Origin of the sequence: Palleniella intestinalis (genome assembly GCF_013166595.1) — a bacterium.
Classification (GTDB): domain Bacteria; phylum Bacteroidota; class Bacteroidia; order Bacteroidales; family Bacteroidaceae; genus Prevotella; species Prevotella intestinalis.
The window spans coordinates 1-57671 of the sequence record NZ_JABKKG010000010.1; the positions used below are offsets into that span (position 1 = coordinate 1).

The 57671-nt window shown below is 44.8% G+C and carries 57 protein-coding genes; 12 read left to right on the plus strand and 45 right to left on the minus strand.

The features are described 5' to 3' along the window. Nucleotides 1–306: 306 nt before the first annotated feature. The 18 genes from HPS57_RS12045 to HPS57_RS12130 form a co-directional block, all read right to left on the minus strand. Complete coding sequence (locus HPS57_RS12045) at nt 307–702, minus strand: DUF805 domain-containing protein (RefSeq protein ID WP_253946549.1); 396 nt, start codon at nt 700–702, stop codon at nt 307–309. 34 nt (nt 703–736) lie between these two features. After that, complete coding sequence (locus tag HPS57_RS12050) at nt 737–2773, minus strand: tetratricopeptide repeat protein (RefSeq protein WP_172183431.1); 2037 nt, start codon at nt 2771–2773, stop codon at nt 737–739. Between the two features lie 42 nt (nt 2774–2815). Further along, on the minus strand, nt 2816–3322 hold the full coding sequence (locus tag HPS57_RS12055) for a phosphatidylglycerophosphatase A family protein (protein ID WP_172183433.1): 507 nt from the start codon (nt 3320–3322) through the stop codon (nt 2816–2818). Nucleotides 3323–3400: 78 nt separating this feature from the next. Then, nucleotides 3401–6088, minus strand: coding sequence for a calcium-translocating P-type ATPase, PMCA-type (locus tag HPS57_RS12060; protein WP_172183435.1), 2688 nt, complete (start codon nt 6086–6088; stop codon nt 3401–3403). A gap of 110 nt (nt 6089–6198) precedes the next feature. Further along, nucleotides 6199–7194: a DUF4407 domain-containing protein gene (locus HPS57_RS12065; RefSeq protein ID WP_172183437.1), complete on the minus strand. Its 996-nt coding sequence runs from the start codon at nt 7192–7194 to the stop codon at nt 6199–6201. Between the two features lie 20 nt (nt 7195–7214). Beyond that, nucleotides 7215–7781 (minus strand): hypothetical protein, encoded by a 567-nt coding sequence (locus tag HPS57_RS12070; RefSeq protein WP_172183438.1) that lies wholly within the window; start codon nt 7779–7781, stop codon nt 7215–7217. Between the two features lie 239 nt (nt 7782–8020). Further along, a complete protein-coding gene (locus HPS57_RS14360; protein WP_253946550.1) occupies nt 8021–8557 on the minus strand; it encodes a DUF805 domain-containing protein in 537 nt (178 codons plus the stop codon). Between the two features lie 4 nt (nt 8558–8561). Further along, nucleotides 8562–10061 carry a helix-hairpin-helix domain-containing protein gene (locus HPS57_RS12080; RefSeq protein WP_172183440.1) on the minus strand — a complete coding sequence of 500 codons (1500 nt, stop codon included), beginning with the start codon at nt 10059–10061 and terminating at the stop codon, nt 8562–8564. A gap of 3 nt (nt 10062–10064) precedes the next feature. After that, on the minus strand, nt 10065–11693 hold the full coding sequence (locus HPS57_RS12085; protein ID WP_253946551.1) for a PP2C family serine/threonine-protein phosphatase: 1629 nt from the start codon (nt 11691–11693) through the stop codon (nt 10065–10067). Beyond that, nucleotides 11693–12739 (minus strand): TerY-C metal binding domain-containing protein, encoded by a 1047-nt coding sequence (locus HPS57_RS12090; RefSeq protein ID WP_172183442.1) that lies wholly within the window; start codon nt 12737–12739, stop codon nt 11693–11695. The genes HPS57_RS12085 and HPS57_RS12090 overlap by 1 nt, the downstream gene beginning before the upstream one ends. Nucleotides 12740–12760: 21 nt before the next feature. Beyond that, a complete protein-coding gene (locus HPS57_RS12095; protein ID WP_172183444.1) occupies nt 12761–13426 on the minus strand; it encodes an AIM24 family protein in 666 nt (221 codons plus the stop codon). A 5-nt stretch (nt 13427–13431) separates the two neighbouring features. After that, a complete protein-coding gene (locus HPS57_RS12100) occupies nt 13432–14070 on the minus strand; it encodes a vWA domain-containing protein (RefSeq protein ID WP_216653409.1) in 639 nt (212 codons plus the stop codon). A gap of 70 nt (nt 14071–14140) precedes the next feature. Then, the gene (locus HPS57_RS12105; protein WP_172183448.1) at nt 14141–14779 is read right to left on the minus strand and encodes a vWA domain-containing protein; all 639 of its coding nucleotides are present in this window, start codon (nt 14777–14779) and stop codon (nt 14141–14143) included. 11 nt (nt 14780–14790) lie between these two features. Further along, nucleotides 14791–15462: a TerD family protein gene (locus tag HPS57_RS12110; RefSeq protein WP_172183450.1), complete on the minus strand. Its 672-nt coding sequence runs from the start codon at nt 15460–15462 to the stop codon at nt 14791–14793. Between the two features lie 20 nt (nt 15463–15482). Further along, on the minus strand, nt 15483–16121 hold the full coding sequence (locus tag HPS57_RS12115; RefSeq protein ID WP_172183452.1) for a stress protein: 639 nt from the start codon (nt 16119–16121) through the stop codon (nt 15483–15485). Nucleotides 16122–16123: 2 nt separating this feature from the next. After that, nucleotides 16124–16792: a TerD family protein gene (locus tag HPS57_RS12120; RefSeq protein ID WP_172183454.1), complete on the minus strand. Its 669-nt coding sequence runs from the start codon at nt 16790–16792 to the stop codon at nt 16124–16126. A 6-nt stretch (nt 16793–16798) separates the two neighbouring features. Next, entirely contained in the window at nt 16799–17359 is a 561-nt protein-coding gene (locus HPS57_RS12125; RefSeq protein WP_172183456.1) for a TerD family protein, read from the minus strand. Between the two features lie 158 nt (nt 17360–17517). After that, complete coding sequence (locus tag HPS57_RS12130) at nt 17518–18909, minus strand: hypothetical protein (protein ID WP_172183458.1); 1392 nt, start codon at nt 18907–18909, stop codon at nt 17518–17520. A gap of 942 nt (nt 18910–19851) precedes the next feature. On the opposite strand from HPS57_RS12130, the gene HPS57_RS12135 reads away from it, so the two are divergent. The 9 genes from HPS57_RS12135 to bla all read left to right on the plus strand — a co-directional run bounded on the left by HPS57_RS12135 (nt 19852) and on the right by bla (nt 25560). Continuing rightward, entirely contained in the window at nt 19852–20343 is a 492-nt protein-coding gene (locus tag HPS57_RS12135) for a GFO_1088 family ECF-type sigma factor (RefSeq protein ID WP_172183460.1), read from the plus strand. After that, complete coding sequence (locus HPS57_RS12140; protein ID WP_172183462.1) at nt 20340–20765, plus strand: PG0215 family putative anti-sigma factor; 426 nt, start codon at nt 20340–20342, stop codon at nt 20763–20765. Before HPS57_RS12135 ends, HPS57_RS12140 begins: the two co-directional genes overlap by 4 nt. 37 nt (nt 20766–20802) lie before the next feature. Further along, nucleotides 20803–21225: a DUF6108 family protein gene (locus tag HPS57_RS12145; RefSeq protein WP_172183464.1), complete on the plus strand. Its 423-nt coding sequence runs from the start codon at nt 20803–20805 to the stop codon at nt 21223–21225. Between the two features lie 57 nt (nt 21226–21282). After that, complete coding sequence (locus HPS57_RS12150) at nt 21283–22161, plus strand: hypothetical protein (RefSeq protein ID WP_172183468.1); 879 nt, start codon at nt 21283–21285, stop codon at nt 22159–22161. Between the two features lie 538 nt (nt 22162–22699). Further along, on the plus strand, nt 22700–22936 hold the full coding sequence (locus HPS57_RS12155) for a DUF3791 domain-containing protein (protein WP_172183471.1): 237 nt from the start codon (nt 22700–22702) through the stop codon (nt 22934–22936). After that, a complete protein-coding gene (locus HPS57_RS12160) occupies nt 22909–23430 on the plus strand; it encodes a DUF3990 domain-containing protein (RefSeq protein ID WP_253946552.1) in 522 nt (173 codons plus the stop codon). Before HPS57_RS12155 ends, HPS57_RS12160 begins: the two co-directional genes overlap by 28 nt. Continuing rightward, nucleotides 23423–23635, plus strand: coding sequence for a DUF3791 domain-containing protein (locus tag HPS57_RS12165; protein ID WP_172183474.1), 213 nt, complete (start codon nt 23423–23425; stop codon nt 23633–23635). Before HPS57_RS12160 ends, HPS57_RS12165 begins: the two co-directional genes overlap by 8 nt. Nucleotides 23636–23730: 95 nt before the next feature. Next, on the plus strand, nt 23731–24507 hold the full coding sequence (lptB, locus tag HPS57_RS12170) for an LPS export ABC transporter ATP-binding protein (protein ID WP_369811527.1): 777 nt from the start codon (nt 23731–23733) through the stop codon (nt 24505–24507). 102 nt (nt 24508–24609) lie between these two features. Further along, nucleotides 24610–25560 carry a class A beta-lactamase, subclass A2 gene (gene bla / locus HPS57_RS12175; RefSeq protein ID WP_172183477.1) on the plus strand — a complete coding sequence of 317 codons (951 nt, stop codon included), beginning with the start codon at nt 24610–24612 and terminating at the stop codon, nt 25558–25560. A gap of 25 nt (nt 25561–25585) precedes the next feature. Here the strand turns inward: bla and HPS57_RS12180 are convergent, their stop codons facing one another. From HPS57_RS12180 to HPS57_RS12220, 9 genes are all read right to left on the minus strand, one after another. After that, nucleotides 25586–25867: a hypothetical protein gene (locus tag HPS57_RS12180; protein WP_172183481.1), complete on the minus strand. Its 282-nt coding sequence runs from the start codon at nt 25865–25867 to the stop codon at nt 25586–25588. A 255-nt stretch (nt 25868–26122) separates the two neighbouring features. Continuing rightward, on the minus strand, nt 26123–27301 hold the full coding sequence (locus HPS57_RS12185; RefSeq protein ID WP_172183484.1) for an iron-containing alcohol dehydrogenase: 1179 nt from the start codon (nt 27299–27301) through the stop codon (nt 26123–26125). An 85-nt stretch (nt 27302–27386) separates the two neighbouring features. After that, nucleotides 27387–27794, minus strand: a complete 408-nt coding sequence (locus HPS57_RS12190) for a hypothetical protein (RefSeq protein ID WP_253946553.1) — start codon at nt 27792–27794, stop codon at nt 27387–27389. 76 nt (nt 27795–27870) lie between these two features. Continuing rightward, on the minus strand, nt 27871–29178 hold the full coding sequence (gene der / locus HPS57_RS12195) for a ribosome biogenesis GTPase Der (RefSeq protein ID WP_172183487.1): 1308 nt from the start codon (nt 29176–29178) through the stop codon (nt 27871–27873). Between the two features lies 1 nt (nt 29179). Further along, nucleotides 29180–30061, minus strand: coding sequence for a GTPase Era (era, locus tag HPS57_RS12200; RefSeq protein ID WP_172183489.1), 882 nt, complete (start codon nt 30059–30061; stop codon nt 29180–29182). Continuing rightward, nucleotides 30054–31076: a beta-ketoacyl-ACP synthase III gene (locus tag HPS57_RS12205; RefSeq protein ID WP_135939619.1), complete on the minus strand. Its 1023-nt coding sequence runs from the start codon at nt 31074–31076 to the stop codon at nt 30054–30056. Before HPS57_RS12205 ends, era begins: the two co-directional genes overlap by 8 nt. A gap of 18 nt (nt 31077–31094) precedes the next feature. After that, nucleotides 31095–31280 (minus strand): 50S ribosomal protein L32, encoded by a 186-nt coding sequence (rpmF, locus tag HPS57_RS12210; RefSeq protein WP_135939618.1) that lies wholly within the window; start codon nt 31278–31280, stop codon nt 31095–31097. Nucleotides 31281–31379: 99 nt separating this feature from the next. Continuing rightward, the gene (locus HPS57_RS12215; RefSeq protein ID WP_172183492.1) at nt 31380–31913 is read right to left on the minus strand and encodes a YceD family protein; all 534 of its coding nucleotides are present in this window, start codon (nt 31911–31913) and stop codon (nt 31380–31382) included. Nucleotides 31914–32022: 109 nt separating this feature from the next. Further along, nucleotides 32023–32973, minus strand: a complete 951-nt coding sequence (locus tag HPS57_RS12220; RefSeq protein WP_172183495.1) for a peptidoglycan DD-metalloendopeptidase family protein — start codon at nt 32971–32973, stop codon at nt 32023–32025. Between the two features lie 472 nt (nt 32974–33445). Between HPS57_RS12220 and HPS57_RS12225 the strand changes: the two genes are divergently transcribed. From HPS57_RS12225 to HPS57_RS12235, 3 genes are all read left to right on the plus strand, one after another. Continuing rightward, the gene (locus tag HPS57_RS12225; protein ID WP_172183498.1) at nt 33446–34294 is read left to right on the plus strand and encodes an AraC family transcriptional regulator; all 849 of its coding nucleotides are present in this window, start codon (nt 33446–33448) and stop codon (nt 34292–34294) included. Nucleotides 34295–34517: 223 nt separating this feature from the next. After that, nucleotides 34518–36035 carry an alpha-L-fucosidase gene (locus tag HPS57_RS12230; RefSeq protein WP_216653410.1) on the plus strand — a complete coding sequence of 506 codons (1518 nt, stop codon included), beginning with the start codon at nt 34518–34520 and terminating at the stop codon, nt 36033–36035. Beyond that, on the plus strand, nt 36032–36766 hold the full coding sequence (locus tag HPS57_RS12235; RefSeq protein ID WP_172183500.1) for an SGNH/GDSL hydrolase family protein: 735 nt from the start codon (nt 36032–36034) through the stop codon (nt 36764–36766). Before HPS57_RS12230 ends, HPS57_RS12235 begins: the two co-directional genes overlap by 4 nt. Nucleotides 36767–36984: 218 nt before the next feature. Here the strand turns inward: HPS57_RS12235 and HPS57_RS12240 are convergent, their stop codons facing one another. The 18 genes from HPS57_RS12240 to HPS57_RS14365 form a co-directional block, all read right to left on the minus strand. Next, a complete protein-coding gene (locus tag HPS57_RS12240) occupies nt 36985–37764 on the minus strand; it encodes a PP2C family protein-serine/threonine phosphatase (protein WP_256378298.1) in 780 nt (259 codons plus the stop codon). A 6-nt stretch (nt 37765–37770) separates the two neighbouring features. After that, complete coding sequence (locus HPS57_RS12245) at nt 37771–39531, minus strand: hypothetical protein (protein ID WP_172183504.1); 1761 nt, start codon at nt 39529–39531, stop codon at nt 37771–37773. Nucleotides 39532–39565: 34 nt separating this feature from the next. Next, nucleotides 39566–41056: a serine/threonine-protein kinase gene (locus tag HPS57_RS12250; RefSeq protein WP_172183506.1), complete on the minus strand. Its 1491-nt coding sequence runs from the start codon at nt 41054–41056 to the stop codon at nt 39566–39568. Between the two features lie 103 nt (nt 41057–41159). Continuing rightward, nucleotides 41160–42113 carry a glucosaminidase domain-containing protein gene (locus HPS57_RS12255; protein ID WP_172183508.1) on the minus strand — a complete coding sequence of 318 codons (954 nt, stop codon included), beginning with the start codon at nt 42111–42113 and terminating at the stop codon, nt 41160–41162. A 30-nt stretch (nt 42114–42143) separates the two neighbouring features. Next, nucleotides 42144–42893: a hypothetical protein gene (locus HPS57_RS12260; RefSeq protein WP_172183510.1), complete on the minus strand. Its 750-nt coding sequence runs from the start codon at nt 42891–42893 to the stop codon at nt 42144–42146. A 3-nt stretch (nt 42894–42896) separates the two neighbouring features. Beyond that, on the minus strand, nt 42897–44675 hold the full coding sequence (locus HPS57_RS12265) for a hypothetical protein (protein ID WP_172183512.1): 1779 nt from the start codon (nt 44673–44675) through the stop codon (nt 42897–42899). A gap of 9 nt (nt 44676–44684) precedes the next feature. After that, nucleotides 44685–45182: a GPW/gp25 family protein gene (locus tag HPS57_RS12270; protein ID WP_172183514.1), complete on the minus strand. Its 498-nt coding sequence runs from the start codon at nt 45180–45182 to the stop codon at nt 44685–44687. Nucleotides 45183–45187: 5 nt separating this feature from the next. Beyond that, nucleotides 45188–46192, minus strand: coding sequence for a type VI secretion system baseplate subunit TssK (locus tag HPS57_RS12275; RefSeq protein WP_172183516.1), 1005 nt, complete (start codon nt 46190–46192; stop codon nt 45188–45190). Nucleotides 46193–46194: 2 nt separating this feature from the next. After that, entirely contained in the window at nt 46195–47079 is an 885-nt protein-coding gene (locus HPS57_RS12280) for a hypothetical protein (RefSeq protein WP_172183518.1), read from the minus strand. Nucleotides 47080–47091: 12 nt separating this feature from the next. Then, entirely contained in the window at nt 47092–48291 is a 1200-nt protein-coding gene (locus tag HPS57_RS12285; protein ID WP_172183520.1) for a HesA/MoeB/ThiF family protein, read from the minus strand. Nucleotides 48292–48301: 10 nt separating this feature from the next. Then, nucleotides 48302–49048: a hypothetical protein gene (locus tag HPS57_RS12290; protein ID WP_172183522.1), complete on the minus strand. Its 747-nt coding sequence runs from the start codon at nt 49046–49048 to the stop codon at nt 48302–48304. Between the two features lie 23 nt (nt 49049–49071). Continuing rightward, nucleotides 49072–51459: a hypothetical protein gene (locus tag HPS57_RS12295; protein WP_172183524.1), complete on the minus strand. Its 2388-nt coding sequence runs from the start codon at nt 51457–51459 to the stop codon at nt 49072–49074. Next, nucleotides 51438–53570 (minus strand): hypothetical protein, encoded by a 2133-nt coding sequence (locus HPS57_RS12300; RefSeq protein ID WP_172183526.1) that lies wholly within the window; start codon nt 53568–53570, stop codon nt 51438–51440. The genes HPS57_RS12295 and HPS57_RS12300 overlap by 22 nt, the downstream gene beginning before the upstream one ends. An 11-nt stretch (nt 53571–53581) precedes the next feature. Continuing rightward, the gene (locus HPS57_RS12305) at nt 53582–54706 is read right to left on the minus strand and encodes a hypothetical protein (protein WP_172183528.1); all 1125 of its coding nucleotides are present in this window, start codon (nt 54704–54706) and stop codon (nt 53582–53584) included. An 87-nt stretch (nt 54707–54793) separates the two neighbouring features. Continuing rightward, on the minus strand, nt 54794–55831 hold the full coding sequence (locus tag HPS57_RS12310; RefSeq protein WP_172183530.1) for a hypothetical protein: 1038 nt from the start codon (nt 55829–55831) through the stop codon (nt 54794–54796). Next, complete coding sequence (locus HPS57_RS12315) at nt 55828–56481, minus strand: ubiquitin-conjugating enzyme family protein (protein WP_172183532.1); 654 nt, start codon at nt 56479–56481, stop codon at nt 55828–55830. The genes HPS57_RS12310 and HPS57_RS12315 overlap by 4 nt, the downstream gene beginning before the upstream one ends. Before the next feature lie 20 nt (nt 56482–56501). Further along, entirely contained in the window at nt 56502–56828 is a 327-nt protein-coding gene (locus HPS57_RS12320) for a hypothetical protein (protein ID WP_172183534.1), read from the minus strand. Nucleotides 56829–57085: 257 nt separating this feature from the next. Then, entirely contained in the window at nt 57086–57583 is a 498-nt protein-coding gene (locus HPS57_RS14365; protein WP_253946554.1) for a hypothetical protein, read from the minus strand. Nucleotides 57584–57671: the final 88 nt, after the last annotated feature.

Below are 57671 nucleotides of genomic sequence, written 5' to 3' on the forward strand. Positions count from 1 at the left end.
CCAATCTCGCAAGAATTCCGAGGGATTTTTTGCAGAAAAAGGCAATTTTTGCGCCTTTCGTTGATTTAAATTAATGAATACGGAGGGGCACACATTATAATATATTATAGAGGAAGGGTGGAAATGATGAAACGCGGGAATGCATGATAAAACATGATAATGCATGGAAAAGCGTGAGGAATTTTATAACAGAGAGAATTATCTGCACACACTCCTGCTAACACATGATCGAGTCCCTCTCCTGATATTCTTGTCAATCCACTGGCAGCCGAGTAGTTTAAAGATGTCAATGACACGAAAAAGGACTTAACTATAAATGTTACGTCCTTTTGGGTCTGATCCGTATTCATTCACGTATTCGTCCCCATCTTTGAAAAGAAGGAGCAGGTAAAAATATATGTTGTACAGAGGTATGAATAATAGAAAATATCTCCATCCTGAATAATCTAAATCATGAAGCCTCTTACATGTTTGTGCTAAAATAAACCAAATTGCCGGAATAATAGTCAAAACCATGAATACCAATGTGAAATCAATGTTATTAAGATTGTAAGCCATATTCAATAATATTCCATAATAAATATAGTATATTATTACACTTATGCCAAACTCCAAGCGCCTGATTCTTCCCTTAAATGAGAATGGGTGTCTGAACATTCCCGTTTTAAGACCGGTGTTTTCAATTTGTTCTTTTGTTTCCATAATTTTGTTTTTATGAGTTAGTTTTCAAAAATATTTATTTCTTCTGTCTATAAGTTATTTTCAGATTCCTTGTTCCATTATCTATTTCTATTTTTCCCAGCTTTCCAAGCACACTTTGTCCCAACAATAAAGGAGCTGATTGATTTCTCACTACAGAGGCTTTGACATTGTCAAGATGAAGATTCCCAAGTTTCACTTCGCGAATATTTATGACTGTGCCTTCAGACACCTCACCACTTGCCGTAAGAAAATGCTGCTTGCCTATGACATCAGACGAAGACAGATATCCGTTCTTCAGCATGAACGTGGCTTCTACGGATGAAAGGGTTACGGTTGATGCACCAGTGTCAAAGATGAAATGAAGCGGCAGGCCATTGATGGTGCATCTCACCTTATACATCTCACCTTCTTTTGAGAAAGGAATTTCTTCTGTTCTCTCTTCGTATGCCAAGTCATCCATGTCATCACCGGATGTTTCCTGAGGATGTTTTTCCTCGTATTCTTCAATCAGTTTCATGAATTCCTTTTCATTGCGGATGTAGTTAAGGTCTCTATCTCGCTTTATGTGGGCAAATCTTCTGAAACCAGTTTCCAATGCCTTACGCAGATAGTTAATGGCTTTCTCCTTTTCTCCCATAATGGAATAAAGGCAGGCTGCATCATAATAATTATCCTTGGCATCTTTTTTCAGCATGGTATCCATTAGGGAAATGGCCTTTTCCTTGTCCCCCAGATAGTAATAGGCATAATGGGCACACTCTGTCTTATCAGCGATGGTGTCACGCTTTATGACTTGCCGGAAATCCTCCTCTGCGGCTTTTGCATTCCCTTTCAGGCGGAGGAGCACACCACGATTAAGATAGCTGTATGCATATTCCGGCATTAAGGTAATACACATAGTATAATCCTCAATGGCTCCGTCTATATCACCTGAGTGGTCTTTGAACCAGCCACGGCGGTAATAGGCAAAACCTGAGTCAGGGTTCTTTTCCAAATAGACACTCATAGTTTCCACCGCTTCTTTTGACAGTTCCATGTCGTTTTCAATATTAGCCTTCATGAAAATATAGTCAGTATCGGTGGAATCTAAACTTATGGCCTGATTGCAATAAGCCAGCGCTTTCCCAAATTCTCCGCAACCATTATAGCAATTAGCAATGCGATAAGCAATAGCCGGATTACGTTCCTTTTCCAAAGCCTTTTTATATGCAACTATAGCATCATCGTATTTGTCGACTCGTTCACATGCAACTCCAAGATAATAAAACCATGAATAGTCGTTCGGTTCTTTGATGGTTTGGACTTTTAGCTTGGCAGTCGTCTGGACAAATGCAGTGTCGGCCAACTGCTGCAACAGGTAGAACGCTTTATTGTCACCATCAATGGATAATGCTGTAATAACATCGTCTATGGCTTTGTCATGCTGCTTTTTGCCTATATAGCTTTCTGCCCTAAAAGAATATCCGGAGGAATAATCTGCAGCAAGCCTGATTACATGGTCAAACTGTCGGATAGCATCATCCCATTTCTCCTGAGCATTGGCATTACGGCCAATACCCATATACCCCATGACATCACCTTCGTCCAATTCCACCATCTTGCGGTAGTCCGCATCGGCAAGGTCGTATTTACACTGTTCGTAATATATTTGGGCTCTGTCATTGTAGAGTTCTCTGTTTGCTGGGTTTACCTTTACGGCAGCGGAATAATCCCTAATGGCATGGACGGTGTCTTCCAGACAAAGGTTGACCTTCGCTCTCATTGAGTAGGCGAATGCTACATACTCCTTGTCCTTGGAAGGAATCTTCTTTATGGCGACATTTGCTGCGGTCAATGCTTGTCCATACTGTTCCTCGTAAATATAAATCCATGCCAAAAGCGTCTGTGCATATCCATTGTCAGGATGCTCCTTAATCTCTTTGTTAAGATATTCGAGAGCTTCTTCAGGATTATTATTGTTTATGGCTTCTACGCCTCGTTTATAGTTATAGCTGTCAGGCCTGTTGAACTTCTGTGCCCAAACAGATGTTGAGCATAATGTGATAAATAGGATGATAATCTTTGTACGCATGATGATCTGTATTTTAATATTGTATCTTGGTATATTCATTATTCAGAGCATTATGAATTTTATGCCGTAGAGGATAATGAGTGCATACACTCCTGCCAGCACATCATCGAGCATCACGCCCCACCCTCCCCTGACATTCCTGTCAATCCATCGACAGCCGAGTGGTTTGAAGATGTCGATGATACGGAAAAGGGCGAACCCAAGGAATGCCATAAGCAATGTGTTGTCGCCACAAGGAGCGACAAGGCAAGGAATCCACACACCGATAAACTCATCAATGTTCACCGTGCGAGGGTCTTGCCCCCAGTATCTTTCCATGATGTTTGAAGTCCATACACCGACAATGAAGTTACAGACAATCAACATTCCTGTAACCGGCAGAATAATATCCACAGGGAGTGTGAGATAAAGTCCGTACCACACTGCCAGTGCAAGCAGTGCTCCCCATGTACCGGGCATCCATGGCAGAAACCCTGTACCAAGTCCGGTTGAAAGGATGACATGAAAACATGGAGCTTCTCCAAGCCGACGGTTGTTATTATTGCTCATAATTCATTTATGTGATTAAAGAAAAGTGTGGAGGTATCTCATTGATTATGATATGCTCCACACTTTGTTCCATTATGATTATCGTTTCTTTGTCACCAGATGCCATGCCTCACGTACCCAGAGAACAAGTGAGGAACCGATGATAATGATAATCCAATCCTCGAGTTTCAATCCGCAGACATTGAAGAACTGCTGGAGTCCCGGAAGTTCTACCATTGCCACTTGTCCGATGAGGATTATCACCACGATTGTCAGCAGACCTCCGCATCCTTTGAAATGGAGTGCACTGCGTCCTGTCTCGAATGCACGTGCGTTGAAGAGGTAGAAGAAGTGAGTCATGACGAAGATGGTGAAGAGCAGTGTCAGCTCGTATGTTGTAACATGTCCCCTCTCGCCAAGTTGCAGTGATAGCAGGTCCGAGAGTTGGCTAATGTCAGCATGCTGGAAAATGTAGAGCAGTCCGAGCAACATAGCAAAGAAGAAGCCGCCAACGCCAAAAATGTTCCAAATCATCTGTTTGTTAAGAATAAACGCATTGCGGTCGCGCGGCCTATCCTTCATCACACTGTCCGAAGGTGGCAGCGAAGCCAACGCCATAGCGGCGAAAGTGTCCATGATGAGGTTTATCCACAACATCTGGGTCACAGTCAGCGGGCTCTCTGTTCCCATGAATGCACCGCAGAGTACAAGGAAGCAGGCTGTCACGTTAACGGTAAGCTGGAAGAGCAGGAAGCGCTGAATGTTCTGATACAGTGAACGTCCCCACATCACTGCCTTGCCGATGGATGAGAATGAGTTGTCGATGATGGTAATGTCGGAAGCCTCTTTTGCCACTGATGTTCCGTCGCCCATTGACAGTCCGACATGAGCTGTGTGTAATGCCGGTGCATCGTTTGTACCGTCACCTGTCACAGCAACCACCTGATTCAGTTTCTGAAGAGTCTCTACAAGGCGTTTCTTGTCCATCGGACGTGCACGGGCAATTATCTTCAGGTCAATAACGCGGTCAAGAAGCTGTTCGTCAGAGAGAGCGGCAAATTCCGGACCGGTGATTATGTTGCATTCTTTGTCAGCGTCTGTCCACAGACCAATCTGACGGCCAATCTCCTTTGCTGTTCCCGGAGTGTCACCTGTTACAACCTTAACGCTGATACCGGCATCAAGGCATTCTTTCACAGCGTCAGGCACATCAGCACGGATTGGGTCGGCAATTGCTGCAATGCCTATGAAATGCAGTGAGTTGGCAACAACCTTTCCATCTGTTACCGCCTTGCCGCCATCTTCAAGCACTTGGTAAGCGAAACCAAGTGTACGCATAGCACGGTTCTGGTAAGCAAGCAGTTGCGCATCGACAGTATGCTTGTCAGCATCCGAAGTTTTGCAGAGAGAGTATATGATCTCCGGAGCACCTTTTACATAAAGTACTTTCTTGCCGGTAAGAGCGGCTGATTCAACCACAGTAGCCATATACTTACGTTCAGTGGAGAAAGGAATCTCATCCACAATTCTTGCACTTTCACGCAAGGTGCGATAGTCAACGCCTTTTTCATTAAGCCATAACAGCAGTGCACCTTCAGTAGGATTGCCGAGTACCTGAAGTCTTTTTGTGTCGGAAAAGTCAAGCGACGCTGTTGAGTTTACAGCCAAACCTTCATTGATGATGTTCTCATCCAAAGATTCGGCATAAACCTTTATTTCGTCGACCTTCATCTGATTCTGGGTAAGTGTGCCTGTCTTGTCGGTACAGATGACTGTGGTGGCGCCCATTGTCTCACAAGCATGCATCTTGCGTACAAGGTTGTTGGTCTTGAGCATGCGACGCATAGAATATGCCAATGAAAGGGTCACTGCCATAGGCAGGCCTTCAGGAACTGCAACGACCACAAGGGTTACAGCAATCATCAATGTCTGCAACACATATGCAACGAAAGGAGCTATCACTTCCATGGAACCGAAACAACCGGTTCCGTTATCCATGAAATACATCACGATACGGCCAATGACAATGAGGGCAGCGAAGCCATAACTGAGCTTTGTAATCCAATCACTCAGACCATCGAGTTGTTCGTTCAGCGGAGTCTTTATGCTGTCATCAATTTGGGCAGCTTCGAAAACCTTTCCCTGTTCTGTTTTGTCACCGACAGCAATGACACGGAATTTGCCGTGGCCTTCCATTGCCTTGGTGCCTTTCATCACGTGGTTTGTAGGGTAAGTGGCATTCTTGTCGAAATCCTTTTCGTCGATGCTCTTGCCGCACATAGGCTCACCGGTAAGCGTTGATTCATCAAGATGAAGTTGCACAGCCTCAATGAGTTCTCCGTCGGCAGCAACCTCTTCACCGGTGTTGAGAATAACGATGTCGCCGACAACCACATCCCTGCGAGGAATTTGAGTGATGTTGCCGTTACGGATAACTTCCACAGGCTCGTCATCGTTCACTTGATTGAGAATGGTGAACTCCTTGTCGGCTTGCAGTTCAAAGTAGAATGCAAGCCCTGTCGCCAACAGAATGGCAACGAAAATTCCGGCAGGCTCAAAGAACACCTGTGCACTATGCCCAAGTCCGAAGTATTCATAGAATGAGATGCCTATGGACAATGCACCGGCAATCATCAGTATTATGATGAGCGGGTCACCAAATTTCTCAAGGAACTGTTTCCACAGCGGGTCTTTCTCCGGTGGTGTAAGAATGTTCCCACCATGTTTTTTGCGGCTTTCGAGCACTTGCGCATCGTTCAAGCCTGTCAAATGATTTTTTTGTGACATTTGTTGGTTTATTTTATTGTTTGTTATTTATTTAATTTCATAATTCCAGATTTAAAATATTCGACTAAATCAGATATGTTGTTTTTTGGCGTTTTATAAAACCAATCTTGTTATAATTGTTCATGGTTTTGATGTTTTAATGTGGATTCGGTATTAAACATTACATTCTTCTTCAGTTCCAATTGATGTTCCACAATAAGTTCATAATCACATTTGCCGTCACCTGTTTTGATTGTTAAAACGAATAGCTCCAAGAATGTAAGGAACATAAACAGGATTGTATAGAAAGCAAGAGAGACAGGACTTTGAGAAACAACAGATAATGTCGCTTCCAATTCTTCGATAAAACCTGTTGGTCGTTTAGTAAATTCTTCACGAACAGTCTTATCAATATCTTTTTTGTCGTTTCTCAATTCGTCCAACTGAAAATTGTATATTTTCAGCTGTTCTTCATTCCCTTTTGCTTGTTCCGCCCTTGGATTGGGTACAACCGTTCTGTTAACACTTTGCACGCTTGTTTTTATAGGTTTTCCATTAGTATCAACTCCTGCAACTTGCTGATGGGTAGAAACTGTGGTTATTGTTGTTGTTGGCTTTGCCTCCAATTCTTTATACAAGGCATCATTTATCTTACTGATAGAATCAATAGCAGTGTTAATTCTTTTTATATCAGCATCATAAACAGATAGACGCTTTTGTATCGTGGATAGGACTTTCTCCTCACGACGTTCTTGTATTGTTTGCTGAATATCATTACTGAATATAATCTGATCAAAAATACAAGATCCCAAAACAGCCATACATATAGCCATTAAGCCTCTCATGAACGTCATTAGCCTTGCTTTTCCAACAGTTAAGATGATAACCCTTTCTATACAAAGAATGATAACCATAAAGGCTAAAGCTACAAGTAGCTTAAATGGAATATGGTCAATACCTATATATCTTTCGGCAAAGCAGTACCCTATAGTCCCCCAAAGTACCATCATAATACACATTGCAGACAACAATTTTCTAAATTGCTGTTGACTTGCTTCTCCACATTCTCTGAGTATAGTATGATTCCAGCCAATGAGGAGACATCCTAATTTCTTTAATGATTTCATGCTTGAACGATTTTAGTAAATTATGCATCCATAAAACTGCCTGCTTTTGCAGCCATTCCTTTTAGGAAACCTCGGCGATATGATTCTATCATTATCATCATTCGAGGGTCGTTATTATCAAGTTGAGATTCCATCTCTATGATTTTGCTGAGATGTTCTTCAAAAGTTGCACGACGGGATTCCATTGCAGAGACGCTGATAAAAAGACAAGCCTGTTTGTAATTGGCAATTTCAACGTCAAGCATTCGTATATCATTTTGGTATTTTAAAGCAACCTGGGTAAACAGTGTCTTCAGGTCACTACGTATCATGCCCTCTTTAGTTGCTTTATACGTAGGGTCTGTGCTCACTAATGCATCATTGTAGCCTTCTGTTTCGTAGTCTTTTCTTATAAAGTTGAAGATTACATCTATAGGCATACCTGTTCCATAAGTGATGGTGACAATCTTGTCACCATCAGGTTTCTCTTCTTGTGCCTTTGTGGGCTCCTCTATATTTAAGTTTTCAGTACTGATGTTCTGAGGAATCATGTCATCTACCTTGGCATCCTTTGCATAATTTGATTTTAATAGGTCGAACAGTTTCATATTCTTCGAATTTTAATTTATTGAACTTTTACACTGCAAAGGTACTATGAATATTGCACTCAATTTTACTTTTCATAACATTACAAGTATTCATACAAAAAGTACTGAAAATAGGTTGCAAGGTTTTATGTCATCACTATTGCCTCTATTTAAATTGATAATTTATTCAATGCTTTAGTCATATAATATGCTTGCACCGCATTGGCTATCATCCGATAGCTAATACTTTTATAGTTGCATTAACCATAAATATTACGGCCTTTAGGATCTGGACCATAGTTGTTCGCGAATTCATCTCCGTCGCCGAATAACATCCATAACATATAGAATGGGATGAGTTGATACCAACCGGAATTATCTCGGTCATGACATCTTTTTGCACCTTGCGCCCATATAAACCAATATGCAGGAATTAGAAAAAGGTACATTATGCCTTCGCTTCCATCAACTGCTCCTACAATAAAGCCTATAGAAATTGCATATATATACATAAGAATATAAGATATTCCATACTCCAATCTTCTGATTCTTCCATTAAATGAGAACGGATTTCTAAACATTCCTTGCTTTTCAGATATAGATTCTGTTACATCGGAGTCCGGAGCTATTGTAGGTACAATTGGGGTTATATCTTTGTCATCATTTTTGTCTAATATGATACCTTTATTAGTATATTGCTCACATGAAATTTGATTGTAATCGGGCATTACGTTGGTTGACCGACACACACTTCCATTAAACAATTTGCAATTGTTGCACTGGTTCGTTATTGCCATATAATTAATTTTTTACGAGTTGAACAACTACTAACCTTCCTCCTTGGCTTTTGTCAAGAAGAATCTGCCTGCCATCGGTTAACGGTACGAAATCACCAATGGGTACATCTTTCTTATCCGTCACATCACGCATGTCAGGCAGACGGCGGTTGATTAATATCCACTGACCATTATGGAAATGGAAATCACCCACAGGACGCTTGTCGTCAGCGCTGGTCTTTTCGTTGGCAGAAACCAAGTTGTTGGAGTGCCAGCGATAAAGCGTCTGTTTGTCATATATCATCAAGCGATAGTTTTCTGAGATATATTTGCCATGAGACGGTGCGTAATAGAAATTGAGTATAGGAAGCTGACCTGTATATTCCTTACTGCAGAACGGACAACGAGGCTTTGTTGTGTTGTCAAACACATACCAATGAGCCTCACAGCCTGGATTTTGACAAGGCTGCACCAAATCACACGTTTTAACCAAAGCCTCTTCCCACTCAGCTGCACTTGGGCGAGCGGAAGGATTATGAAGACCGTCAATAAAAGCTTTATCAAAAAGTTTTTTCAGATAAGGTCCGCAAATGCTATAAGGGTATTTGGCCGGGTCGCCTTGTGGCAATTCGGATTTAGCCAATTGATTAGGTTTGACACAATTTGTCTTGTCCGTAGGATGCTCTATAAACAAAGCCTTGGAGCCATAACGCATATCATCGTCTTTCTGTGGATTGTCAACATCCCACACCTTTCCACCATCCAATGGGTGACGATTGAGAAGGAATGTATAAATCAATACAGCAAGAGCATGGCGGTCGGTTGTTATCTGTGGCAAGTTCTTTTGTGGGTCTTCTATTTTTAGAGCCTTGGTGGCAAGAACCTCCGGCGCGATAAATCCCGGAGTACCAACAACTTCCGGAGGAAATTTATGAGGAACAACAAGACCGTCACAGTCAATGATACATGCATTGCCGGTAAATGGGTCAACAAGCACATTGTTATATGACAAATCAGAATGTGCCAATCCTGCGGCATGTAAGCGACGCGTGGCACGTGCTATTTTCAGGCACATGTGCAAGCGGGACAAGAATGTGCCTTTCTGGTCAGCCGGAACAAACTTGTTCATTAGTTTAGCCGATGCAAACCATTTTCCATTCTTCTCTTGACCATTCTTTATAAATGGCCAAGATGGGTCAACACCATCAAAGAAGAATTTCTTGTCATAAAAAGGAATTACGATACCTGTCAGTCCCTTCCATTCCACGATTTTTATTGGCCAAGCAAAGAAAGAGGTCCAATATTGCCCGATAGTATCGTTTGTGAATATTCTGTTTCGGTGAATATTCACAATATCATTGATACGTGCCTTATCGTTGGCATTTGTCGGTTTGCGGTAGAACGCTACAACATAGCTCTTGTCAACTGAGAAATAGACATCTTTGACACCACCTTGAGCCTTTATTTCATCGTAGAACTCAACTGTTGTGCCATCTGTTGCGGTTAATGTTACCTTATTTGCCATGACTTACTCTTTTGGAGATTGACTATTGTCTTCTATGATTGTATTTGAACTTTCAGGATGGCTTTCATTTGTCCCATCAGCACAGCTTTCTTTTTCAGTGCATTCTGTTTTTTCTGCAATCACATCTGATTCTGCATCTGCTGTTTGAGGTACAGTTTGCACTTCTTCGCCTTCATATAGTATGGCGATTGTGCGGTCGTCATGATTGCCGGGTGACCAGAAATCAAGCCATGCAAGCAATTGGTCTTTAGATGCTTCATTATCGTCCGTCAATTCAACGCCATTCTCTTTTAGGTCATTCCAAAGCGCATCCCATTTGTCCGGATTATTGAGATTGGCATCTGTCTCAAATTTCGGGTCGCTGACACCATCCGACATAAGGAACAAAGCTGTAAAATCATCAACAATTCTAAATCGCAGACGTTGGTAAAGCGATGTTGCATCTTTGAATATTTCTGACATAGTAAGGAATCGTGTTTGTCCTGCATATTCACCTTCATCCGGTACACCAAGTACCTCGGCAGTGTGTGCTTGTCTGTTGTACAAACATATTGCTCCATCACCTACCCAGAATGTAGCAACAAACCAGCCAAATTCAAACTTTTTGCAAATGGCCAATAACAATGTCGTGGCATATTGTTTGACAGGTATGCCTCTTTGTGCGGCTTCTCCATTGATGCTCTTGTTTGCTTTGAATGCAGCAGTTCCGACTATTTTGTAGATGTAGTCACCAACAGCCTTACGAGCGTCACTTTCGCTTTCTGTTTTGTGTTCATTGTATCGCTTGACTGCATCTTCAAACTCTTTGCTGTTAGACAATTCAACCTTGCAATGGTTGGTTGCTTCTTCACATGCTATGCGTGAACCCTCGCGGGAATATTTTGCCGAACCTGCACCGTCTGCTACAGCCATGATGTACCAACCATTGTCCATATGGCTCATTTTGAAATGGTCGTCACGTGGCTTTCCTTCCTGGGCATGGCTTCGCCCACGCTTGCTTGCTGCAACAATATCTTTCTGCATAGTACCATCTGACAATGCTTCTACTTTTACATATTCTGCTTGAACATCATCTTTCTTGTATTTCGGTTCAGGCATATTGTCCCAATCGACAGGTAATTCACGCCATAGTTTTCTTGGGTCTTGGTTGATGATGAATTGAACTTTCCGTTCTAAAGTCGGATGCGTGGTTGGCATTTCAATTCCTGAGAAATGATATTTGAGTGTAAGTTCGAATGTTGATTGGGCTATTGCTCCCTCTTTACGGAAATGCTCAAGTGAAGGTGTCCCTGTAATAGCAAATGACTTTTTATCAGGAGTAATCATCAGCCGGAGTCCGTGCATATACGGCTCTAATCCAATCACTTCATCAATAATGATTTCCATTCCCGGCAATAAAGCGGATGCAACCTTAGGCATCTCAACCGTTTGAGCGTATGTTTGGTTCTCTTTTGCATTAGGCATGTTGAGGTTCCAAACAATTTCGTTTTCAGCCGCCTTTATTTTATCCATAAGATAGTCGTTGTATTGTCCCCATAGTTTATCTGCGATGAAGCGGAGAAAGCTTTCTGCCTTTTCTTCACTCACATCCCCAACAATGGTTTGTATGATTTTATCAATATTCATAATCATTAGCCTCTTCCTCTTGTAATATCCATACCTCCTTCTGGCATTTCTCCCAAAGAGCCTTCCATGCCACACCATGGACAAGCATTGGTATGGCCGTCAGAGCACATGACGTTACCACACTCACATATCACGACGCCAAATTGGTTTCCACAACATGGGCAGGTTGGTACACCTCGCAAAGACATCGTATTGATGTTACGGTTTGATTTGCCATCGCATAGCTCATTATATGCTGCTTCATCGATGGGATAAGCCCCAATGAGCTTGAAGCTTGTTGTTTCCATGTCTATATTGTCAAGACTTTCTATTGTAGAGAGCTTCTTGGCATACTTGATAAGGTATTGTTTCTTGGTATTCGAGCACTTTCCAAGCAAGACAGCAAAGTTCTCGTCAACAACGCATGGTTTGTTGGTATCAACCTTTTCCAGACTGATTCCATTCGTCGTAGCGAGTTGCACATCATCATCTCCGGCATCAGTTACAGAAACGCTTGTTGCTTTGATTGAAGCCGTTATCCATTTGAAGAATGATTTAAATGACATCTCATCTGTATTATTCAGGCGCAATACGTTGTCGGAAATCCGGCCAAGCATCTGCGTGTTGACATTGTCTCCTATGGAAATAGCCACAAGATTAGCCTTACGGCGATATCTGTTGTTCCATCGTGCAAAGGCTGATGTTGGGTCATCCGTAGGAGTTCCGTCGGTAAAGAGGAAGATGATAGGTTTCCAATCGCCCTTCTGCTCAGTTGTAGTCTTTACTAACGATTTGTCCATGTCGTCCATAAGATAATCAAGTGCTGCACCTAACGATGTGCCTCCTCCAATTGGGAAGATTGGAGGATAGAACTTATACAGCTCTGTCAATGGTTGCAGTGTCTTGGCTTTACCGGCAAATGCTATAATGGAGATAAATGCAGTTTCGAGAGCATAAGGGTCGGTGCGCAGTTCTTGCACAATCATTCTCATACCATCTTGAACCTGCTGGATAGGTTCGCCTACCATTGACTCTGATACGTCAATGAGGAAATATATAGGTAATCGTCTCATAATATATTTTTGTTGTTATAGTTATTGGTTTACAGGCCTGTATTCCGGTATTAAACTGCCTGGACTTAAATGAACGCGGCCTGGACCGGTAATTTTCAACATACTTAGTCCTTCTCCCCCAAACACGTTCTTCAATGACCAAGCAGAAGAAAGCTGGCTCTCTGAGATTCCTTGAAGAGCGATGACATGATTTTCATCCACTTCAATGGTTTCACCATATCCCAGTTCTTTAGTTATCGGTTGACCTTTGCAATCAAGAAAGATTGTTGAATTACCGGAAATCTTTTGCAGGAAGACTCCCATACCACCGAGTATTCCTGCAATAGATATTTTCGTGGAGACATGTACAGAGTTGTTGGAGGCTACATATACACCTTTGTTGCAGATAAGAGTTTCGTTTTGGATTTTTATGGGATGAAGACCGCATGAACTGCCAAACACAATTTTCTTGGGAGATTGTGTTCTGTTGGAATAGCGCATCAAGAATATAGACTCACCGGACAACTTTGCTCCAATCAAATTGCCAAGGGCTCCTAATGTACCGGCTCCTCCACCATTCATCATGACTTCTTTTTCTATACCATTTTCAAGATAAATCAAAGCACCTTTTTGAGCATAAAAGTCCTCACCGGAGAGAAGTTCGACCTCCAAGTGCTGAATAAAATTACCTACTAACTTGACATTCATACTTCTCAGATAACAATGTTTATTTCTGCCGGTGGTGCAGGAAGCTCAACTTGGTCAGTGACGCCCATAGTTCGTCCACCTTGTCGTACATTAATTGTTACCCACTGGAAGAATTTCTTGAATGTGTTGCTATCCATTGTGTCAAGGGTGAACACATTATCGGTGAGTTTCTTCAATGGCTCTGTCTTTGCTTTAGGTCCGGCTGCGCAGGCAACAATATTGGTAAATTGATGACGCTTAACCTTTAGGATGGCTTCATCGTATGCTTGTATGTCAGAAGGTTTGCCGTCTGTAAGGATAAAGAGGAGTGGCATCCAATCACCTTTCTGCTCACGAGAACCGATGTTCACTTCTGCATCATATCGCTGACACATAAGGTCTAAGGCTGCGCCCAAAAACGTAGCACCGGAATCAGGAACTTGTATATCCGGTATCTGCAAGTTTTCCAAATCCGTAAGCGGAAGTGTTTGCTTGACATTACTGTTGAATGTTATAATACTTATACACACCGTCTCCAATGCGTATGGGTCAAGGCGTAGCGATGCTATCATATCAGATAATCCGACCTTAACGCTTTCAATCGGCTCTCCCTTCATTGAGCCGCTTGTGTCTATCAGGATATATACCGGTAGTCTTCTGTTCATCATTTTTTAGAATTAATGCCCGAAAGACTATCCTTGTACAATGTCAGGTGGCTTCCGGGCATGGTTTGGCTTATACTACGATGTTCACCTCAGGAGGTGGAGGTGGCAACTCGCTCATTGTGGTGGTTTCGGCTGCTGTTTCTTCTACAGATTTGCTGCTTGTGCTGATACTTGCAGATACCCACTTGAAGAATGCCTTGATTGTTGCACTGTCAGCTGTGTCGAGTTGGACTACATTTTCTGTGATTTGTTTCAGTGTATCTGTGCTTGCTCCTTGCCCGGCTGCACAGGCTACTACCATGCCACACTTGCGTTTCTTAAACTCTGCGAGCCCTTTGCTGATATCATCAGTTGGTACTCCATCGGTCATGATGAAAATCAGTGGACGCCAGTCACCCTTGACCTCAGTTGTGGTCTTTGTGATTTCGCTATCAATCTTTTGTGACAAAAGCTCAAGAGCACCTCCAAGAACGGTACAACCGCTTGCATCGATATTTGGTTGCTTGAAAGCAGCCAGCTCCGTTAGAGGAGTAATCTGCTGAGCTGACGAGTTGAAAGTGATGATACTGATATATGCAGTTTCGAGTGCATAAGGGTCGCTGCGCAATGTGGAGACAAGTGTCTGGACACCATTCTTCACAGCCTCGATAGGCTCGCCATACATGGAGCCGCTGGTATCAAGGAGCAGATAAACAGGAAGTCTTCTCATATTGTTTGGTTTTATTTTGAATAATCCTTCATTACTCTTGCTATTGTCTGGACTATATTTCTATCCTCGAAGGCATCGCCAATAGCTGCGAATTTCCATTCACCATTGCGACGGTAGAGCTTACCCATAATCAAGGCGCGCATTCCACGGCAATTGTCTTTGGTAGCCACATCATATTGTGCGAAGACTGAGTTTACCTTTGTTGCAGTGCCTTCATACATTCTGATTGATGCGTAAGGGATTTCAGAGAAGTCTCCGCTAAACTCATTATTATTGTAAATGTTGAGGAAGAACACAATGGAGTTAGTTTGTGCACTTACTCTGTTTAAATCCACTGTGATAATCTCATTGTCCAATCCATCATCACCATTTTGGTCGCCCTGCGTGTCATCACCTGTGTGATGTAGAGCGCGGTCGATAGAATCAACTTTTCCGTTGGGAAGTCCTATATTTCTATCACCAAAACGATAGAGTGGAGAATAAATGTGGTCTATTGGTTTGCCTTCTGCATCGAACATCAAGCAACTCAAGTCCAAATCGACATCCACAACAGAACTGCTGAGTCCAAAGAATGTCTTTTTGACTATTGCTCCCCAGTTGCAACCCACACAGAAGTTTGTCAGCTTTGCACCGGTCTCTTTTTCGAGATTGATGCGCTGTCCTTTTTCCAGTCTTATAGCCATAATATTTTGTTTTATAGTTATTAGTCTTTACTGCCGGGGCTGTAATTGAAGCCCCAGCCATATTTCCTGTCACAGTCGCTGTGCCCATCATGGAATGTGACAAGCTTTTTCACAGTAATGGAGTTATCGCCTCCAAAATCAAGTTCGGCAATGGCACAGAATTTCTTTGAACTTGTTTGTTGATCCATTTCTACTACAACATCCTCGCTGCCGGGTACTTTCACTTTGACAACTGCGTTTGTATCAGACCATTTTGCGACACCTTCATAAATGAAAGTGTATACAATGATGCGTTTAATGTCATTAACGCCTATGGAGTTGACAAGAATTGTTTCACCGGAAGAACTGCCACCACCTCTATCGTCTCCCTGATGCCAGATGTAGGGTGCTTTGTCGTAGCATCCTTGCCGTGTTACATGATGACGGTCGCCACCTCGGCCATGCGAGAACTGCAAACCATCTATCAAATTCTTCTGTCCGTTGCGCAACTCGTAGAAACAGCCGAGGTCAAGGTCAACAGAATTGCCGAATAAGCTTTTGAAGAAACCACCCTTATTCCAATCAAGATTGATGACAATCTCACCTGTCACGGGTTTTCCTTCTCGCTTTTCGAGATTGATATGGTGGGTATCTCCACTTTTTTCAAGAACAATAGCCATAGCTACATAAATTTAGATGCATACTTTCTGCATATAGGTTCCAATCCATCTGTATGGGCTTCACCGACAGCTTGAAATTTCCATTCTGTTCCCCTACGATACAGACGTCCAAACTCAACTCCTTTATCTGTAGAGAAATCCTCATCAAGATCGTAACGGCAGATTATATCACCGACCACTGCATTCTTAATTTGGATGTAAGCATCACGCACCTGACCGAAATTATAGCGTTGGCGAGTGTCGTTAGCGTCATTAGGATTCCAATAGATGCTTACAGTGAAAAGTATCTCTTTGACAGAAGGAGATGTCTTTGTCAGGTCAACATCAATTTCCTCGTTGCCTTCACCTGTATTGTCATCGTCATCGCCCAAGTCATCAACAGAGCCAAGCACACTCTTGTCAAGTGATATAGGCCGGTATACAGGATTCCCGTCCTGGTCAAACATAGGCTTCCCATTATTATCTAACGCTTGAGTTTTATTAGGCGAGCCATAGAACACAAAGTCATACTCGTTTTCTATCATCCCACTGTTGCCAAGCAAGAATGTGGATGCGTCAAGGTCATAGGGAGGATTTGCATTAGGATTGACCTTCCATCCCATTTCGACCTTCAAACGAGTAAGGCCGTTGCCTATGGCTACACGTTGTCCTTTTACAAGATTTATGGCCATAACCTTTTATGCGTATTTGTTGACCAACAGTTGCAATCCGCCCTTGTTGCCTATGCCCATAGCCTCGAATTTCCATTCTCCGCAACGACGATACAGACGGCCGAATTCTACGGCTGTCTCTACTGAAAAATCCTCATCAAGGTCATAGCGTGCAATTTCCGAATTTGTCTTGGCATCGTAGATACGGATGTACGAATTGCGTACCTGGCCGAAGTTCTGTCTGCGTTCTTCTGCCTTGTAAATTGTTGCAGTGAATACGATTTCCTGAATCTTGGAGTCTACTTTTGTCAGGTCCACATTTATGGTTTCGTCATCACCGCCGTCACTATTTCCACCAGTCAAATCGTCGCCTGTGGATTCCACAGAACCATCAGGAGACTTTTGGTTATTGTAGAATACAAAATACTCATCTGCTGGTATTTTGCCATTTTCGCCGAGCATAAATGCTGATGCATCCAAGTCGAAATCATAACCTGTCCCTTCATTTGGGTCCCAGCCGAGACCTACCCCTACCAGCGTGAGGCCTTTGTCCATGCTGATTCTTTGTCCTTTCTCAAGATTAATCATAGTTGTTGACTTTTATATGTTGGATTTGTTTATGATGCAAAATTATATAATATTTTTGACAGTACTTGTTCTTTAGAAATGTTGCAATGCTTGACAGCTTTTTTGTGTGTATGCTGATTGCAACCTTTGAACCTTTTTTCGTTGGAAAGACCAACACTTCAGATAGCTGCAATTCTTATCCAATCTTCTGATTCTGACAGGAGCTTTATGTCTGTTTTGTCAATTCCATAGCAACAGCACAAAGATGTAGGAATGCTGATGGCATAGTTGCCATATATATTTCTTTGAATCATATAGCTCTCAACATTATAAAGTATATCCTTCATTTGGGTTAACTGCCTCTTAAGCAAGCTTATCATTGGCAGGCGGATTTCCGGTATCTCTATGTTAGGAGCTTTCTCCGGTTCTCCGCCAAACATTCTGTAAATCAGTTGATACTTACGTATGATGGCTTTCATGCGTTTTTCGTATTTCTCAAGTTGTTTTGCGGATTTCGGCGGATTGAAGTTTATGCCACCGCTTGCAGATTCCAGCAAGAACAATGCATACAGAGCTTTCTCTCTTCTGTGGATATTAGCAAATGTTACATCTGCCTCAGAGAAATATATGCGTTCACGCAAAGGGTCCAATACAACAGGGCTTCTTACTCCTTTACGTAACATGAATATATCGAATATTTGCCTATGGTATCCGGTAAAGACAAATCGGCCTTTTGATTCTTTGACATAGTTGAGTTGCAGATTGTGAAAGCATTCTGCGAGCAAATCCATGATGAAGCGTATCGTGGATAATGGGTTATCAGCTATTTCTATCAGCATCAAGTTTGTTATCCTCTTATCGGACATTGTCGATTCTCCTATTTTCATTAAGAATGAGGGATTGATGGTTCTTAGTTCTTCAATAGCAAACTTGGTTGCCAACTGTTCATTGCAGAAGGAGGCTGTGGATAAATTCTGTATCTGCTTAACGATGTTATGTATACGCTCGGTACTTACTTTTGGATATAGAAATTCAGCTATACGCAATAAGTCTGCCTCTGCGATACTATTGTAATGTTCACTTATTTTAGGGAGATATACAAGTTCAAATCCAAAAAGACGAACTTCAGCACAGAGTTCTCTGAAAAGCTTGTTTATTTGTTCGTTTGTTTTATTGTCGTATTCGCTTTCTATGTAAAGTATTTGCGAACTATCAAATGATATTATGGAAGAATCAACAGACAATATGGATATGTTTTGACTATTTATTGTCAATAAAAGCCGTAGTCCAATCAATAAAAGTGCTTCTTCTTTTGCACAAAAATCATCGGACATTGCTACTCTGATGAAATCATTCATCAAAGAATGTCGCGTCTTTTTATCAGCTGTAGCAATTGTTTTGAGGGCTTTTGCCAAAGTCAATGACCCGGCCGTTATTTCGCATTCTTTTGTGATACCATATTTTTCTCTAAGTTCATCAAGAAAATCTATTTCTTTAATATCAATGATATCATCAGCCTTTATTAAATCAGTGAATACTCTGAATATTGCTGTTTTCTCAGATTTCCGCATAGGATGTACATATTTAGTGATATGATAAAGAAACCACTATTTATTAAAAACGTGCAGTCGGCTCCGAGGCTTGCTGTCGCATAGATAGGTTTTTCTTGATGTACATACATATAAAAAAGGTGTGGAGCCAGTCCTGCTGCCCGTCCCACAACCTAAAGGCCTTCGCATTGCCCGATTAGTCGAAACGAGCAACGCCAAAGCCCCACGCCGATGCATGTATATCAATACGCCTCAGTCCTTTGGAAGCCGGCGGGGCTGCCAAAGGAAGAAAAAGGCTGCATATCAATAATACACATCCCATAGGGCGTTTACGTTGCTTTGTTTTTTGACTAATCGTTTGAAGTTGCGAAGTTCTTAGGTTGTCAAAACCAAAGCGTCAGTTAAACGCCTTCTCAATATGTAGTGATTCCTCTTCCCTACCCGCGTCCGCAGTGTTCCTTCATCGAAAGGAACTTGCTTCTGCTCGGCGTGGACTTATAGAACCTTTACCGGAGATGCCGAGGTGGCGCTTCCAAAAAGGAGTATAAGGAAATCAGGTACAAAAATAATAAATTATTCTTAAACTTGAAAACTTTTTGAATGATTTTTCATATTGTCACGCAAAATAATCATTGGTTTTTCTGTTGGTTGTCTTTCAATGTACAAAAGGTAACGCTTGACATCATAAAAGGTAACACTTTACAGTGCGAAAGGTTACCTTTTACAACGCATTGATATACAAAGAAATACAGAAGCAGTTAGGCATCAAAAGACAAGTTGGCAAGGTGCTGCAGATTATCTCCTTTCAATATTTTTTCACGGATAGCAAGAAAAAATGTGCACCATGATGTCACAAATCGCGGCTTTCTGCGTTATATGGATAGAAACAACAAGAAAAAACGAGAAACAACAAAAACACAGGGCTGCCGGACACCGGAAAGGACGGCACAGCAAACAAAGAAAATGGACTTAAGCACATTCAATAGAAAGATTATCCCAATACGCAGCCGGCTCTTGAAAAGGGCGGGACAGCTGCTTGGCAATGACAGCGACGCTGAGGACATTGTGCAAGAGACCATGCTGAAACTGTGGAGCATACGCGACCAACTGGACAGTCATCCTAATGTGGAGGCCCTGGCGATGACTATCCTGCGCAACAAGGCGAACGACTTGTGGCGGCAAAGGCAGAAATTCACAGGCATGCCGCAGGAGACCGGCACGGAAAGCTACACCGCCGAGGCACGCAGCGACATGGAACTCATAGGCTTGATTGTGGAGCATCTGCCGCCTCTACAGCGGTCTGTGTTCAGGATGAAGGAGATTGAAGGTTATGAGGCGGAGGAGATAATCAGCATCATAGGCTGCTCGCCTGAGGCTTTGAGGCAGAATATGTCAAGGGCTCGCAGGAAAATCAGGGAAGAATTTGTAAGACTTTCTAACTCAAGGACGATATGACAAAACAGGAAATACAACAACTCTTAGAGAAATATGACGACGGCATGACGACATGCGCCGAGGAGAATGCCCTGCGCAAGTATTTCCGGACGCTGCCGGACGAGGAGATGCCAAAGGAGTGGCAGGCGTACAAGATGATGTTTGCTTTTGTCGACAGCAAGGCGGCTGTCGTGGAAGAACCTTCCGCGGCAAAGAAAAGCAAGGGCAGGCTTACTCTATATCTGCGCATCGCGTCCATTGCGGCCTGCATTGCGGCGACAGTCATCATAGCCCTGCCGAAGGGAAACGCAGCGGACGGTTATGCTGTCCTTGACGGCAAGAGGGTGACAAACAAGCACATTGTGCAGGAAGAGGCGGAGGCGGCATTGCAATCCGTGATGTACACTGACGATGATGCTTTCGCGGCTTTTGACGAGTTATGAAGCGCATAGCGCAAAAACATTGTAAACCAAACGAATCATGAGACATATACTATTGACATTATTGCTTATGGCAAGCAGTCTCACCATGCAGGCGGCACTGACCATCGACCGTATCTTTGCGACTTACGGCCACTCGAAAGGCTGCAAAATGGTGGAGATGCACGACACGAAAATGCGCGGCTATCCTCTGCGCACATACAAAAGCCTTGTTTACAAGCATATCGGCAATGAGGTGGACAAGGCTCTTGCCGAGGACAAGCGCAAGGCGAAGAAAATCCGTGAGGTTGTCGACAACGGCACGGTCGTGAGCGGTTACTACCAGATGCCGTCAACGGACGGGAAGACAAACCGCTACATCCTGTTCAGCAAAGGCCCGAAAGGCAGCGGCACACTGATTTACATCGAGGGGGCTTTGAAGCCTGAGGATGTAATGACAATGTGCTATGGCAAACGGCGGTAGGCGATTTTTACACCTTATTATATATAGTACCCTAACATGCAAAAAAACATATTCACCATGAAAAAACTTTTCACTTTGATTCTCCTCTTGCCGGCTATTGCGATGCAGGCAGAAACAGTGCAAGACACAACATTCGTATACGGCAACAAGCAGATTGTGGTCAGCGACACGGACGAAGGCACAAACGTGGCTGTGCTTGACCAAGACGGCGACGAGTTCCGCAAGACTTCCGAGACAAAATTCGTCGACGGACAGGAAGTTACGCAAGTGTACGTCACTTCGCCGTTCCTGCCAAAGAAATGGAACATCAACAGAAAAGCCCATTTCTACAGCCACATCCCTTGGTTCAGTTATGGTTTCTCGACACTGAGCGGAGGGGCGATGCATTTCAACAACAGCGACGGCATGCACCTGAACAGCTCCAAATCATGGGAGTTTGCCATCGCACCATTGTCCGCAGCCATCCCTTTCAACAGCCGGCACACGTTCGGAATGTCGTTCGGCATGCAGTTCGCATGGGTGAAGGTGCATTTCAAGGAGGACTATGCCTTGTACAACAATGACGGCATACTGTCCGTACAGCCTATAGAATACAGTGAGGGCGAAACGTTCAAGAAGAGCTACATCAGCTACAAGGCGTTGCGTTTCCCTGTCTTTCTGGAATATCAGCGCACTGTGAAGAGGCGTGAGCTCTTCGCCACTTTCGGCTTGTCACTGGAGGTAAGGCAAAGCGAGCGTGCGCGTTACAAGACCAACCACAACACTATCACTACGACAAAGGACATTCATGTAAACCCGATAGGCGTTAACCTTGAACTACAGTTCGGCTATGCAGGCATAGCATTCTACATGAGGCAAGCTCTCACGCCGCTTATGAAGACAAGCAATGCGCCGAAGGCTTATCCAATGGCGCTGGGAATGGCGGTCGGCTTCTGAGAATCGTGTGGTTGCCAGCAGCTGCTCTGCAAATCCACTATTATTGGTGTTATGGTATCCACATGAAATACTGCATAATGTGTGGCAGCGCCACATTCCTTATGTTAACCTCCAGCTTCAGCCGTGAGGTAGTAATGATGCTTTACTGCTGTGTGGTGGAACCACACTCCTTTTCATAAGTTTGCTGCATCGCATAATTAACCTTAAACATAAAGGAGTGTGGCACTGCCACACCTTATGTATGGGCTATTGGAGGCCTCACGGCTAAAGCCGGAGGTTACCATAAAGACTGTGGCTCCGCCACACATTCTACAATAGACCTTTACACTCCAAAATCATTGAATCAGTACATCATTTCCGCAATAGCCTTACATGTTTGCCGCGGTGCGCAATCATAAGAATTTATGTCCGTCGAATCGTTACGATTTTCAGCTGCTACCTTTTAATAAATGCAAATTTATTTTGCCATTCGGTGACTTAATTGTAACTTTGCAAAAGCAAGTTTATGCCATAACAAATTTTTAAAAAACAACAAGCCATGACAGAGCGTAACATTGAATACCGCATGATCTTCGCATCGTCTTGTGTGGAAAGTGCTGCACGCGCCTTGGGTATCTCTGCACAGCAGATGTATGAGAGGATGAAACGTGTCAACCTTATTGAAGGGTATATCTTAAAATGCTATGACGTTCTTCATGCCGAGAGCCGTGACCATGTGACAAAGGATGTCCTGGCAACGCTTGCCAAATGGGAAAGCAAGGAGGGACTGTCATGATGGTCTACCATGCAGGGACAGAACGCATTGCCACCCCACGCGTTGACATGGGACGGGCAAACCTTGATTTTGGCACTGGCTTTTATGTCACAAACTTACTTGAGCAAGCTACGAAATGGAGTGAGAGAATGTCTCTAAGCAGGGGAATGCCTCCTGTCATCAACCAATATGAGCTTGACATTGAGGCTGCGGCAAAGGAATTTGTCTACAAAAAGTTTGAGGCATACGACCGCGAATGGCTTGATTTCATTGTTGCAAACCGCAGAGGTGGCGACAATTGGAAATCGTTTGACATTGTGGAAGGCGGAGTGGCTGATGATCGTGTGATTGATACTGTCGAACTTTTCATCGGCGGCTTCATACCGGAAGAGCTTGCCATTGAGCGTCTGCAACATTTTGCCCCAAACAATCAGCTGTGCATAACAAACCAACATGTTGCGGACAAATACATGAGATTCATTGATTCATTCTCACCTAAGGACAGCAATGCTTAACGACATATTACTTTGGAACAAAATCGGGCGTATCATAACCCTCATCCACAAAGCTCTAGACATTTCTCCGGAGCAAGCCTTTGACACATTCTATTCGTCAAAGACATGCAGCCGCCTGCATGACCATGATGATTATCTCTACCTGATGGGGGACCTTTATATTGTCGATGAATTGCTGATGGAATTAAAGCAACCTGCCAAATAATTGATTTCATGCTGGGAATAAATACAAAATAAATGCGAAATTATTTCGCCATGTAACAAGTTCGTTGTAACTTTGCATGACAAACAAAATAGAATATGATGGAAGAAACAGAGAAGTTGGTTTTGCGCGCGGAGGGACTTGTCAAGCAGTATGGCAAGCGCACCGTGGTCAACGATGTGGCGTTCGATGTCAAGCAAGGCGAGATTGTCGGACTGTTAGGGCCTAATGGCGCAGGAAAGACAACATCATTTTACATGACCACAGGCCTTGTCGTCCCAAACGGAGGACATATCTATATAGGTGAGGAGGAAATCACGAAGCTCCCTGTCTACAAGCGTGCACGCCTCGGCATCGGCTATCTGCCGCAGGAGGCGAGCGTGTTCAGGAAAATGACTGTCGAGGACAACATCCTCTCCGTGCTGGAGATGACGGGCAAGCCCCGCGACTACCAAATGGAGAAACTCGAGCAACTCATCAACGAGTTCTCGCTCCACAAGGTGCGCAAGAACCTCGGCGACCGCCTTTCGGGTGGCGAGCGCCGCCGTACGGAGATTGCGCGATGCCTTGCCATAGAACCGAAATTCATCATGCTTGACGAGCCTTTCGCCGGTGTGGACCCAATCGCGGTGGAGGAGATTCAGGAGGTGGTGTGGCACTTGAAGTACAAGAACATAGGCATACTGATCACCGACCATAATGTTCAGGAGACGCTCGCCATCACGGACAGAGCCTACCTTCTCTTTGAGGGCAGGATTCTTTTCCAAGGCACTCCGGAGGAACTTGCCGCCGACCCAATGGTAAGAAAGAATTACCTTACCGACAATTTCCAGCTGCGCAAATCGCAGTTCCAGCAGAAAGAGCCACAGCAATGACATGTACATGGGCAGCGTTGAACAGCCGCCCATGCTTTTTTTTATATATACGATATATTCCACAAAATCCGCCATACGTTACAAAGAAACACATCACACATCATGACAAAATTCAAAACAGGACTATTCGCCTTAGGCATCTCCTTGTTCTGCTTGTCAGCAGTGCAATTCACTCACCGGGCAGGCAGCAACGCATCCGCACCTGACACTCAAGCACTTACCGACACACTTTCCAAAATCGCGTCCGACTATCCGGGCGAAATCGGCGTGGCGGTAATCATAGACAACGCCGACACTGTCGCCGTCAACAACAAGAGCATCTACGCCATGATGAGCGTGTTCAAGGTGCATCAGGCATTAGCCCTCTGCAACGACTTTGACCGCAAGGGGCTTTCCCTCGACTCATTGATTGCCATGCAAAGGGACAAACTCGACCCGGACACATGGAGCCCTATGCTGAAGGACCACCGGGAGGCGGAATTCGCTTTGCCTGTCAAGGAACTGCTGCGCTACACGCTCATTCAGAGTGACAACAACGCAAGCAACCTCATGTTCAACAGATTGGCAGACGTTGCACGCACCGACAGTTTCATCGCCACGCTCATCCCTCGCCAAAGTTTCCGGATAGCTTACACGGAAGAGGAGATGTCCGCCGACCACGGCAAGGCATACTCCAACCGCACATCGCCTCTCGGCGCCGCAACGCTCATGAACCGTCTGTTCACCGACAGCCTGATAAGCAAAGGCAAGCAATCCTTCATAATGGAAACCTTGGAGCAATGCTCAACCGGCAAGGACAGGATTGTCGCGCCATTGCTTGACAAGGAAGGTGTTGTCGTCGCCCATAAGACCGGCTCAGGCTACACCAATGAGGCGGGAATCCTCGCTGCCCACAACGATGTCGCATTCATACGCCTGCCAAACGGCAAGCACTATGCGCTGGCTGTGTTTGTAAAGGATTTCAAAGGTAACGAGGAAGAGGCTGCAAAAGCCATAGCACGCATATCTGCCGCTGTGTACTCATTTATCAGCGTCAGGCAAAGAAGACAATGACAAGCAGCAAAGCCCTTATATATCCTCATCTTATGATTTTTTTCTTCAAAAGGGGCTTGCCTTGAAAACCGCACCGGCGGTGAAAGTAGCCGGTGCGGTTCTCTGCACAGAAACATACGTACGTTGCGCACATAATAAGAGAGGTATTTGCGTGTTTTGCCGTACACAAAACAATCAGCATTATTTTTGTAATATGTTCCACGCCGCGCAATTTTTTTTCGGCGGCGCGCATTTTTTTTTCCACGCCGCCGAAATTTTGTTCCACGCTGCCGAAATTTTGTAGCGCGCCGCCGAAATTCTGTAGCACGCCGCCGAAATTCTGTAACGCGCCGCCGAAACTATATCATGTCGCACCAAAACGTTATCAAAAACAGCCGAAATAAAATTCTCTCGTTGTCTTTGCCGGTTCACAAAGTGCCTCGTACACACGAGCCTCGTCAGGCGGCAGTCTTCACAAAGGCTGAAAATCAAAGGTGTCCGCCGGACATATACAACGGAAACAGGTGAAGACAACGTGTTGTATATGTCTGGCGGACACCAACCAATCGGTATATTGCCGGAATCACATCGCGAGACGGTAAATCTCTTCTGTGATTTCCGGTGTAAGGCTATAATAGAATCCGAACGGATTGCCCTTGTTCTCATGGAGCTTGCGGACAAGGGTGGCGATGTCGGGATTCTCTATGCCGAGCTCACCGAGCGTGACAGGGAGCCGGAGCACATCCTTGAAGAACGCTTTCATGCGTGCGACACCCTCCAACGCTATTTGTTCGTCATTCTTTCCTTCCGGAGAAACTCCGAACACACGGACGGCAAGCCGGCACACCTTTGCAGGGTGGTGCTTCGCCATGTACGTCAGGAACGCAGGGAACATAACCGCAAGTCCTGCGCCGTGAGTGACATTGTAGAGTGCGGAAAGTTCGTGCTCTATGGCATGGCATGACCAGTCTTCGTCCATGCCGCAGGAGCAGGTGTCGTTATGCGCCACCATACCGCTCCACATGATGTTTGCACGCGCTCCGTAGTCGCAAGGGTTTGCCATGACACGCGGCGCAGCGTCCATGATGGCAAGCAGTGCGCCTTCGCAAAGGCGTTCGCCGATGAAGATGTCGGCATTGTTCGAGAGATAACGCTCAAGGATGTGCGCCATCATGTCGGCTATGCCGCTGGCTGTCTGCCATGCGGGGAGCGTGAAGGTCAGTTCCGGATTCATCACGGCAAACTTCGGGCGAAGGAGCATCTTTGCCTTTATGCCGAGCTTCTGCAGCGTTGCCTCACGTGTGATGACAGCATTGCCTGAGCCTTCCGAGCCTGCTGCCGGGATTGTGAGCACGACAGCCACAGGGAGTGCAGCCCGGATGGTTGCCTTACCTATGAAGAAGTCCCAGAAATCGCCGTCGTAAGGCACACCGGCACAGATGGCTTTTGCTGTGTCGATGACCGAACCGCCGCCGACAGCGAGGACGAAGTCGGCGTTCTCCTTCCGTACAAGCTCTATGCCTTCGTAGACTTTTCCGTCGGTCGGGTTGGGCTGTATGCCTCCAAGCTCTGCGAACGTAAGTCCTTCAGCCTCAAGGCTTGCAAACACTCGGTCGAGCAATCCGCTTTTCTTTGCAGACTGTCCGCCATAAACGACGAGGACTCGCTTTGCGCCATATCGGCGGCAAAGTGAGCCTACGTTATTGTCAGTTTCCTTGCCGAAGACGAATTCGGTAGGAGAATAGAATGTGAAGTTGTTCATTGCGTTATGTTAAGGTTGATACGATATAGCGACATCTCGGTATATCGATAGCTTTTGTTAATCATCGAAAGGCGGGGCACTGCTGTCATCTCATGTACCACACGCCGTTTCTCTCCACGAGCGGCACATTGACCACCTCTTTCAGCGAGTCGGCGAAATGGATGTAGAGGAACGCATCGGCTGTATGTTGGGCGGTGTCTGCCTTGCAACTGCTCAGCGTTATCGCCTTTATGCCTTTGTGCTCCTCCTTCTGCTGCTGCATGAACATTGCGGCATTGGCAATCATCTGCTCCTTGTATACGGGAGGGAGCGAGTCTCCGCCAAGCATTCCGCTGACGAAATCCTCGTAGTCCTCTGCAAGCAGCAGCTTGTAGTATTCCACCGCCGTGTTGCCTGCGCGAGCCTCTATTTCTTCCAAGCTCTCGCCTTTGTTGCAGCCTGCCGCGAGGAGGGCGAAGGCGGTTAAGAGCGTTATGAATCTCATTCGTTTCATGTCCGTGGTGTTAGTTTTGCCGTTACGGCTGTATAAATACAGCGAAAGGCGGGTACACTTCCCCACCCTTCACTGCTTATTTCTGGCGTATGAATACATTTATCGGAGAACCTGTCATCTCCCAGTTCTCACGTATCTTGTTTTCAAGGAAGCGCTTGTAAGGCTCCTTGACGTACTGTGGCAGGTTGGCATAGAACACGAAAGACGGTATCTGTGTCTCAGGAAGCTGCGCGCAGTACTTTATCTTGATGTACTTTCCCTTGATTGATGGCGGTGGGAATGCCTCAATGAGAGGGAGCATGACCTCGTTGAGCTTTGTCGTTCCGACACGCGCCTTGCGGTTTGCGTACACTCGCTGTGCGGTCTCAAGCACTTTGAAGATGCGCTGCTTTGTCAATGCGGAGGCGAAGATTATAGGGAAATCGACAAACGGGGCCATGCGGTTTCGGATGGCATTCTCGAAGGTCTTTATCGCGATCTGCGACTTGTCTTCCACAAGGTCCCACTTGTTGACAACCACGACAAGCGACTTGTTGTTGCGCTGTATGAGCTGGAAGATGTTCATGTCCTGGGCCTCGATGCCTCTTGTGGCGTCAATCATGAGGATGCAGACGTCGGAGTTCTCTATGGCGCGTATGGAACGCATCACGGAATAGAACTCCAAGTCCTCGGTGACCTTGTTCTTGCGGCGTATTCCCGCTGTGTCGACAAGGTAGAAATTAAAGCCGAACTTGTCGTACTTTGTGTAGATAGAGTCGCGTGTCGTGCCTGCAATCTCGGTAACGATGTTACGCTCCTCGCCTATGAATGCATTGATGATTGAGGATTTTCCTGCGTTTGGACGTCCTACAACGGCAAAACGCGGGATGCTCTCCATCACCTCTTTCTCTGCATTCGGGAGCTTCTCCACAACAAGGTCAAGCAAATCACCTGTGCCTGAACCTGTGGCTGCCGACACTGTCTGCGGCTCGCCAAGACCGAGAGAGTAGAACTCCGCAGCATAGTAGTTGTCCACATTGTTGTCAGCCTTGTTGGCAACAAGCACGACAGGGAGCTTTGTGCGGCGGAGAATCATCGCCACATCCTCATCCCAGTCTGTCACACCGTTCTTTATGTCAACGACGAAGAGCACAAGGTCGGCCTCTTCCGTTGCCACAATCACCTGACGGCGGATAGCGTCCTCAAAGATATCGTCGGAGTTGACCACCCATCCGCCTGTGTCAACCAGAGAGAATTCACTGCCACACCACTCACACTTGCCATACTGTCGGTCGCGTGTTGTTCCTGCCACGTCACTGACAATAGCCTGGCGAGTGTTGGTAAGTCTGTTGAAAAGAGTGGACTTGCCCACATTCGGGCGTCCTACTATTGCTACTAATGCCATATTATTCGGGGTTATAGCCAAAGCTGTCAAGCTCTTTCTTTGAGCTGCGCCAGTCTTTGTCTACTTTTACAAATGTTTCTAAATAGATGTGCTTGTCGAAGAATTTCTCCAACTGCTTGCGTGCCTCGATGTTTACTTTCTTTATCGCCACGCCCTGATGTCCGATGATTATGCCTTTCTGCGAGTCACGCTCCACATAGATGACTGCCTGTATATGGATGTTCTTGTCATCTTCTTTGAAAGCCTCACAACGCACCTCCACGGCATACGGAATCTCTTTTGCGTAGTAGAGGAGAATCTTCTCGCGTATTATCTCTGAGACGAAGAAGCGTGCAGGCTTGTCGGTAAGCTGTTCCTTGTCAAAGAAAGGAGGTGAGTCAGGAAGGAGCTGCTTTATACGGTTCAGGAGGACATCAACGCCAAACTTGTTTTTAGCCGAGATTGGGAGAATCTCCGCATTAGGAAGCAGTCCATGCCACTTGTCCACGATGTCGCCAAGGCTTTTCTGGTCACTGACATCTATCTTGTTGACAAGCAGAATGACCGGTATGGTCAGTTTCGCCACCTTGGCAAGGAAATCCGCGTTCTTCTCAGGCTTCTCCACAACGTCTGTGACATACAAGAGCACATCAGCATCGACAAGTGCAGACTCGGAGAAGGCAAGCATTGATTCCTGCAACTTATAGTTTGGCTTCAGCACTCCCGGAGTGTCAGAGAAGACAATCTGCATGTCAGGCGCATTGACTATGCCCATGATGCGGTGGCGCGTAGTCTGCGCCTTGAAGGTAGCAATAGAAATACGCTCACCAACCAATTGGTTCATGAGCGTACTTTTTCCTACATTAGGATTGCCTACTATGTTAACGAATCCTGCCTTATGCATTGTTTTCTGTAACTGAGTCACCATCGTAAGCCCATTTAAGATAAAGAGCACCGTGAACGAAACCTGCTCCGAACGCTGTGAAAATCACATTGTCGCCCTTCTTGAACTTCTTCTCGAAATCCCAAAGCGCGAGTGCAATACTTGCAGCACTTGTGTTGCCATAGTGCTCGATGTTGACCATCACCTTCTCCATTGGCAAGTCAAGGCGCTTGGTAACAGCTTCAATGATTCGCATGTTGGCTTCATGAGGTACAACCCAATTGACATCGTCAGTCGTGAGGTTGTTACGCTTCATTATCTCCTTGACATCGTCAGACATGCTTGTCACCGCATAACGGTAGACTGTACGTCCCTCCTGATATACATAGTGCATACGGTGGTCAACAGTGTAGCGTGACGGAGGACATACAGAGCCGCCGGCCTTCATGTGAAGGTAAGGCAAGCCTATGCCGTTTGTACGCAGGAAAGAGTCCTGGATGCCCATGCCTTCCTCTGTGGAAGCTTCAACGAGAACGCATGCTGCGCCGTCGCCGAAAAGCACACAAGTCTGACGATCCTGATAGTCAACCATTGATGACATCTTCTCCGCTGCTATGACAAGAACTTTCTTGTAGCGTCCGCTCTGCACATAAGCAGCAGCCATGTCAACAGTGTAAAGGAATCCGCAGCATGCACAAGAGACATCGAAACCATGCGCATTGGTCAGTCCGAGCTTGCCTATAACGATAGAAGCGTTGGACGGGAAATGGTAGTCTGATGTCGTTGTGGCGCAAATAACGCAGTCGATTGTCTGTGGGTCAACACCTGTCTTGCGTATAAGCTGCTTTGCAGCCTTACGCGCAAGATAGCTTGAGCCGAGACCTTCCTCCTTCAGGATGCGGCGTTCCTTTATGCCTACACGTGTTGTAATCCATTCGTCATTGGTATCTACCATGCGCGAGAGTTCCTCGTTTGTGAGGATATACTCAGGCACATAGCCACCAACACCGGTGATTACAGCATTGATTTTTTCCATTCGCGTAAATGATGGTTATTAATCAGCGAGTTCCTTTACGATGGCAATCTTACCACGATACTGTCCACAAGTAGGGCATACTGTGTGGTAAACGTAGTATGAGCCGCAGTTAGGGCAAACTGCAAGTGTTGGAGCTACTGCCTTGTCGTGTGTACGACGCTTAAGTGTACGAGTCTTTGACTGTCTTCTTTTAGGATGTGCCATTTTATTCTATGTTTTTATTTGATTAATTTTGTTATCGTTCTTTTAGCCATTCCACATTGATGCCTTGCCGTATAAGCATGCGCCATCAGCAGAAGCATGTCAATTGAAACGCTGTTTCAGTTCTTGCAATGCGCTCCACCGCGGGTCTATCTCCTGCAGTTCCTCTGCCGTGTCGTCACTTCGGGTGGCGCTGTGCTCAGAGAGCAGTTGGATCATCGCACGGTTGCATTTTCCAGGTGCATGCACGTGCTTGACGGGCAGACTGAGGATTATAGCCTCGTAGACGAGCCATGACAAATCAAGCACCGGGGCTTCCTCAGTGATTGTTATGAGGTCATCGTCTTCAGAGTATTCACTGCCGAACTTCACTGTGAGATGCTGCATGGCGTCAATGGGCTGTTCCATCGGGTCAAGACAGCGGTCACAAGGGATTTCGACTGTGCCTATGGCATGGAAAGTGACATCAGAGAAGTGGACGGTCTTGCGTATAGACACATCCACGCGCACGTCACCCTGAGTTATTTCCGAGTCCTCTAATGCTGAAAAAAAGTCGTTGCCGAGACTTACAGCCACAGCACTTTCTCCCTCAGGGAGAGACTTCATATCCAGTTTAAGGTTATCTATACCACACATTTCGGATGCAAAATTACAAATTTCCTATCTAATAATGACAAGCAAAGTACTGCTGTTATGTTTTTTTAACTAACAGCAGTACCCTACCCATATCTTTTTATTCCATTTCTTACGAGAAGCGCAGTATCTGTCCGACCTTCAGGCGCTTGACTTTGCCTATACGGTTGAGACGGCAGATGTTCTCGATGGTGGTACCACGTTTCTTGGCGATTGAGGATAGCGTCTCACCACGGCGCACCTTATGGTAGCGTGGGGTCTCAGCATACTGCTGCCCCTCCGTGCTTTCCGCATCATCCGGCTTGCCGGTCACCTGCTCACGTGTATAGCTTCCATTGCCGACCTTGCCACGCAAAGCTGTCGCCTCACGGCCTTCCTCCTGATAACTGTCGCGGCGGAACATGTAATAGTCGCCTACGACATCCTGATTGCGGAAGTCAAAGAACAGTGCCGGGTTTAGGGCAACACCGCAAAGACGTGTCTCGAAATGCAGATGCGAACCGGTGCTTCGTCCCGTATTGCCACCAAGTCCGACAACCTCTCCCGCCTTTATCGGCTGGTTCTCCTCCACAAGCGACTTGCTCATGTGTGCGTATGTTGTCTCAAGACCATTATTGTGACGGATGACCACGTAATGTCCGTAGCCGCGTGCCTCGTACCTTACAATGCGGACCCTGCCGCTGAACGCTGCACGGATTGTGTCGCCGATATACACTTTCAAGTCAAGTCCTTTATGCTGGCGTCCCCAACGCGCACCGAAATTGGAGGTTATGACGCGGGACGGTGTAGGCATGCAAAAGTTCCGGAGATTGATTTTAAACGAATCCGGGAGTTCTGTCGCTCTATGGGCGTAAGTGTTGTCCCAATCCTCATAAAGCTCTGCCGCAGGCGAAGCGGCCTGCTCGCGATTTATAAGACGTTTCAGTGTCAGGGTGTCCACGGCCTTCATCTTCCTGTCGACAGGTGCCTGACGGGCAAGCATGTCCTGAGCTGATACGGATGATACGGCTACGAATAGAATTATGAATGCAAATAAAATTTTCTTTGTATTAATAAAACTCATTACTTTTGGGGGTTAATTAGGTTCAGCGTCTGCGGTAACAAAGCATTGTCGCCAACGCAATTCACTGCAAAAGTAGCAAAAAAAAAGCAAAATAAAGAATATTTGACTACCAAAAACCGTATTTTATGTTTTAATAACATTTGGCATAATGTATTTTCAAAAATTTTTTCATACATCTCCACTCCCCTCGCATACAAAGAACTATATATATTATAATGTATAACTTCATCCTAATATTTGTATTTAATGTGTATCCATTCATCATAATAAATGACAAAAGAAACATATTTATCCCTCACACAACAAAAAAACAAGCCGCAAAATACAAATTAACGGAAAAAAACGTAACTTTGCATAAGACATGGCAATACATGGCAAAAGCAGCCTCTCCCATAAACAAGCTGTACAAGAGATGGCACAAAAGGATGCACTCTTACAAACTTCAACGCAAACAGAAACAAAACATACTCAAATGAACACGATTTTGCTTCACGCAGGCATTGCACAACATAACGGGGACTGGAACTGGAAAAATGTCCGCAGCCCTTTCGCCCGCATATATTACGTGGTGGAGGGAAACGCTGAGATTGTATTCAACGACCACAAATCACTGCTGCATCCGGGCTTCCTGTATATCGTCCCGCCCTTCACCACGCACAGCAACCGTTGTGACGGGCCTTTCACACATTATTACGCCCATATCTATGAGCAGACGGACAAGGAAGACGGACTGTTTGAGAATTATGCTTTCCCTGACAAGATGAAAGCGGAGGAAATCGACGCGCTCCTCTTCCGGCGGCTATGCGTCATCAACAATGAGAAGCGCTTGGCGCAATCCAATCCTGACAGCTACGACAACGCCACTTCACTAATGCACTCCGTGGCTGCAAACCATACCGGCAGCATGGCGGTGAGGATGGAATCAAACGGAATCATCACCCAACTGCTGTCGCGCTTCATGGAGAAATCCCGTCCTATCGGAATGCTACACGACGGCAGAATGGCAAAAGTGGCGAGATACATACGGCATAACCTGCACAAAAACATCACAATAGACGAACTGGCGGAAATGTCCTCTCTCTCAAAAGACCATTTCATCCGCCTGTTCAAGGCCGACTATGGAGAATCGCCCCTGCAATACATCAACCACCGCAAGATTGAGCTGGCGGAGACTCTCCTTGCCACAACTGACCTGAACATAAAGCAGATTGCCTCACGGACAGGCTTTGACGACCACTCTTACTTCATCCGGCTGTTCCGCAAAACAACAGGCACGACTCCTGCCACATACCGCACAACCTGTTTGATTTTAGGAGTATAAGCACACCCATCGGTAGTGAGACTCGTCTTTCCACTGTTGAGGACGCAAACGATATTATATAGGACAATACCGACATCATCGCCATAATTTCGGACAAATTGTATTATATTTGCACCCAAAACCGACTATATACGCACAATGCCCATACTCATTGCTGCCATACAGAACCGCCATTGACGGAAAGACTAACAAATAATATAAAACCCTAAATACAAAAACAGACATGAAAAAACTCAGACTTTTGCTTGCATCGCTTGCATTGCCGGCTATCATCTGTGCCACTCCTGTGCAAGAAGACTCCGACCCGCCGGCACGAAAGACCATCACTCTGCCGGGAGGAAAGGCGGCAGACATCCCTCCCGGTCCTTACACCGACTCGTGGGAGTCTATCAAAGAGAATTACAAGACACCGCAATGGTTCATCGACGGCAAGTTCGGAATCTTCATCCATTGGGGAGTGTACAGCGTACCGGCAGCAGGGAGCGAATGGTATCCGCGCCACATGTATGGCGGAATGCTGCAACATCACATCGACCATTGGGGCAACCCGAAAGATTTCGGGTACAAGGAATTCATCCCACTGTTCAAGGCTGAGAAATTCAATCCTGAGGAGTGGGCGGAACTGTTCAAGGAAGCCGGGGCAACATACGTCATACCGACAGCCGAGCATCATGACGGCTTCGCCATGTACGACAGCAAACTCACTCGCTGGAACGCGAAGCAAATGGGCCCGAAGCGTGATGTCATCGGCGAACTCGCAAAGGCGGTGCGCGCCGAAGGGATGAAATTCGGAATCTCCAACCACCGCATCGAACATTGGGACTTCATGTATCCGACAAATGCGAAGGAACATGACCTCTACGACCCTGAATACGCTGATTTCTACGGCCCGCCACAGAAGCCCGACAATACAAAAGCTTCGGCAATGGGACCTACACAGGAGGAGGTTATGGAGGGCAAGGAAGCTCCGCAAAGCCGGGCCTTCCTCGAGGAATGGCTGGCACGTTGTCAGGAGATAATCGACAACTATCGCCCTGACCTTGTCTATTTCGACAACGGAATCAACAGCCGCAGCCTTGACCCGATAAAGCTGCGCCTCGCCGCCTACTATTACAACCGTGCCACGGAATGGGGCAAACCTGTCTCACTGACCACAAAGAGCGATGCCTATCTCTACGGCACTATCCGCGATTTCGAGCGCATGAGCCGCGCGCCAAAGGAGCAGACTGACTATTATTGGCAGGTGGATGACCCTATCGGGCATAAGTTCGGATACGTGGAGGGACTGAGACTGCAGTCGGCGGAAGGCATCATCCGCAGCCTCATCAACAACATTTCGCGCAACGGCAACCTGTGCCTTAACGTTTCCCCGAAGTCTGACGGCACAATCCCCGCAGACCAGCAGCTCATCTTACGCACAATAGGCGAATGGCTGCGCACCAACGGCGAGGCGGTCTATGGCAGCAGGGCATGGAAGAAAGATGCGGAGGGAGACATGCGCTTCACACAAAAAGACGGCAATGTCTATATGTTCATGCTGCGCCCGAAAGCAGGGAAAACCACCGTCGAGGCTCTCGGCAAAACCTCCGCAGGGAGAATTTCCAAGGTGGAACTCTTAGGCGGTGGCGGCATCAGATTCAAGCAAACAGCGGAAGCCCTGCACATCACCCTGCCGGAAAACGCATCTGCTGACAACAAGCCAATAACATTCCGTATAACTTTATCACACAAGAAGAAATGAAAAGACTGAAACTTTTACTTACATCCCTTGCATTTCCGGCAATCATTCTCGCCTCCCCTCTGCGCATACTCTATTTAGGTGACTCCGTCACCGACGGAGGATGGGGCAGGAGCGGAGGGAGCATGGCTCCAGCCAAGGACAGGAACCACTCGGACCTGAACCACATCTTCGGACACAGCTACATGATGATTTCCGCCGCCACCCTGATGGCGGAAAAGCCGGGCAGCTACGAGTGCTTCAACCGTGGGATAAGCGGTTACACGCTGGCAGACCTCGAAAAGCATTGGCAGAATAACTGCATGGAGATGAAGCCTGACGTGCTGTCAGTGCTCATCGGCACAAATGACGTGGCACTGTTCCTGGAGAGCGGAGAGAAAGAGTTCGACCTGAAGGGTTGGGAAAGGCGTTACGACAATCTTCTCACGATGACAAAGCAGCAGTTTCCCGGTGTCCGCCTGATGCTGTGCACCCCTTTCGTCGGGAAAGTGGGCAAGCGTGGCGAAGCAGAGGACTATGCCCTGCGCGAGCAACTCATAGGCAAACTGGCAGAAGTGACCGCCCGTCTTGCCACAAAGCATAACGCCACACTTGTGCCTTTCAGAGAGATGTTCGACTCACTGACCGCTCCTTCCAAGCAATACTGGCTTTGGGACGGCATCCACCCTACCCCTGCCGCCCACAAGAAAATGGCAGACCTGTGGCTTGAATGCTTTCATTCACAAAACCTGTAATCCGAAACCGCCGGTTTGCTACCCTTCATCTCCGCAGCGCAGAGACAGGCTTCCGAAACACTTGATAATCAGCGGTTTATTTTCACATTATTCTTTACAACACAAAGTGTTACCTTTTGTCATACAAAAGGTAACACTTTGTGTTGTAAATGGTAACGGTTTGTAGTGCGAAAGGTTACCTTTCACCAAACCATACATAATGGCATGACAGCCGGCACTTATTTCTTGAACAGATTGAAAGGAAAGTATTCCGTCCAACCAGATTTGCTTTTCGGGGAACCAACCATAATAGTAACATCATCCTCACTACCACGCCTTATTGCAAGTTGCCGCAGATTATCACAGATTTCTTTCGGATTGTCCCCGGCACTTGTTATTGTTGCCATGATTTCCTCATTGGTGCAATAGCCTGTCAAGCCGTCGCTGCATAGGATTATTATATCGCCATCTGCACATTCATGTCTCGCGCACTCAGGGACAACATACTCATCTCCTCCACCTACAAACCTTGTAATCATGTTATTATCCGGGTGGGCAAAGGATTCCCGGACACCTATTTTCCCGTTGTCTATCAGTTCCTGCACATAAGAATGGTCGCGTGTCGAGAATGTGATTCTCTTCAAATCCGTATTATATACAAAGCACCGGCTGTCACCACACCAACAGACATACATGTACGGTCCGATGAATTGCGCGACTACCGCTGTAGTCCCCATGCCGGCAGTCTCTGCATGCTCCATGGAATATTCTCGTATAAAAGAATCACATTTGACGAACATGCCGGACATGCACTTGAAGATTTCGGACTCTGTCATGCGTGCAAAGTCCCGGTTCTTAAGTCCGAGCAGCAGATTCTCGACTACCAGATGAGATGCTACCTCACCGGCATTCTCCCCTCCCATTCCGTCTGCAACCACAGCCATATTGTCTGTAGCAGCAAAGGAGTCTTCATTGCAAGAGTGGGACAAGCCTTTGCAAGATATGGAATAAAACTTCATCACTGCCTAAATCTCTAACCGAGGAACAACCTTTTTCTGCCCGGAAACAACAGGGGACTTCTTGCGAATCACGACAGACTCCTGTTTCTTCTTCTTTGGCACAGGCTTCACATAAGTAATCTCAAATGGGAACACAGACGGAGGGCAACCTTTCTCTATCACACAGATATTGAGCGTATTGTTCCCTTCTTGGAGGTTTGACACGGTGCACTTGTACCTTGTCTCTGATATTTTCTCATACGTGGCACTAATATTGTCAGCCTGTACACTGATTTCAAACGGGTAGTCATTCTCACCAACCAGCTTTTCTGCATTGATATTTACTGTAAAAGTAGCCACACCATTCGAGATTGTCGTCTCAGAATCCATATGGTCCACATTATAATATTTATAGTGCCACGCCCTGACATCCTTCTTTCGTTCGAACAAGGTTATGCCGTCGTATGAAACAGTAAACGGATATGATATTGTTGTAATAACGTCAGGCAAAGAGTCCGGAATGTTCAAAGTGCAGTTGTATTGTACAAAATTGCCGCTCTCCGTGTCTTTCTTCTCTCTGGAAGTCTTGTCAATCACGCAGCCGGAGGACATTGGTATTTCGATGCGAGCCTCATCGGCAGAGATAGACGATGGCAAATCAAGCCTTATCTGTGTCTCAAACTTCTGATGACGGAACGGTATGTCATCACCCTTGTTGATGCTTAACCTCAAGTCCAAGTCATCGTATGCCTTCAATATGCCCCACTTGCCACGTGTCTTGACGAAAGCGCATTTATCATACAGCAGTCCTATTGCCTCAAATTGGCAAGGCAGGAAATCCTTTCCTTTATAAGCCAATCCATGCTTACCGCCATTTTCAACCTTTCCGAAATCCGACTTGTACCGGACTTTTGCTTCTACATCTGCGGCTGTGACATGGATATCACCATTGAACATTATAGTGTCAGGAACCAATTCTTCGGTAAATGTGAAATAAGCACTCCCCTTCTTGCCTATCTTTGCCTTAATCCGCACACCAGAATTCGGCAGATGCTCAAAGTACTGTTCGTAGTCACCGTCCACAACCAAGTGGTGCTCTTTCACTGTCTGCCCATCGGTTTTGATGATTGGCTCGAAATCCAGACTGCCGGCAGAGAACCAAAACAATTTGTTCTTTATGACGGCAATGCCTTTGCCGTCCTTGTTTACTCCGGACAAGAACATAATGTCCTCAGGAGAGAAAGGCTTCCCTTTTGCTGTGTATGAGACATTTTTATCCTGTGGGGAGTAATAGCAGAAATACGGGTCTTTCCTCTTGTCCGGCTGCTGGTACTTCAGCACAGGAGCCAATCCGTCATGTACAGGCCACGCCCTGGCTGCATCGTCAAGGACTATGCGCTTGCCGTCTTTTGAGATGTAGCCATATTTGCTATCAGAAACAAATGCCACATATCCGTCCCGGAATTCCGAGCCATAGATTATTGCAGACTGCGGAATGGAAGTGAAAGCGCCTTTCAAATCCACTATTCCGACTATCGTCTTTTCGTCTTTGTTCACAACCAAAGCATGACCTTCCTTATAACTCAGAACTTTGGAAGATGTCTGAAACAGACGCTTTCCCTCAAAATTCCATAATACCGTTGTACCGGCAGAGTCGGTTGCAATAACACTATTGTCAGCCTTTACCTCTATGCCGTCATAGGCAGGTTTAACCAGCCACTTCGCAAGTTGCGCATATCCTATCAAAAAAGAGCAACACAAAGTTGTTGTAAGAATCAATCGTTTCATTGAATTATGTTATATTATTTGAGACATATCTGCATCACTTTTTCCCATCCACAGCCTTTAGTCCATTGGCTATTTTGTCCATAAGGACTCTGTCATCGCAAAGTTCTGCCCAAGCGTATGCCTTTTTCAACAGCTTCTCCGCTCTCCGGGTGTTCTGCGACACAACCTTGTCCGTATTGAAATAATAGCATGCCAGGCGGTACAACGCCTCTGCGTTTATGCAAGTGTAGGATGAATCATTGGCTTCCTCAATCCTTGCCAGCAATCCGATAGCCCTGTTGTTTATTGTGTATGATTTTGGCAGATACTTATCAACAGTATTATCAGGATAAACCTCGATGCCAAGAACTGATTTTCTCATTAGCGACACACTGTCCGAATACCAGCCATAGGTATGTGCCAACTCGTAGGTGGCAGGAACATAGCCTTTGCTGCTCAGACTGTCCAGCAATGCAAGCCCTCTCTCCATGGTTGTTTTTTCCTTGCTGTCCAGCATTGACAAAGCCTGGCTGTAACGTTCCTCTATACTTATCGGTTTTGGAGAAGGTTTCTTCTCTTCCGTCGGAATCAGACAAAAAGCCAAAGCAGCCAACACTGCACACACGCCACCGCTGACAATGGCTTTCTTTCGTGTACTCCACAAAGGATATTTCCTGCTTTGGGCAGCCCTGTATATAGTCTGGGCAGAGGGACGTTTTGACGGTTCAAGAGACAGGCAGTCATGTACCAGCCGCTTGATGTATTTAGGAACATTCTCCTCTATCTTCGGAGGCTCTGCATCATTCTCCGCCTGCGTTCCTCCTCCATTTTCGCCAAACGGCACTTCTCCTGTTATCAACTCATACACAGTAGCACCGAAACTCCATATATCGCTTTCGGGAGAAGACTCGTAATCTTCTCCAAAGCGTTCCGGTGCCATATATGCCATAGTGCCACTTTGGCTGTCCTCATAGCCATCCCTGTTGTTGCCGCTGTGCGAGCTGATGCCGAAGTCTGTGATTACAAAGTTACCACCATCATCAATCAAGATATTTGCAGGTTTGATGTCATGGTGGACAATGGTCGGGTTAACGGAATGCAAGTAATTCAAACCGGCAGAAACATCACTGATATAGCGCCATAGCTCATCCGCATCATGCACTTTTCCTTGCAGTTTCTCAGAAGAGCCATTGGCGCAGAAAGGCAAGACCAAATAAGGGATGCCTTCGTAAATCGAGAAGTTGATGGGCTGCACAAGGTTGGTGTGGTGGCAGTTGAAGACAATCTTGAACTCATCACGGAATCTCTGTTCGCCAATATCCATGGCATTCTTTGGACGATAAATCTTTATCGCGACTTGGATACCGGACTCTTCCTGACGAACGACATCATCCTCTGCCTCATCATAAACCTCGTCTATGGTGTTTGCATCCAATGCCAGCCAGACATCAGCAGTGCCGCCGTCAGAACTTAACGGCCTCAACAACTTATATCTATTGTCAAACAGTTTGCCTTTTTCTATAAAAGATTCAATATCAAATGTCATAATTATGATTTGTGAAGTAAATTCGTTTTAATGTTGGCACGCAACAAGAGCATACCGCACGATACAGAGCGTGCTATCCCATTGGACGCAGGTGCTTGCCATTTTATTTCAGCATAATCCTTTTCCCAGGCTTCAATCGGACAAAACCACTTAATCCATTAAGTTTTGCCAATTGGTGCAACTGAATGCCAAACTGTTGGGACACTTCATACAGGGTCTCATCATCTTGTGCTATATAGTAGTCTTGCGCTCCCTCATAATGTCTCTTCTTCTTTTCAAGGAAAACAATGTCACCTTCCGTTATCTGTGCTTCCACATCGACTTCATTGAATTTCAGCAGATCCGTTATTGAGACATTGTGCTTGCGGGCGACATAGGCTAATGTCTCTCCGGGATTTAACGTTGTGCAATGGCAATCATTGATACGGACAATGTATCGCTTTGCTGAATTTTGAATGATTTCCTGCTCTTCCGACACTTCTGTCTCAGGCATTTCACAATCAACCTCAAAGACCGGTTTTGTCTGCTCCTTATAGGTTGTGACAACGACAGTCTTGCCCGGGCGTAACTTCACGCCACCATTTATGGCATACAGCTTATAGCTGTCGATAATGCCAATCAATGCTTTCGCATAATTAGGTGCTGTAGCATAACCGGCTTTCTTCAAGCCTGCCGCCCACTTGCGGTAGTCATAGACACTTATGCAGAGAAGGTGCTTATAGAACCTGCTTGTGGATAAAAGTCTTGCGTGGTCAGTATATGAGTCCTCAGCATTCTTATAACAGCGGAAACGGCTTTTGCATGTTTCGTCATCCCACGCATAATAGACGCTGCCATTCCAGCCTCCAAGAGCCTTGATGCCAAAATGGTTGTTCGTGTTTCTTGTCAGCGAACTTGTCCCTGCACCTGATTCAAGTATTCCCTGCGCCAACGTAATTGTCGCCGGAACGCCATAATCCTTCTCGTTCTGCAATGCAATGGATTTGTATTTTGCAATATAGGACTGCACATCGGATGAAGATTGAGAAAACGTAACATTAGCATAGAGAAAAGACATAAATATAAGTATTATTCGAAATGTCATAAATCAATATATCGTGAGTCCTTTTATGAAATAATAAGAACAATTTTGTTTGGGGACATTTGTTACAGGTCTTTGCATTACTATCGTTCTTTGTATTTCCTGTTCCCCTGCAAATATGTTTTTAGCACTGAACCCCTCATAAGGTGTATCATGTATGAAATGTTCAGCCCCTATTTTCTTGTTTTGAATAGAATAACTTGGCGATGATGATATTTTTGAAATTTCATTTTGTGTTCCTCCTGTAATCTTCCTATACATTCTCTTTGCATAATCACCATTAAACATAATATTCCATCTTGCAGAATCTCTTCCACCACGCATATAACCTTTTACGACGGGGTTATTCAGTGCTTCTTTTATCAAATTTTTCAATATTGGCTTCAATGATTTTGAAGCCGTTTTTAAGAAGGGGATACACCCCATAAGATTCAAAACAAACCCAATTGCATCTAATGGAGGAAACAAGCAAACTATAGCCAAGGCTAATGAGCAACCTATACCTATCGGTCCAGGGAGCATGCTACCTAGCTCCGCTACGCTAAAGCTTTTTGTAACACCCCGCAAATGATGCAACTCATTTCCAAGTTTTTCCCCTTTAGCTAATTTGCCTGCAATCTTATTTAGTTCCAAAATAAGTTCGTTCCACTCCCTTAAAATTTTGGATTCATTTTTCAATCCTTTCAATAAGGCTTTGACATCTGTATGTGACAACTCTACCAATAAGGGTTTAATATTAATCATTACATTTGCCATAATCTATTCTTCCAAAGATTTTAATGTGACTATTATCGGCATAGAGATGCAAGAACGGTTAGCTATACGTTGTTGCAATTTATGATCAAACCCACTTTCCACCGCTTTCATGTAATTCTTCTTGTCTTTGAACATTACATCAATGTAAAGACCACGTTGAAGACCACGGGCACCTGCAGCGCCTTCAACAGTAATGGTGAATGATATACGGGGATATTCATCCTTGCCGAACTCAAATAAGATTTCCTTGCGTAAAAAGGCATCAATGTCCATCTTTGTATAAAGACGGTCTTCTGTCAATGTGTAATAGCGCAACAGTTCATAACGCATGTCTGCATTTGGCTTGTCTGTGCCACACATTGCATCAGCAACCACGACAGCCTCCTTCTCAAAGGCGGCTTCTTTCCTGTTATCCATTTTCTGACCGACCTTAGGTGCATTTCCCCTTTTACCATGTGTTGTCAGATAAGAAACCTTTGTAGTCGTACTTTGGTCTGCCATATTTATATGCCTCATGGCATAGACACCACCATCAAACTTGTCATCAGGAGTGAAACCTGCAATGACAGACTTGCCAATATTATTCACAGACTCACGTAACTGCCGTATTGCTTCACCGTCTTTGATACCATTGTATGCCAAGAAAGCGTAGTAGTCATCCATGAAATGATTGTAAAGGCTGCGCACTTCAGCAAACAAGGCATTATTGTCATAACATGACGCATCAAAATCGCGAATTACAATCTCGTCTTCAACCTTATCAAAACCTTGTCGAAAACTTGCCGTGGATGTCTGTTGCACGCTGACAAAATAAGCATCATCCTCTTTAGTCAGTTTTGCTATTGGAGATGACTGCGTTAATGTTACATTGTTTATGTTGATATTTGCAACAGGCACTACATTTACAAGAACATCTATTTTATCCGGAATCTCATACTGCTCCCCAAAATCCAATAACAACCACAAGGTATTCGGTTGGAAGCGGTCCAAGTCATTGCTTTCCAATGACTGCTGGAAGGCTTTTGGATAAGCACGTCCCTTAAACAGATCTCTGTCTGTTTTGTTGTCTGTAATGCACAGCAGACAATCGTCATGCATTTCCGTCAAGGCATTTCTCCATTCGTTTATTATCGCAAAGAATGCTTTTGACGATTGTTGCGAGTCAAATGGTTCCAACATTGGGATGTCTTCCATCCGCTCCATAGTTGCGAATTGCAATTCTGTCTGTTCAGAACCAACGTAAATGTGCTTTGGCGCAAGCCCATTTGTGCCACGCACTAACAGAGATAATCCGCACAATGTATCGAAATCCGCATCAGACTCTATGCCAAGCCATACATGTCCCTTGTGACCCATTGTTACGGGAGAGACCTCATCATCAGACTTTAGTATGTGCGAAGTGAGAATATGTTTCTTGTTGCAAGGCACTATAAGATTTTTGAATACAGGGATATAATTCAACGGATGTTTGGCATTTGATGTCTTATAGCTGAACATGGCATTCTCACTCATCCACTTTGCCTCTTGCATCTTTTTCTGTTTCAGAAAAACTTGCACGAGGGCTAACGCCGGCATAGCCGCAAGTTTGTCATTAGGAATAAAAACATCACATAAGCGTTCAGTTACCTTGCGAGGCAAAGCACGAATCTCATCGACTATTCGTTCCGCCTGATATGTCAGCGTGGTAAGCATCAGTTTTGCGATAGGGTCGTCCAATGCGACGCCATCATCATACAGTTTTGCTGTAATATCTTTAATCCGTTGCTCGATATTTATATCCATAACATTTTCTTAAATGGATTTCTTTGCTGTCGGCTCGACAAGGAAGACTATTTTCTTCTCATACTGCCGTCCCATTCCCATACCATCATCAATATATCCGAGTACTTGTATGCACATCTCGTATTTGGATTGCAATTTGCGAGTTCTGTTACCGGTATTCACATTGAGTTCTATCTTCACTTCCGGCTGTTTAAGCCTTGGCTCGTATGTGAGAATGCTCTGTTTCAAGCTATTCTCACATTGGGTTCTTGTTGTCTCATTCTGCAAACCGGCAGGAGCATCGAATGACATATAACTGTTATTAAACTCTCTCAAACTGATGTTTGTCCCTTCATGATTCCAATATTCAAAACCGAAATCAGGGTCTGCATCAAACGCCCCCTTCGGTGTGAACACAACCAACTCAAGAAAATTATCAATGCTCGCCTCCACATCTCCTCGATAGCATTCTATCTGAAGATGTGGTTCTTGCCTTATGTTCAATGGTATGGAAATAAATTCATTCATGCTTTTTATATTTCAATAATAGGATGTCTGTCGTTCCTACCTGTGTCTGGATTAGGTTGAGGATTCGGTCTCGGCTTTGGTTTGGGTGCAGGAACAGGTTCCGGTTCCGGCTCTTCAACCAACTTGCCAACAGCTTCAATCTTCGGAACGATTTCCGCACACAGGGAAAGCCCTTTTTCAATATCCCTATATATTGTCCGTTTATTCAAAGGCTGATTAGCGTACAACTCAAATGGCTCAGCATCTTCCAAACTAATGCCTTCTTCCATAGCACAACCAATGCAGAAGTCTGCAACGAAAGACTGAATGATAGCAAATAGTGATTCCGGTGAAAGAAATTCTCTCTCTTTTTCTAATCTAACCTGAGTATTTTTTGCACTATGCCATGTTGCCGCAAGTAATGTCTTAGCTCTTGTTTTCTTTCCCGCTGCACACGCATTACATAACGCAGCCATTTGTTCAGTTGCCCTGTGCCATAAGTTCATGAATTTCGCATGAGCAGTGATTGTCATGCACGGTGGCACAAAGTCGTCCTCGTTCATACGCCATCCATATTGGTTGACAATCGCAGCTATTGGCAAGCAATTGTCATCAATCGGAGAGTTCTCGCCAACCAATTCAAATGTGTATTTGGCTTCAGAATATGCCTCATTGATACCCCGCCACTCACCCGGGTGCATCCGAATAACCAACAAATAGGCTTCATCCGTAGCATTAGCAGGAATGGCAACCCTCGAATCAAAAGTATTTGTGTAGGAAGAGTCAAAATTTATATCTATCAGAGTGCCATTCTTTGTAACAGCATTGCACGTCAATGAAATAACCTCAACCATATTGCTTGTAATGTTCAAAGCCAATTCAAAAGGAGCTGCTGTTTTATACAAGCCATATCGTCCGCTTGCAGATACCAAGACGGCCTGCCTTATCACATCGAGCATCGCGCCGTCTGCTGCTGTAAACAGTTCGGCACTCAGCCTCATACCTTTTTTCCATGTAATAGTTCGAGTCATAATTATATATTGGTATTATAATTCAAATAATTATATGCCATATCGTCAGACAATCTCACGGGCAATGCATCTGTTTCAAGTTCAAACCGCAATTCTGTCTCAATCCCCATAAAAAAATCATTGAGGAACTCTTGGTAAACATTCAAATCCTTTGCATACTTTAAGAATTTCTCGTCACAGTCATCTTCGCTCCAAAACTTTACATTGTAAATGACAACACTCTCTGCAAATTGGCTGCCAAGATATGTATCTTCCAAATTGGACACATCATCAACATCACAGATGTAACGTGGCATTTCATCATTAATCTGCGTGTCTGTCGTAATCCTCACAAGTTCCAAGCCTTCCTGCATAAGTACTTTTCGCAAAATCATTGATAACAGTGTATTATTCCCTCTGATTGATTTACACAAAGGCATGAACATGATAGTTTGCTTCACAAAACGGTTTTGAAGAACAGTCTCTTCGACATTATCGCAAATTATTTTTGAAAGAACACTATCATCTGCATATTCGTCTTTTTCAGAGGCAAGAGCACAATTCAGTTGGAACAAGAAAGAATCAAACGGCTTGAAGAAAGCTCTGGCTTTTTCTTCCTCCTCATGCTGTTTCCTGCATTCTTCAGAGAAACGTTCTTCATAATCATTAGGTGCAATGTTATCAAAACGATTCAAAGGATGGAAAAGTGCTTCCGGAAGGATATCATAAAGTCCTTTTCGACTTAAGCCTATTTGAAGGCTTCCGTCTGCACCATTCTCAAGTGAGACAATATCCCTATATGCATTTCGTTTATGAGGGCCAAGAAATTCCATAGACAGATCTCTCATCTGCAAATAATTTGCCAATACTTCGGCACTCAAATCGGTCGGGATATTCGACAATTTCATTATCTAACGATGTTAAAAATTCTGTGCGTCAGCGGATAGTTCGATATAGAACATTCCCTTGTTTGTAGACACTCGCAGCACATCATACATAGGGATGCCTATTGACTCAAGTGTCATCTCCGGGAATGGGAACGAATCATCAATGTTCTCATAGAAATCTTTATGGAAGACAGTCTTGTAGCTTAGTTTCCGTAATTCTGCATTTGCAGAGATATAGTCATCAAGCTTTGACTCTGGAATCATAACTTCAAACTCTTTTTCAGGCTTGTCGGAGATGATTCGTCGTACAAACTTGTTGTTCATCATGTTTATCTCTATCATGTCCGTACCACAGATTCTTTTCAACTCTTCCAGAACATGCTTGACTGTATGTTTTGCAGAAAGACTTGACTGTAAAGGATTCTCCCATTGCTCATGGGCAGGACAATTCTTTTTCCACGAAGCGAAGCGGTATGTGTTCACTGTGTTTGTCAAGCCCTCATAACGGAACATCTTGCCTTGCAATGTCGTAAACGGTAATTTCCCATCCGGATATTCGTCAAGATGAATAATCTTCATTCCTTCTTGTGCCTGTATCGCTCCCACAATAGAGGCACTTACGGGCGTAGTCGCCACACGCCCTTGTGAGGTCTGTGAGCGTACGACATCCGCACAGCCAGTACGCAGCATGATGATATTGAATTCTTCTTTGGAGAGCCCGCACTCATAGCAACTGACACCCGGAGTATACTCCTTGACTACACCTGTAAGATTCTCTATGCTTCCGTCAATCCATGTTTTTCCGGCACGCATTGCCATACGGTTAAGCTGGTAACGGGCGAGACGGCTGTCCAAGCATCCTATGATAACATCGACAGACTTGTACACTCCCAAACCAACCTCTGAAAACAAGTTTCCGACAATAGGCACAACTTTTATCTGCGGATTGATTTCCATCGCACGTTGTGCTACCACCTCAGCTTTAAAGCGATGATTAAAAGCATCTTCCTCACGGAACAACACTGACCGTGTCAAGTTACTGATCTCTATACGGTCAAAATCCACCACATATATGGTTCCAACACCGAACAGAGCCAAATCTTTTACGACTTCATTCCCAAGTGCACCGGCACCGGCAACAAGGACACGAGCATTCTTCACTCTGTCTTTCTTAAACCAAGAAAGCAGAGTGAAGACGCCTTCGCCCCATTCGTATTTCAGTTCCTTACCCATGTTTTCTAAACTACAGAACGAAACCTATCTTTGCGCCTAAGAAAGCACGTCCTGCCTCCGAATGATAGATGTCGTAGCCATCCTCCTTGCTGCCACAGTTTATTTTATATTTTCCTGTAACACCAATACGCATGATTGTCTTACCTAAAGGCACATTGCAACCAAATTCAAAAATCGGTGTGATAAGGAATCCGGATTTCTTATCACCATCCACAGCCTCATACTCGCCACCTTGACCCATTTCGCATTTCTCAGCTTTCATGGTTGTGTACATTGTTGGCATAATACCAACACTACCATACAAGGAAGCTGATTGATGAGACAGTTTGCCCCACTCAATCTGCAACGGCACACCAACCTCAAACATATTTCTCTTTAACTCAGTACCTGAATAGAATACGTTCATTGCCATATTCAGAGAAAGGCCGGCATTGAAATATGTGCTCTTTCCTATGAGCTGCTTCCATACTCCCTCAATACCTATACCTTTAGGAGAACGGGAATGACTGCTCTCAACAAATCCGGAAATCTGGATTGCATGTTTAAGGATACTGGTTTCCTTTTCTACGTGGATGATTGTATCCTTACTCAGACCAAAGTACTCATACAAGTTGATGTTGTCGCGAAGACGATATTTGACTTCGCCATTCTCATAATAATCAACCGTGTATGGACCGACTTGGAAATTATCCACATTCTGTGCCATGCCACTGACTGTGCTGAACAAAATTACAGCAAATAACAATACTTTTTTCATTTTACTCTATTTTATATTAACAATTATGCTTCTTCATACTTGAAAATAGTGTCACCTATCTTAAACGTATCACCGTTGGATAATATATTATGACGATTAACAGGCAACTCTGCACGATTATTATATACAACGCCTGTGGCCAATGGTTTTATCACCGGTAACATTTTCTCGTGGTCGATGAACAGTTGCACATGCTCCTTAGCCACTTTGTTGCTTTTCTCCCAGTTCATCTGTATCTCACAATCTCCCGTCATACCAATAGAGACCTTGTTTCCTCCACCTGTTGCATTCATCCACTTGTGAATAGGAATACGCTGACCGGACTTTACGCCATTCTGAATGACAAGGAAATATCTTTCTGCAAGCATTCTCACTGTAATCAGTGAAGCTCCAAGTCCTCCACCATAGATAATGAAATCCAGCAACATCGGCAAATAGCTGTAAGATGCTCCTACAAAATGAGAGAAATACAGGACTACAAATCCTATGACAGACGAACATCCACCTCCAATCAATGCACTCTTAATCGGAATTGTGGATTTTATGGTCAAGGCAAGTGAAACACTCAAAGAGAACAGTATGTATGCCGGCAAAGAACAGTACCATGTTATGGTCTTGGTCCATGAAACCATCAAGCAGAATATATCGGCACCAATAGCAAATACAAACATTCCGATAACACCTGTCACAAATGACAATCCTACCACTTTCAGCCATACTTTCCAGGTTTTGTCACGTACTTCGTCATTATAACGGAATACCATGGAAATAAAGAAAGCCAAAAGCAAACCTATCAACAGGAATGACGATGTTTTCACTACACAATCCTGATATATGAACTTGCTCTCCGTGCTGTCAAACACTAAGTTCACAATTCCTTTCGCCAAAGCATCAAAAGCACCACGCCCACACAACTCATAAATAATCCAGCTTACCAAACCAGCTACGACACCGGATAATGTCTGAGAACAATCCCTGAGAGATGACAACTTGAACAGTTCCTGCCATTCTATGTGCTCCTGTATTCCGGTTTTGCAGTTCTGCCCATACTCCGCACATTTGTAGCCATTCTCTTTCCAGCAATGCTCATGCATCCAATGGTTGCATCTTGTGACAACTATCTGCCCCGGGCGTATTTCCTGTTTGCAGTAATGGCAGATTCGTCGTTGCACATTCTCTTCCGGCTTATATGGCTTATAGTATTTCGACTTAAATGCAAGAGAACGAATGTAAGGTACAACCACTTTCATCACAAGGAAGAAGAATCCAAAGGTTATGACCGTTACTATCAGCGCCACCAAGAGTTCAATGAAAATATTGGATGCAGGCTGCGCTCTGTTTGGCCAAGGATTTTCAGCAGAACCAATAATATATGAGACCTCACCGATTTCCTTTTTCGGACCCCATTTCACAGCATATTCAACATTTCCCATATAAGCCTTGCCTTCTGTTGCCATGTAGGAAAATTCATAATCGTATGCCTGGTCATTTACGACACTCTGGAACTTTGCGGTGACATCCTGAAGACTTGATGACGGATGGTATGAACCTTTCAAACTACTGATAAGATTACCCTCAGCATCTCTTGGTTGGGTGATTCCCTGCAAAGTGATTTCTATGTTCGTATCTTCACCCTCTTCCGTATAGTAGAATGCATAAATCCTCGGTAATGGCGACTGCCGGTTGCCGCTTTGCAAATCCACAATATTTGTAAAGCCTATCTCTTCATAGTCAGGGCGTTTGCTTCCTTCCGCAAAAAGCATCACTATGTTCTTGTCTTTATTGGCCATCGCACGCTGGCCGATGGCTTTGCACGCTTGGTAGTCACCGATAGTCTTGATTTCTGACTTAAGAGCAGCCGCATTGGGTACAAACTCCAACAGCTTTGCATAAACAGCACTATAGAATGTTTTGCTTTCCGTAGAATTCAAGTACTCATTCTGTATCTTTCTGAGATTACCCTTAGTTGCCAGACAACTATTCGACACACCATTGCCATAGTATGATACATATACAGTGCTGTCAGGAGCCATGCTCACAAAGTTCTCCAAGACTTTCCATATCTCCTGCTTTCCTTTGTATGGGATGCTTTGGTCGAGAACAACAGAGAAAGTGTACTCTTTTGGTATTCTGATACCGGAGTCCAGCTTCTTGATGCTGCCATTTTGAATCTCATTGCCATCTTCTGAAATGACAAGCATCTCGTTAAGTTCCTGAAATCCGAGTGTTGAGATTCGCTTCTGATTTTCACCCCGCAAATTGAAAAACAAGTGAATAGTGTCTTTGCCTACACCATAATCATAATATCTCCCACAAAACTCTATCGATGATACAGTCTGGGCATACAGGACAGACATAAATATGCCTGCAATCCACAATACCAATGAAATCAGCGTCTTCTTCTTGTCCATATTTTCAGATTTTCTATTGTTTCTTCTGCGTAATATTTTTCATCGTTAACTAATTCGCCATTTACAACAGGCATGGTTGTCAATGTCATTTGCCTGGTTGAATAGACACACACAAAGTTTACCATAAGATGTTCATCATTGACTATCCTCTGGATTGTCGGCAAACTCATGTGGGCAACACTTATCAGGCAGCCCATGAGTCCCGCTCCGGGCTGTCCACCATGCTTGTAGACAGATGATATAACATATTCATTGCCTTTGGTAGTCTCTGCCTGGTAGCCTACCAACCACCCTATCAAGCCCGTCTCTGCTGACTCCATCGCCAACCGGGACAAATCAATGATTGCATTATTGTTGAGTTCTATCCCCGCACATGATGATGCTTGCAGCGTGGCTCCCTGCATGATGTTGTAGTAATTGTCAGGAGAGAATGATTGCTTGTTGCTTTCTATTGCCCACTTGTACAAGTCTTCCAACGAATACATCTGACTCAAGTCTTGCTTCGAGTTGATACTTCCATCGTGACGGAAAGTGAAGATGCCCATCTCTTGCTTGTCAGTCAGAATATCAACAACAAATGCTACAAGGAAATTCGGATGTTGTGCGTGCTTCAACTGCATCTGCACATTACTGTCGGAATTGCTGAAGAACACTCCCAGTCCGGGATGAGAATGCACCCAACATGTCAAATCGTACTGCAAGTTTGTGTCCTTACGCAACTTGCGCAGCTTTTCTGCCACACGCAGTTTTATCTTACCGCCAAAGTTCAACTCATACTCCTTGAAAACAGCATCCTCTCCCGGCAGCACAATTGTCTCAAGGGTTACATCGTATGTCTTAGTGCTATCGTCAAGAATCCACCTTCCGAGCACCATACAGCCATCTTCATGCGGACGCTCAGCATTGCGCAAATCCTCTGCATAAATGTCATAAATATCCTTAAGGCAAGTATTCTTGATATAGATATTGCGGACTGCAGAATCCTGACAGAATTCTGATGTGGCAATCTTCTTGTACTCCGGATTGTCTTTCACATCATCAATGCATTGCTTCTTTAGTATCGAGGTTGTCTTACGCCGTACAACAATGGTAGGGTTCTCAACGTCATGTGTCACCTGTGATTGGCTTCGCTTCACATTTGTCGATTTTCTTTTTGCAGAGCGCTTACTGATGACACGTACTGAAAGAACCAGAACAACAAGAACGATAAACCCTATTATACAATAATTGAATATATCGGTTTTGTTCCATTCAAATGGCAGTTTTGCAGACTCATCACTTTCCTGTATCTCTTTTTCCAGATTTTGAATAGCAGCCTTTCGTTCCTTCAATCGAGCTTGAAGTTTTTTTGTTATGTCTGCTTGTATCTGATTCTGCAATTCTATTGATACACTCCTGTTTTTGGAACAATAGTCTACCACATTCTGTATGACAAATGATGCCAAGCCCTCTTCCTTCAGCTTTAATGCAACTTTTTCATTATCGACAAAGGCGAGCACATTACTGTTTTCTATATAGCTTTTCTTGCTGGCAGAGGCATTCAATTTCGCAGAATAGTCGTTAGCTTTGCTGACAAACTCCGCTGTGGCAGACTCTCCCCAAAACGGATCATTCTCTATAGATTCGGTAAGTTGGTCAAGCGATGTTGCTGTTGAGGCTGTTGATTTTGGCTTGGTCTGCTTGTCTGCATTTACAGGCAAACTCGCAGCAGATGTTTCCTGTGGAGATGACTCCACTTTCGTTTCCGGTTCTGTTGCCGCCTGAGGCTGTGATTTCGGCACTACCTTGCTCGCTTCCAGCAGTGTGACACGAGAGAACGATTCAGATTCTTTGGAAGTGTTGTTGCTTTGGCATCCTACAAACCTTTTGCAGACTTTGCCAATGGTGGCGCTCCCATGCTCATTAATGTAAAAATTAGAACCGTCCACATTAACAATTATTTTCACACCGGTGTGGTTTGTGACACCGGATATATACACCTCCGATGCATTCCTAATCTCATACGAGACAGTCACATCACCTTTTGGCGTTGTTCTTCTCACATCTATTGCATAGTCCTGCAATACAGAGCACAACAAGAACAGAAGCAACAGATATTTTCTATTTTTCATAATCAACATAATTATATGGATTTCATTCCCGTATTTTTTTTATTAATGCTGTTCCTTACCGCAGTCCGAGCCTTGGTCTTACCTTGATTTACCACCTGATGAGTCTTGTTGCGAATAACTTGCTGCGCCCTTCGTGCTGCTTCTCTCTCTGCCTGCTGTGTGAGAGACTGTTGCATTTCAAGCATGCTTTTCTGATTACGGATGTCTCTAAAATGACGAAAGACACCATTAAAGACAAAACAAAGTACGGCAAAGATTGCTCCGCCTATGAGCAGCCACAGATTCCGTTTCTGCTGTTTCTCAGCATCCTGCCGGGCTTTCTCTTCCGCTGCCTGCTGGCGCTGCATGTCTTCCTGCCGTTGTTGCTCTTGCAGAGCTTGCGTTTCAGACATTTCCTTACGGGCAGCGGACTGCTGTTCGTCGGTCAGTTCCTTTTCCTTGTTTTCATACATCTGCAAAGCACTCTCTATTCTCGCACGGATGGCAGCATCTGTTATCCGTCGTTTCATCGAATACAAAACCTCTACATCTGCCTCAAGAGAACTGGGAAATGGAAGCTGGGTGATAGTCTGCAATCGCTCTTCCACAGCGTTGATGCACTCCAACGCCTGAGTAATGTCCTCATTGTCGCCGTCAAGCTCTGCGGTAGATTTAATGGCTATCATTTCCTTTCCATACGATTTGGTTCCGGAAGATGCTCCGCCTGACGGAACAGCGTTTACGTTTACCACAATATTCTTCTTTGTCTGTCCGAGAAGCCGATAGGTGTTCTTTTTCTCATAAAGTGCAACAAACGTTGTGATACCGAAAGAGCTACGGTTCTTATCCTTCGCCTTGAACTGTATCGGGGAAGATTCTCCCAATATGTAATAGCCATCGTAAGATTTGGAGTGGGAGACATTCGATGGCATTCCGAACGCTTTTGGCTGCTCGCCTGTAAACTTTGTTGCAGCGTACCCTCCCACTCTGTCAAAGACAATGACCTTGAGTTTTGTGAGATTTCCATCACACCGCTTTCTCAGCTTATCTGTCGGAAGGAAGCGAATATCCGAACTATTCGCCGACACCGTTATGTCCGTACCGGACTGAACAATGGAATAGGTTATGATGACCTTGTCACCCAACTTTGTAGCCAAGGTGTCAGTAACTGTTTTGCTCCATAAGGGAGAGCAGCATGTCACAAGGATAAGCGACAATATATATTTCAAACGACTGTGCATCATTTACTTGTTCACAATACGGTTATATCGGTCAGCAATGCCATTTGCAAAACTTGAACTCTTCTTGCGTTTCCTGCTCTTCTGATAGCACTGATACAATGCCGATGCTTTCCGTGAGGCATCTGCCTTAGAAACTCTTCCGACATACATGCTCTGATATAGGTCATCCAATTGGTGGTACACCTGTTCAGCGGACAAAGAGCAATAAGAGCAGCTGTGCGCTTTAGAATTACCATGTCTACGGCAATTCCCTATATTGTAATCATCCAGATTGATTTTGCCCAACTCTTCAATCAGCCTGCTGTATGCCTTATGTGGAGTCTGGTCAGATGTCCAGTTTCGCCTGATATTGTCAAGTTGTTCTTTCAAACGTTCCATCCTCGCTTTATAAGGCTGTTGCTGTGTCTCGACAGACTCCGCATGTCGCTTATGCTTGCAGAATCGCACGTTCTTCAATGACGAAACAAATTGGTTGACAGAGTCCTTTAACGCGGCAAACTGTTCATTGCTTTCATTCCAAGCTCTGACAGTAATTCTGTACTTTACAGTCTCTTCACGCAATATTGTTATCCTTTTCCCTCGCAATAATGCATTGTCAGTTTTCACGAAATAAAAAGGTATTGTCAATTCCTGTGCTTTTTCATTCTCAACCGTTATGCTGAACTTCGTTTTTTGCGATGGCGCAATCTGCTCTGCGTATGGGATGCCACTGCAACCGGAGACACTTCTCTTCCCTTTGTCACCGCCAAAGGCTTTGTCAAACACCACTTTTGGAGTGAGCTTCTTCAGTTCCTTCTCTGTCTTGGCAGCAGGGAAAAGCATCAATGTCTCACCGGGCTGAAGATTCTCAATTGAGATTTCAATCTTTGAACTGTTGTCCGAGGGTTGCAGTAACTTGAAGTCAACCAAAGAATATCCGAGGTTGCTCTTGCACTCCTCTGTGACAGCCACTTCAAGATTGATGCTTTCTTCTTGCTGGGCAAGCGCAATATTGCCACAGAAAAGTGCAATGGTTAATACAGATAATATTCTTGATGTCATATTTTCGCTGTCATTACTCTTCTGTTTCTCTTTTCAGGATTTGCGCTTGGCTTGTTCGTGCTCGCATCGCCTGACATATCCTGCCCGAAACGTGTCCAACCGTTCGGCTCACCTTCCTCACGAACCCATTCCGCAACATTCTGGTCTTCTGGATAAGGATAAGTGTTCTGGGCATGGTAAAGCTGGTACTTCAGGTAACGCTCCACACGCAGCACAAGGTCCTTGAGAGACGCAAGCACACCCATTTCCTTTATGGTCAGGCACACATGGCCTTTGAAACTTCCTGAATAGCGGATGTTCGGATGCCAGATGTCAGAACGGAAAGTGAATATAGGGTTGCCGTCTGCCGAAGGATAGTTGTTCGGCAGCACAATGCTCATCTTGTGCAGATAGCCAAAGACAGGCTCACGAGGGATAGCTCCTTCTTTTACACCCACGATGGATTTGCAACGATACCATATCTCGTACTCCGTAGGAAGCCCCATGATGTTCTTTCTGCGTATGATGTACGACAGCGAAGGGTTACGTGGATTCTCGGCAGCGGCCTTGCGCTTGGCACATAGCGTATCAAGTTCCTTCCACTCTTTCCACAGACGCGCATCACGTCCGGAAAGCTCTTTCTGATTAAAATTGTTGATTACCCCATTCATAACTCAACACTTGTCTTTGATTATCCGGCAATAGGTACAGAAATCAGATGCAGGTGGTCAAAAGGCTGGATATTATAATCCGCCAGGCACTGCTCACGACCGTCTTCATCCTCGAACTCCAGAATCTCAGGCTCTTCCCCGTCATCCATAATCTGACCAAGCAGATATTGGATAGGGTTGCCTCCATTGTCAAGTTTTGGCAGTTCAAACACGGAAACGATACTTGCTATCTGGTCACGGATAGTCTTGTTCGTATCGGTTACTTTAACTTCGACTTCCTCATAAGAGGAGCCGTCAATGGTCAGAATGACGATAAAGTCATCTGCATAATCGATTTCTTCATTCATAGTTGTATGTCTTTTTATTGGTTTGTATTATTGTTGTTGTTCTTACTGATTTTGCCTTGGTGTCCCCATTGCTGCACAAATTCGGCACAAGCAGGAATCCACAAGCGTCTCCAACCTTGTTACTACATGAGAATCAGACAGTTGCAAAACAGGAAACAAAAGGTGGCACTTCGCATTGCAAAAGGTAGCACTTTACTGGGCAAAAGGTAGCACTTTGTTGTGTAAAGTGTCACCTTTCGTTATGCCAACAGTTTCCATTACCATATCCATGCTCCACGTGGTTGGTCATAGTTCTCCGAACGGTAGCATTCAAACTTGTTCTTGAACACGATGAGTTGGTACACATCCGGCTTTATGATGACCGGCTCTTTGAGTCCATATCTGAACATCGCCAACTCATATTTGTTCTGTTCTGCATCAATACGTATGATGAAATCCGTCTTTGTGTCGGGATGCGCCCCATAGAATCTGTCAAACACCTCACGTATCTTGTCCTCATCAAACCAGAAATATGCTGACCATTCCATCCTCCCTTTGTGCATCTGCACTTTCAATTTCTTCGGCTTTCCCGCCTCATGGTATTTCATCAGCCCACCATCATGCAGCTTGTCATGCGTCCCATCATAGAGTGATTCTTCCATGTAATCCATCTCCACCGCGACTTCATCCTCTTTGTATTTCTCCCACTTAATATCCTCGTTCTTTCCATTCCATTTCTCCAACAAAACTTGATAGCGGTAAATGAATTGCTTCATGTAGTTGTCAAAAAGGTCGCGAGGGGGAAGGCCGTTGAAAGCCACTAAATTATTATATACATCCGATTCTGCTTCTATATATTGGCGG

Coding starts and splice junctions, on each gene's coding strand:
- HPS57_RS14360 (WP_253946550.1), bottom strand. CDS start 8,557: ATGGCAATAACGAACCAGTGCAACAATTGCAAATTGTTTAATGGAAGT.
- HPS57_RS12245 (WP_172183504.1), bottom strand. CDS start 39,531: ATGAAACGATTGATTCTTACAACAACTTTGTGTTGCTCTTTTTTGATA.
- HPS57_RS12125 (WP_172183456.1), bottom strand. CDS start 17,359: ATGATTAATCTTGAGAAAGGACAAAGAATCAGCATGGACAAAGGCCTC.
- HPS57_RS12130 (WP_172183458.1), bottom strand. CDS start 18,909: ATGCGGAAATCTGAGAAAACAGCAATATTCAGAGTATTCACTGATTTA.
- HPS57_RS12205 (WP_135939619.1), bottom strand. CDS start 31,076: ATGGAAAAAATCAATGCTGTAATCACCGGTGTTGGTGGCTATGTGCCT.
- HPS57_RS12270 (WP_172183514.1), bottom strand. CDS start 45,182: ATGAATGAATTTATTTCCATACCATTGAACATAAGGCAAGAACCACAT.
- HPS57_RS12190 (WP_253946553.1), bottom strand. CDS start 27,794: ATGAAACGAATGAGATTCATAACGCTCTTAACCGCCTTCGCCCTCCTC.
- HPS57_RS12300 (WP_172183526.1), bottom strand. CDS start 53,570: ATGAAAAATAGAAAATATCTGTTGCTTCTGTTCTTGTTGTGCTCTGTA.
- bla (WP_172183477.1), top strand. CDS start 24,610: ATGACAAAATTCAAAACAGGACTATTCGCCTTAGGCATCTCCTTGTTC.
- HPS57_RS12320 (WP_172183534.1), bottom strand. CDS start 56,828: ATGAATGAAGAAATCGATTATGCAGATGACTTTATCGTCATTCTGACC.
- HPS57_RS12240 (WP_256378298.1), bottom strand. CDS start 37,764: ATGAAGTTTTATTCCATATCTTGCAAAGGCTTGTCCCACTCTTGCAAT.
- HPS57_RS12280 (WP_172183518.1), bottom strand. CDS start 47,079: ATGAAATTGTCGAATATCCCGACCGATTTGAGTGCCGAAGTATTGGCA.
- era (WP_172183489.1), bottom strand. CDS start 30,061: ATGCATAAGGCAGGATTCGTTAACATAGTAGGCAATCCTAATGTAGGA.
- HPS57_RS12145 (WP_172183464.1), top strand. CDS start 20,803: ATGAGACATATACTATTGACATTATTGCTTATGGCAAGCAGTCTCACC.
- HPS57_RS12140 (WP_172183462.1), top strand. CDS start 20,340: ATGACAAAACAGGAAATACAACAACTCTTAGAGAAATATGACGACGGC.
- HPS57_RS12315 (WP_172183532.1), bottom strand. CDS start 56,481: ATGAATGGGGTAATCAACAATTTTAATCAGAAAGAGCTTTCCGGACGT.
- HPS57_RS12295 (WP_172183524.1), bottom strand. CDS start 51,459: ATGGACAAGAAGAAGACGCTGATTTCATTGGTATTGTGGATTGCAGGC.
- HPS57_RS12185 (WP_172183484.1), bottom strand. CDS start 27,301: ATGAACAACTTCACATTCTATTCTCCTACCGAATTCGTCTTCGGCAAG.
- HPS57_RS12105 (WP_172183448.1), bottom strand. CDS start 14,779: ATGAGAAGACTTCCTGTTTATCTGCTCCTTGATACCAGCGGCTCCATG.
- HPS57_RS12055 (WP_172183433.1), bottom strand. CDS start 3,322: ATGAGCAATAATAACAACCGTCGGCTTGGAGAAGCTCCATGTTTTCAT.
- HPS57_RS12100 (WP_216653409.1), bottom strand. CDS start 14,070: ATGAACAGAAGACTACCGGTATATATCCTGATAGACACAAGCGGCTCA.
- HPS57_RS12045 (WP_253946549.1), bottom strand. CDS start 702: ATGGAAACAAAAGAACAAATTGAAAACACCGGTCTTAAAACGGGAATG.
- HPS57_RS12065 (WP_172183437.1), bottom strand. CDS start 7,194: ATGAAATCATTAAAGAAATTAGGATGTCTCCTCATTGGCTGGAATCAT.
- HPS57_RS12150 (WP_172183468.1), top strand. CDS start 21,283: ATGAAAAAACTTTTCACTTTGATTCTCCTCTTGCCGGCTATTGCGATG.
- HPS57_RS12110 (WP_172183450.1), bottom strand. CDS start 15,462: ATGGCTATAAGACTGGAAAAAGGACAGCGCATCAATCTCGAAAAAGAG.
- HPS57_RS12085 (WP_253946551.1), bottom strand. CDS start 11,693: ATGATTATGAATATTGATAAAATCATACAAACCATTGTTGGGGATGTG.
- HPS57_RS12160 (WP_253946552.1), top strand. CDS start 22,909: ATGGGAAAGCAAGGAGGGACTGTCATGATGGTCTACCATGCAGGGACA.
- HPS57_RS12115 (WP_172183452.1), bottom strand. CDS start 16,121: ATGGCTATTGTTCTTGAAAAAAGTGGAGATACCCACCATATCAATCTC.
- HPS57_RS12165 (WP_172183474.1), top strand. CDS start 23,423: ATGCTTAACGACATATTACTTTGGAACAAAATCGGGCGTATCATAACC.
- HPS57_RS12220 (WP_172183495.1), bottom strand. CDS start 32,973: ATGAGTTTTATTAATACAAAGAAAATTTTATTTGCATTCATAATTCTA.
- der (WP_172183487.1), bottom strand. CDS start 29,178: ATGGCATTAGTAGCAATAGTAGGACGCCCGAATGTGGGCAAGTCCACT.
- HPS57_RS12095 (WP_172183444.1), bottom strand. CDS start 13,426: ATGAATGTCAAGTTAGTAGGTAATTTTATTCAGCACTTGGAGGTCGAA.
- rpmF (WP_135939618.1), bottom strand. CDS start 31,280: ATGGCACATCCTAAAAGAAGACAGTCAAAGACTCGTACACTTAAGCGT.
- HPS57_RS12135 (WP_172183460.1), top strand. CDS start 19,852: ATGGACTTAAGCACATTCAATAGAAAGATTATCCCAATACGCAGCCGG.
- HPS57_RS12290 (WP_172183522.1), bottom strand. CDS start 49,048: ATGAAAAAAGTATTGTTATTTGCTGTAATTTTGTTCAGCACAGTCAGT.
- HPS57_RS12050 (WP_172183431.1), bottom strand. CDS start 2,773: ATGCGTACAAAGATTATCATCCTATTTATCACATTATGCTCAACATCT.
- HPS57_RS12060 (WP_172183435.1), bottom strand. CDS start 6,088: ATGTCACAAAAAAATCATTTGACAGGCTTGAACGATGCGCAAGTGCTC.
- lptB (WP_369811527.1), top strand. CDS start 23,731: ATGATGGAAGAAACAGAGAAGTTGGTTTTGCGCGCGGAGGGACTTGTC.
- HPS57_RS12310 (WP_172183530.1), bottom strand. CDS start 55,831: ATGACATCAAGAATATTATCTGTATTAACCATTGCACTTTTCTGTGGC.
- HPS57_RS14365 (WP_253946554.1), bottom strand. CDS start 57,583: ATGAAGCAATTCATTTACCGCTATCAAGTTTTGTTGGAGAAATGGAAT.
- HPS57_RS12285 (WP_172183520.1), bottom strand. CDS start 48,291: ATGGGTAAGGAACTGAAATACGAATGGGGCGAAGGCGTCTTCACTCTG.
- HPS57_RS12155 (WP_172183471.1), top strand. CDS start 22,700: ATGACAGAGCGTAACATTGAATACCGCATGATCTTCGCATCGTCTTGT.
- HPS57_RS12225 (WP_172183498.1), top strand. CDS start 33,446: ATGAACACGATTTTGCTTCACGCAGGCATTGCACAACATAACGGGGAC.
- HPS57_RS12255 (WP_172183508.1), bottom strand. CDS start 42,113: ATGTCTTTTCTCTATGCTAATGTTACGTTTTCTCAATCTTCATCCGAT.
- HPS57_RS12265 (WP_172183512.1), bottom strand. CDS start 44,675: ATGGATATAAATATCGAGCAACGGATTAAAGATATTACAGCAAAACTG.
- HPS57_RS12120 (WP_172183454.1), bottom strand. CDS start 16,792: ATGGCCATAAATCTTGTAAAAGGACAACGTGTAGCCATAGGCAACGGC.
- HPS57_RS12250 (WP_172183506.1), bottom strand. CDS start 41,056: ATGACATTTGATATTGAATCTTTTATAGAAAAAGGCAAACTGTTTGAC.
- HPS57_RS12070 (WP_172183438.1), bottom strand. CDS start 7,781: ATGAAACTGTTCGACCTATTAAAATCAAATTATGCAAAGGATGCCAAG.
- HPS57_RS12275 (WP_172183516.1), bottom strand. CDS start 46,192: ATGACTCGAACTATTACATGGAAAAAAGGTATGAGGCTGAGTGCCGAA.
- HPS57_RS12090 (WP_172183442.1), bottom strand. CDS start 12,739: ATGAGACGATTACCTATATATTTCCTCATTGACGTATCAGAGTCAATG.
- HPS57_RS12215 (WP_172183492.1), bottom strand. CDS start 31,913: ATGTGTGGTATAGATAACCTTAAACTGGATATGAAGTCTCTCCCTGAG.
- HPS57_RS12080 (WP_172183440.1), bottom strand. CDS start 10,061: ATGGCAAATAAGGTAACATTAACCGCAACAGATGGCACAACAGTTGAG.
- HPS57_RS12260 (WP_172183510.1), bottom strand. CDS start 42,893: ATGGCAAATGTAATGATTAATATTAAACCCTTATTGGTAGAGTTGTCA.
- HPS57_RS12230 (WP_216653410.1), top strand. CDS start 34,518: ATGAAAAAACTCAGACTTTTGCTTGCATCGCTTGCATTGCCGGCTATC.
- HPS57_RS12235 (WP_172183500.1), top strand. CDS start 36,032: ATGAAAAGACTGAAACTTTTACTTACATCCCTTGCATTTCCGGCAATC.